This is a genomic window from Aeribacillus sp. SP014, from assembly GCF_054055575.1.
Window position 1 is genome coordinate 3,180,553 of the sequence record NZ_JBSRXI010000001.1, and the last position, 57,671, is coordinate 3,238,223.

A 57,671-nucleotide genomic window follows, 5' to 3' on the forward strand; every position below is an offset into this window, starting at 1 on the left:
TGCCCGGATATATGCACCAACGTTGTCAATCATTTTCATTTTTAATCCGAGTATTTTTCCGTCATTTTTTACTGCTGCTTCAATATATGTGACTCGATCCGTACAGCTTGAACTAGCTGATAAATGCTCCTGCCTGTCCTCGATCCATTTCACTGGACAGCCTACGAGACGGCTTACAACGGAACAAAGAACGATATACGGAAATATTCCTGCCTTAATTCCATAGCTGCCTCCAATATCTTTTGGTATAATAATCCGCAACCGATTGCTTGGAATTTTTAATGCACCTGCCATAATCGAATGGAGTACAAACGGTCCATGAAAGTTTGCGTGAACTGTATAACTATCAGAGCTATGATCGTATTGGGCGACAATACCATATGTTTCAACTGGTGTTGCAGAATATTTCGGAAAATGAAAACGATGCTTGATGATTTTGTCAGCCTGCTCAAAAGCCTTCTCTACATCTCCATAATGAAAAGTTCGATGATTAGCGATATTTGAACCAACATTTTCATGTAAAATAGGTGCTCCTTTTTCGAGCGCACGTTCAATATCTACAATTGGTTCAAGATTTTCATATTTCACCTTAATTTTTTCTAACGCATCCTCCGCAATATATCGGTTTTTTGCCACGACAACTGCTACTGGCTCACCTACAAAACGAACTTTATCAATAGCAATTGGATAATAGTGTACTGGAGCACTGACGCCAACACTAAAAGGATTTAATAGAGGATGTACATCCTTACCTGTTACAACACCCTTTACTCCAGGAATTTCTAAGGCTTCCGAATAATCGATAGACACAATTTTGGCATGCGGATAAGGGCTCCTTAAAATGGCCACATGACCAGTATTCGGCGGGGTACCGATGTCATCAATATATTTTCCCTGACCAGTCAATAATCTAGCATCTTCAACACGCGTCACTCTTTTCCCAATCACTTTACTCATTTAACTTACCTCCTTCCGAAGAAATCTCTCATAATTTTGTGGTGACTCAATAACTTGAGGATATTACGATCGCAGCAAAACAAATATCATTTCGAATTTTTGCCCTTTTGGCTCATCCCTTTAAAGAACTGGATGACCTTTTTATTCGATATTTTGCTTGAACAATAAACAGGTTCCCATTTCTTTCATAGCATTGAATCACGGCACAATAACGCAACAACGGTGTCAGTCTTGTCAGATGCATTTTTTAATCTTATTTTTAGCAATGTAATCAGCCTTGATTGGTAATATCCCCCAAAACCAATCGGTTTACTTATTTCATAGAAACTTCCGTTCAGAGTTAAGACAGCAACACTACCGCTTAACTGAGATTTTTTACTTACATCCACGGTATTTTGGTTAATACCTTTCCAATAGATGGTATTAATAGATTGTGTTTGACCATCCACTTTAAAAAACTGCAGCTGATAACACTCAACAAAATATGTTTTTTCACCTTTATGACTGATGTATCTTTTTTAGGAATAAGCCATTGCCGCCAGCTCTGATAATTTCTTTCCTGTTCCTCCTCTGTACACCGTCATAATTTCAGCCAAAATACTAAAGGCAATTTCTTCCGGTGTTTTCGCTCCAATATCAAGACCAATAGGACTATGAATTTGCTGAATAGAAGGATGAGCCTTTAGAGTTTGGCTGCTTTCAATTAATTGGGCAGTTCTTTTTTTCGGACCTAAAAGGCCAATGTAAGCCGCATTTGAATGAATGATGGATTCTAATATTTCTTGATCGTGCAAATAATTGTGTGTCATTATAATGACATATGTGTTTTCATTAAACGAAACGTCAGGAACAGACCCTTTAGGATAAACTTGGATAAAATCAGCATCAGGAAAATTATTTTCATTGCAATAAGTAGGACGATGGTCAAGAACAGTCACAATCCATTTCAAGCTTTTCGCCATTTTGACAAGCGGAATGGCATCAGGACCTGCGCCAAAAATCTTTAAGTGTGGTGGTGGACTTAATGATTCATAATATACGTACAATTCTTTTTCACCACCTAAATAAACCATTTCATTTTTTAAATTGTTTTTTCGATGTTGATAATCATGAGCAATTTCAGAAACGGTAATAAGTGAGTCGTCATTACTTTGCAAAGGGTCTAGGATCCACATTTTTCCTTGAAGATTTTCATCTTTCGCATTCACGATCGTGACAGCGTGTAATTGTTTTTGGAGGGATTGAGAAAAATATTGATCAATCACTTCTGTCCTTTCAGGCTGCTTTTTTGGCAGATATGGTTGTAAAAATATGTTCATTTTCCCATTACAGCCGACACCAAGTCCCCAAACAATATCCTCTTCTCCGTAAAAATCATAGTGGAGAACTGCCGGCTTACCCGTTTCGAGCACTTTTACAGCATGTTCTACAATATCTGCTTCGACGCAGCCTCCGCTTAAAAGACCTGTTAGCTTTCGATCTTCTGATACGAAGCATTTTGCCCCTGTCTTTTGGTAGGTAGATCCTTTTGTAGAAATAATGGTTCCAATAACACCTGATAACCCTTCCTTTTTGCAGCGTTCCAATTCCTTTTTAATCGTAATCACGACTTCACCTCCTATTCTTTAAAATGAAACTGCTCCCGATACTCTCTTGGCGTCTTCCCAACCAATTTTTTAAAAGCGGTTGCAAAATAGCTTGCATTTGAAAAACCGGTATTGTTAGCGATAATTTCAATCGGAAGACTCGAAACTCTAAGCAGCGTTTTAGCTTTTTGAACTCTAACAAACGATAAATATTCCACAAATGTCATACCAACTTCTTCTTTAAACAATCGGCTGAAATAAGATGGACTTAAATATACTTGATTTGCCACTTCTTTTAGAGTAAGAGCATAACCATAATTCATTTGAATAAACTGAATGGCACTTTCGATCGGATTTTTTAAGTCAGAGGAAAAATGACTTTTACCATTGATGGTTTGATTAATTTCTTTATTTAATCCTTTGGGCAAAATCCGCTCAAATGTATCAAGCAGTTCATTTTTGGAAAGCGGTTTCAACAAATAAGCTGAAAAACCTGAGTTGATCGCTTCCTGGACAAACTCGAACATTTTTAACTGAGTCACAACAATCACAGGCAAATCTGGATACAGCTCTAACGCTGATCTCCCTAATTTGATACCGTCTATATCTGGCAAGGAGATATCCACAATGAGTATAGTCGGTCGATTTTGCTTTAAAAGGATCATACCTCGTTGAGATGTACTTGCTTCATAAATGGAAAGAAAGCTGAATTTACTATCTTCAATAATTGACTTTACATCCTTCCGAGCAGATTTATCATTATCAACAATTAATACATCAGCCAATTGCTCCCCTCCTTGTTTCTATATATTAGATAAAAATATATTTTAATGGTTTAAAAATTTTACTATTTCAATTTTAATTTTTTCTCTTTCGAATTTTCTAAAAAAATAAAAAAACAATCAGCATTTCATCACCAAACGCCGATTGTTTATCCTCCTATATATGACATCTCAATTTTATTTTTGTTCAACATACCTTTGTTTTCTGTACGTTCAACAGAATATTGATCTTTACGATTTTGCCAAACACGTTCAATAGCCATTTTGATTTCTTCTGGACTTTTTCCTGAACGAATGAAATCCCGTAAATCAAATCCTTCGTGGGCATATAAACAAGTGTACAGCTTTCCGTCTGATGAAATACGCGCCCTCGTACAGCTTGAACAAAATGGTTCTGATACTGATGTAATAAATCCGATTTCTGAACCTGTGTCTTGATGACGATATCTCTTGGCTACCTCTCCAAAGTAGTTTTCATCAATTGGTTCAATGGAATAAACAGAACTAATCATCTTTACAATATCTTTTTTTATCAAGACATCTTTCATATTCCAGCCGTTTGTATTGCCTACATCCATAAATTCAATAAATCTTAATGGAATCCCCTTGTTTTTAAAATATTCCGTCATCGGCAAAATTTGGTGATCATTTACTCCTTTTTGTACAACCATATTTACTTTAACCGAAAATCCGACTGATACAGCATAATCAATATTTGCCAAGACCGTCTTTGCTGATACATCTCGGCCATTTAAACGTCGAAACGTATCGTCATCAATCGCATCAAGGCTGATGTTCAATCGGCGAAGACCTGCTTCATACAATTTTGAGCCATACTTTTTTAAATACACGCCGTTTGTTGTCAAACCAATATCATGAATTCCTTCAATTTTTGAAAGCATGGCAATTAGTTTATATACATCCTTTCGAAGAAGCGGTTCGCCTCCCGTCAGCTTAATTTTCTTCACGCCAAGCTCAACAAAAATTTTCGTGAGCTCGACAATTTCTTCAAACGTCAACAAGTGATCCTTCGGAAGGAATTGATAATCGTCTCCGAATATCTCTTTCGGCATACAATACGTGCACCGGAAATTACATCGGTCGGTTACAGAAATACGCAAATCGCGCAAAGGGCGGTGCCTCTGATCCAAGACTTGGTCTTTTTTCATTTTTTATCACATTCCTTTATAAGGATTTTCAAAAATGATCGATATTATAAATGTTATCCTATCAAATTATTAAAACGATTTCAAAAATATTGCATAAATGGCAAAAGGACACTCCTGTTTTTCGTTTTTCTTTCCTATCATTTTGTATAACAAAGAGGACTCCTTACAGATTATTTAGATAAAACGAAAAAATAACTACTGTTACACTTTGTCGTCAATCAGAAACAAAAACCGCCCGGTAATCCGGTTGGTCGTTTCGCATAATTTATAATTCTCAACATTTGTGCTTCTATTAAAAGCACTTCCTTTTATCAATTTAGATTCTAAGACCAGAAAGAGCTTATCAATGATTAAAAACTACAGCAAGTAAAAAAACTTGCATATTGAGGCTTGACATATTTTTATAACAACATTACAATAGAAATTGTCAAAAAAACGCATTAGAAATTCATCTGTTTTGTTAATATGATTCCGTAGCTCAGCAGGGAGAGCGCCACCTTGACAGGGTGGAGGTCGCTGGTTCGAGCCCAGTCGGAATCATCATTAAAAACCTTAGTAGACGTGGTTCTTGTGAAATACAAGAATCGCGTTTTCTTTTTCTCTTTTTTTGCCGACTTTTTAACGGCGAAACATTAAAATATCAGGTTTATTCAACAGACTATTTAACTTGTAATTTTTTTTAAATGTAAATTTTGTTTACGCCTTTTATATCGTTCAAATTTTCCATTTTCTCGCGGCCATATTGTATTTTTTAATAATTTTAGTTATATTCACCTTTTTTGACTGTGCAATATGTTTTTACGCTAAATAAAGTTAGGTACAGCGAGCTAATTGGCGACAACAATAATTAGCAACACAAAGTTTTATTTAATCTTCTTATCAATTGTTTTTAACAAATTACGTTTCTCCTTGTTTTAAAATATGCAAACTAGTTTTTTTACTTAAACTTTTTGATTCCTCCATTCACCAAAAGTTACGTTTGAAAAATTAAATTTTGGGAAAAATTAAATTTTGGAATGACCAGATTTCAACAAAATTAAAAATGTACAGACCTTTGTCTGTTTAGGCCGATCCAAGCCTTTTGGGTCGGCTTCTTTTTTCGGCATGAAAAAATCGGATGAGACTTTAGTTCAATTAGACTAGAAAATTTAATTTTCTGTAAAAAAAAATAAAATTTTCTAAATTAAATCTTGTAAATTTTTCCTACCACGCTGTATAATCAATTTGATCTATTCAGTACTCGGAGTGATTTTGATGAAATTACGTAAGCTATTGTTTTCGATAGTGTTTGCATTTTCTTTTCTGTTGATCCCGTTTCACGAAACAACAAGCGCTCAGGCAAAAAATATGTATGTTCATTTTATTAATGTCGGACAAGGAGACGCAATTTACATAAAAGCTCCAAATGGAGAAGATATTCTCATTGATGGCGGAAATAACAGTTATGGAGATGACGTTGTTAATTATTTGAAAAAGCAAAAAGTGGATGATATCGAAATAATGATTGCAACTCATCCGGACGCAGATCATATTGGCGGTCTGGACACTGTGCTATCTGCTTTTCGAGTAGAGCAGGTGTATGCGCCAAAAGTCAGCCATACGACGGAAAGCTACAAAGATTTTTTAAATGCTGTTAAGCGTGAAGGCAAAAAAATAAAGACCGCTCAAGCAAATGTTGCTTTGCCGATCAAAGGAGTTACCGCAAAATTCGTTGGGCCTGTCAAAGCATATCCAAAAAGCGACTTAAATAACTGGAGTGCTGTTTTAAAGCTTACTTACGGTAAAAAATCATTTCTTTTCACTGGCGATGCGGAACTTAAAGCAGAATCGGATATGATTAAAGCTAAACAAAATTTGCGAGCTGACGTCCTAAAAGTAGGACACCATGGTGCCAAAACATCTACAAGCACAGCGCTGTTAAACTCAGTAAAACCGACATATGCCGTCATTTCCGTCGGCAAGAACTCATACGGCCATCCTACTCAAGATGTGATCAATCGGCTGAAAGCATACAAAATAAACACTTTTAGAACGGATAAACAAGGCCATATTGTTGCAACAACGAACGGCTCCAATCTTTCCTTTAATGTAAAAGTGGCATCGTCCGGCACAGCAAGCAAACCAACTAGCTACAAATTAACAGCAAGTGTCGATAACAAAACTCCAAAGCAAAACTCTACAATAATACTGAATGTAAAAGGGCTGCCAAACGGAACAAAATATAAAGCTGTTTTTAAATACAAAAGCAAAAACACCACTTATACCGGTACTATTGGTAAGCCATTGTCGGTAAAAATCGGCCGTGCTGCAAAAGGTTATACTGTTAAAATCGATGTATCAGCCACTTATAAAAACAAAACTTATAAAGCACAAACATCTTTCACTCCTAGATAAGGTGGGACATTATGAAATTTATTATTGATCGATTTGAAAATGACATCGCAGTCTGCGAAGATGAAAACGGCAAAATAATCGAAATTTTAAAAAGCCAGTTGCCTAAAAATGCAGAAACGGGAGATGTAATTATTCAGAAAAATAACCGTTATTATGTCGATAAACAAGAAACAAGCAAACGAAGACAAGAAATTGAAGAGTTAATGGACGAATTGTTTGAAGATTAATCGTTTTTTCAATTAAGATTCCAAGCAAATATGATTGAAGTGGAAGTGTCAAAGATGCTTCCACTTCATTATTTTTTGCCGTTTTAGAATCGCGCCTATAGAGCTGATCATTCATTTTTTCCTCTATGCTTGGTTTTTATAGATTTAAATTTTCGTTTTCTATCGGATTTCATTTTGCCGTCTAGGTTGAAATGCCGCTCCATTTCCCACCTATTCGTGACATAAAGCGGTTTTTCTTAAACAACATTTTGAATTTTGCAGCATAAAAATAAATCGGCCTTCTGCAAATTAATGGATTGATTCCAACACATCCTTTCTGTCTCTCCGACATTTTATCCTGATTTTGTTCGTTCCAATGTGAATTGCTCTCCGCGTTTATTCTGCGTCTCAATGATTCCGCCTGTAATCATGTTCTAATCAATGGATCGATTCTTCCATGACAACCTGTCTTCTTTAAATGCTCTCACCCTTCACTTTTTGATCAGCTTTGTATTTCCATATATATTGAAACGCATATAATGCGATGAAAATGATGAGACCTGAAATGTCTGAAAAACGTTCTGGATAAATCAGCAACAGCCCGGCCACGACTGCGGCAATTCGTTCAATCAAATGCATTTTTCTCATCCAATATCCGATCATCCCGGCTCCAATTGCGATCATTCCGCAAAACGCCGTAAAGACTACCCATAAAATTCCAAGCCATGTCGTATCAATCATTAACATTTGCGGAGACAAAACGAAAATATACGGAATGATAAAGGCGGCGATTGCCAATTTTGAAGAGTGAATTCCCGTTCGGATCGGTTCTCCTCCTGATACACCGGCTGCGGCAAAGGCTGCGAGGGCAACTGGCGGTGTAATGTCGGCAATAATCCCGAAGTAAAACACGAATAAATGTGCAGACAAATCAGGTACCCCCAACAAAATAATCGCTGGTGCAGCAATCGTTGAGGTAATAACATAGTTCGCTGTAGTCGGCGAACCCATTCCAAGAATCAACGAAGCTATCATCGTCAGCATTAATGTCGGAATGAGATTGCCCCCGGCGATATCAAGCAGCCCGTTGGCAAGCTTCAAACCAAGCCCGGTTTTCGTCACAACGCCGACAATAATTCCAGCAGCGGCTGTTGCTGCCGCAACCCCTAACGCTGTACGGGCGCCGTCGACGAGCGCTAATACAATATCCTTAAATGTCATCCGATTCTCACGATTTAAAAATCCAGCGACAATCGAAATACATATCGAATAAATGGCAGCATGTGTAACGGTCACTCCTGACATTAGCAAAATAATAATAACAACGATCGGGGCTAACAAATGCAGTTTTTTCAAAATTTCTTTCCGATTCGGCATTTCTTCTTTTGACAAGCCTCTTAAACCGATTCGCTTTGCTTCAAAATGAGTCATGATCCAAATCCCTGCAAAATATAGAATAGCCGGAATAGCTGCCGCTTTGGCAATGTCCCAATACGTAATGCCGTTCCCGATAAATTCAACCATTAAAAACGCAGCTGCTCCCATAACCGGCGGCATTAACTGACCGCCTGTAGATGAAGAAGCCTCCACCGCTCCTGCAAAATCTTTGTTATAACCAAGCTTTTTCATCATCGGGATGGTAAACGCGCCGGATGTGACGACATTGGCAACTGAGCTTCCGCTGATCGTTCCTTGAAGGGCACTGGAAAAAATAGCTACTTTTGCAGGACCGCCAATTCTGCGCCCTGCAACGGCAACGGCCAAATCATTAAAATATTGACCAATCCCAGTTCTAATTAAAAAGGAGCCGAAAAGGAGAAACAAAAAGATAAAGGTTGATGACACGCCTAGCGGAGTTCCTAAAATCCCTTCGGTTGTAAAGAACATAGTTTGAACAATTCGTTCAGAACTAAGACCGCTATGCTGGAGAAAGTTAGGCATGCTAGGACCAAAATAGGCATACGCCAAGAAAAGCAGCGCGATGATCGTAATCGGCAGCCCAACCGCCCTCCTTGTTGCCTCTAAAACTAGTAAAATAGCTAAAATTCCGATATAAAAATCCGTTTCTGTCAATATTCCGACGCGCATTACAATGTCATCAATGAACAGCGGCCAATATGCTCCAACGCCAATACTTAAAAGCGCAAGGATGATATCATACCAAGCCACTTGAAATTTATATTCTTTCCTCTTTTTTCGATTAGCCGGAAACAAAAGAAAAATCAAAGCAAGCGCAAAACCGAGATGGACAGAGCGCTGGATTTGCGCTGTAAAAACACCGAAAATCGATGTATACAACTGAAACAGCGAAAATGCCAATAATCCGGCAAATGCGATGCCTCCCAACACGCCTTTTAGCTTCCTCGTTCCTGCTTCAGGATCATATTTTTCAAGCAGCATTTGCTGCTCTTCTTCTGACAGTACGTCAAATTTCTCTTTACTCACGAATATTCACTCCTTTCACCTGCTGCCAAATACTGATTTTTGCCGGTTTTATTCTTACCCATGAGCCGGGTCCAAAAAAATCCGCCAATTTGTAGCTGTTACCTTGATAAACGATTCGGTGATCGGCCTGTACTTGTCCAATTCTCAAATCAATATAGGAAAATTCTCGCTCCATGTTTTTTATAAAAAATTTTCCATCCTTTTCTAAAAATTTCCCCTCCCCTTCCACATTAGAAGGCATTCCAACAGCAAAATTTTCATACTCAAGTTCTGTCTGAATGATTTTGTTATTGCGTAATGTATATGTCTCCTTCACATCCGTAAGATGGATGGAATGAGTGTACTGAATTTGAAACAAGTCATCATCACGGACAGGCAGATAACCTAATAAGTCATTCTGATCTTCATGATAAAAAGCGATGGCATTTACAATAGGAAGGAAAAATAAAAAAACGTTGATTGTCATAAAAAGGGGAAGACAGATGAACAAAGCTTTCATCCTAGCTCTCATGAAAATCCCCGCCTAAAATGGAGTTACATAAATGAAATCGATAGACCGTTTAAAACGGCCTATCTTTGATACGTTATGGCTGGATTCCTTTTTCTGAAAAATACGTTTCAGCCCCTGGATGAAGCGGCAAATTGCCTATTCCATCAAGGGCTGCCTCCGCTTTGATTAATTTGCCTTTTGCGTGAGTAATTTTATTTGTATTTTCAAAAATCGCTTTTGTAATATTGTATACGGCATCTTCATCCAATTCGCCGCGGACGACCAGCATCGCTTTTACAGCGACTGTTTTTACGTCCTCAGGAATTTTATATGTCCCCTTTGGTACTGTATCTTCAGCATAGTAAGGATATTTTTCGATCAATTGTTTGATTTTGTCATCCGCAATCGGAATTACTCTAATTTCTTTTTGTGCTGAGAGCGATTCAACTGCAGCCGTCGGTGTCCCCGCAGTAATGAATGCAGCGTCTATGCTTCCGGATTGAATGCCGTCCGTTGATTCGTCAAAAGATAAGCTTTGCGCTTTAATATCATCAAAGCTTAATCCATGAATTTCTAAAATTTGCTGTGCGTTTGCATTCACTCCAGACCCAGGGGCACCAACGGAAACCGACTTGCCTTTCAAATCTTCAACAGAAAGGATGCCGCTATCTTTTGTTGTAATAATTTGCACCGTCTCCGGATATAAAGTCCCAATTGCTTTAACATTGTCGACTTTATTGTCTTTGAACATCAATTCACCGTTTAATGCATAAGCAGCAATATCAGTTTGCGAGAACGCAATATCAGCTTCACCATTTTTTAGCGCTTGCATATTTTCTGCTGATGCTCCTGAAGATTGTGCATTTGCATTAAAGTCCGTTTCTTCCGAAATAATTTGCGCCATCGATCCGCCGAGCGGGTAATAAGTTCCTCCTGTGCCTCCGGTTAAAATGCTTAACGTCTTGCTTCCTGCCTTTTCCCCGCTTTGATTGGAGCCATCACTTTTGCTGCTTCCTCCTTCGCTGTTATTTCCACACGCAGAAATGATCATTATGAAAAGAAGAGCTGTTAAGAATATAAGTCCGCTTCGCCATTTGATCATTGATACTCCCCCTTTTTAAATTCGTTTGACTTTGGGTGCATTACTATCATATTAAAGAACAAATGAAAAAATGTGGGATAATATGTCAGCTAGATTATCAACATAAAAAAAAGACAGGAATTGTCGGTATTCGACATCTCCCTGTCTTCTATTAAGGTAAGAAAAAATTTATTGATAGGCCAAAACAGTAGAAAGACCAGACTCCAAATCATTTTTTAAGTCTTCAAAATTTTCTAGCCCTACGCTTAATCGAAGAAGACCATCGGTTATCCCTCTTTTGATCCGTTCTTCTTTCGGCATCGCGGCATGGGACATTTTAGCTGGATACGACAAGATCGATTCAACTGCACCAAGGCTGACTGCGAAAACAGGCAGCTGAACATGATCAGCAAGAATCTTGACCGCTTTTTCATCTTCTAGTTCAAACGATAAAACCGCTCCACCGTTGACACTTTGCCGCAAATGAATATCTGACCCTGGGTGATCGTGAAGACCTGGATAGTACACTTTTTTAATGGCAGGGTGCTTTTTCAAAAATTCTGCTAATTGAGAAGCTGTTTTGACGGATTGATCCAGCCGCACATGAAGTGTTTTTAACCCTCTTAATACAAGCCAGCAATCATGCGGGCCGAGAACAGCGCCGAAGGCATTTTGAAGTTTGTAAAGCTCTTCGCCAAGCTTTTCATCTTTCACAACTGCCAATCCTGCCAAACAGTCGCTATGACCTGCCAAAAATTTTGTTGCACTATGTAAAACAATATCGGCCCCTAAATCGAGAGGCCTTTGCAAAGCCGGAGTCATAAATGTATTATCAACAAATGTTAAACAGCCGTTTTCTTTTGCAAGCTGCACAATTGCTCGAATGTCCGTCACTTTTAACAGCGGATTCGAGGGCGTTTCAATGTAAATCACTTTTGTGTTCGGACGTATATTTGCTTTTACGGCATCAAGGTCCGTCATATCGACAAACGTATATTCAATGCCAAAGCGCGATAAAACATCGGCAACGATCCGGTATGTTCCGCCGTACACATCTTCTGTGACCAAAACATGATCACCGGAAGAAAGTAAAAGAAAAGCTGTTGATATAGCGGCCATCCCAGAAGCAAACGCAAAGCCTCTCACTCCGCCTTCCAGTTCGGCAATCGCCTCTTCCAACGCTTTTCGTGTTGGATTTCCTGAACGGCTGTAGTCAAATTCAGGAGATTCATCCAATGTTTGCTGATGAAACGTTGACGCTTGCTGAATCGCCACGCTGACAGCACCAGTTGTCGGGTCAACCTTATGTTTATTATGAATCAATTTTGTTTGAAAGCTCCATTGGTCATGCATTTAGTAAATCCCCTTTCGCAGCTGCTTGCAATGCCTGCTTGAGATCTTCCTTCAAATCCTCCACGCTTTCAATCCCTACAGAAAAACGGAGAAGCCGGTTACATACACCGTTTTGAATTCGGATTTCTTCCGGAATGTCCGCATGTGTTTGGGTAGCTGGATACGTTATAAAGCTTTCTACCCCTCCAAGGCTTTCCGCAAAACAGATTAATTTCAGATTCTGCAAAAACGGGTTGACCCATTCTTCTTTTTTCACACGGAAGGAAAGCATTCCGCCTCTGCCAGGATATAATACATCATCAATTTCAGGAAGCTCTTTTAAATATGCCGCCAGCTCCCTTGCATTTTCCTGATGTTTGGCCATTCTCAATGATAAAGTTTTCATTCCTCTAAGCAGCAGCCACGAATCAAAAGGAGATAATACCGCACCAATTGCATTTTGATGCATGGCTAATTTTTCGCAAATTTCTTTCCCTTTTGCACAGACCAGGCCGGCAAGGACATCGTTGTGACCGCCTAAATATTTCGTTGCGCTGTGAATCACGATATGCGCTCCTTCTTCAATCGGACGCTGCAAAACAGGTGTGTAGAACGTATTGTCAACGATCAGCAGCAAATTGTGCTTCCGGGCCAATTCCGCCAACGAGGAAATCGATGTTTCCTGCATAAGCGGATTAGTGGGCGTTTCTAGAAAAATCGCTTTAGTATTTTCGTTTATTAATGATTCCGTATATTCGCGAGACGTAAAATCGTCATAGTGGAAGGAAAGACCGTATTTGCGCCACTCTTCTTCAAACAAGCGGTATGTCCCGCCATATAAATCTTTTGAAACGATCAGTTCATCTCCACTTTTAAATAAAGCCATAATCGTCTGAATCGCTGCCATTCCGGAAGAAAATGCAAATCCTTGATCGGCTCCCTCCAATTTGGCTATGGCGTCCTCGACAAGCTCTCTCGTTGGATTTTTTGTCCGAGTGTAATCATAACCTGTTGATTCACCTATTCCTTTATGCCGGTAGGCTGTGGACAAATAAATGGGGGCGCTTACTGTTCCTGTAAGAGCTTCACTTCGATTTCCTAATTGGGCCAAAACTGTTTCAATATTCATCTTTGACTTTCCTCCTTTTTTAGTTAGTAAAAATGTGCTGCTTTCATTGCCTGTAGAGGAGGCTTTAAAAATAAAACGCCCTCTTCATAAGAAGAAGGCGTTTATTGTTTGGCTCCTTCTTATCTTCCAAGCATATCTTACGGCAAAATGCTTGCTGGATTTAGCACCTTGGTACAAAGGTTATCATGCCGCCGTCCTTGTACCGGTTGCTGAGACTTCTTCGGGCCAGTTCCCTCCGCCTCTCTCGATAAGAATTCCGATATGAACTTTTGATAGGTATAACTTTACCTCAGTTTTAAAAAAAATTCAAGACGTTTCCTGCCAACAATTCCGATAACTTTGATTTATTTTCAGTAAAACTAAAGAAGAATAAGAACTTTCTTTAAATAATCCGTCGATTCTTGAAATGTTTTTTTGCGAAAGCCAAAAGGGAAATTTTTTTGTATGGATCACCTTTGATCCTCCATCATTTCAATGAAGTGGTTTTATTTTCCCCTGAGGCTTCCCAAATTTTAATAGATTTTAAAATATAAATATTCAATTCGGAAGCTGTCGTATTTGGAGAAAAATTGTGAACGAGGTGATCTTCTTTAGAGGAATTGGAAAATTTTAAGAGTATTTAATAAACAGTGAATGAAACGATTGAATTGGCAAACTAATCATTTGATAAATTTTTCGCCAACTTCTGTCAAACGAACCCGTACTCCATAAAGCAGCTGAACAGAAAACGAAGATGCGATATTTGTTTTGCAGGTGAAGCTGGGAAGCAAAAAAGATGAACATAAACGTGCCGTTGGAAAATTTGCTGAACATTCTTTACTGATGCGCCTTCTCTTTTTTATCAATATTATGGAAAGGAAAGACTGTTTATGATGCTGTATATAATCGACAGCATACGAACCAATAATTTTCATGACGAGCAAATGATGGGGCAAATCAAAATTATGTGAGAAAACGCTTTCTAAAAACTGGAACATCATCAAAACAATGTGTACGGAATTTATTATGATTATGAAAGCGACTACAGAGGAGATTATTTATTAAGCATTGCAATTGAAGAAAATAATGGGGAAGCTTTTAATTGAAATCCCGAGGAACATGAAAATAAAGTTTTTCAAGTAGATAAAACGGACGAACAAGGCATTTTTAAAACTTGGAGTAAGATTTGGAAGCAAGAAGAAACTGGTTTAAGTAGAGCGTGCTTACACATATGATTTTGAAAAATACGGCCCAAATGGAGAAATTGAAATTCATATAGGCGCTGTCTAATAAGTCGATTTTCCGGCTTATAGACGCCCCTTTAATGTTTTAGAAATGTTGATATATCAATGTTTATAATCTTTCGTTTTCAATGGATTTTGACTTTCTGGACAGCTCCAAACAATGTGAAAAAACGGGAGCTTATTCGAGCGATTTGAATAAAAAGCTCTCACAACAACAGAATCCCAATATACAGGCATAGTCATAAACAACTTTTGGGATAAGCCCTGTTTTAACAACTGCTTCATCTTGAATTTACATCAACAAAATAACCCCCCTATCCAGAAGCCGCATAATATCAAAAAGCTTCTGTATAGGGGGGTTTATTACTTAATTCAAAAAGCTTGTATCTACAAGACCTTTAAGATCCGGTTTTTCTTTTAAAAATTTCAAGTCATAAGAAGAGTTAGAAAAGTCTTGAAGAACTTTTTCATCCACTTCGGTTGTATAGCGGACACGTTCCCAAGCGCTGTCGATAATTTCTGGGTCAAGCTCTTGATTTGTTATTTCTTTAATCGATTGAATGGCAATATCGCGTGCTTCCTCTTTGTTTTTATTGATGAAGTCGACTGCTTTTTTGTGGGCTTTGACAATATTTTGAACTAAATCTTTATTTTCTTTAATAAATTTGTTGCTCGTCACTAAAACAGTGTTCGGAAGCGTTGTGCCATAGGCGATATCTTTCGTATCGACAATCACTTTCGCCCCGTCTTTTATTAATAATGAAGCCCAAGGCTCAGGCACAGCGGCTAAATCCACTTTTCCCGATTCAAAGAAAGCTTGATATTGTGCCGGGTTTCCAGTTGTATGCTTTAATGTGCCGCCGATTCTTGATGAAGCAATGTCGTAATCTTGCAAGTACGTTTCAAATTGGACATCGTGAGTGCAGCCGACACCAGGAGTAATGAATGTTTTATTATGAATATCATCTAAGCTTTCGATTCCGCTTTTTTTGCTTGCTACGACGACAGTACCCCCAGATGACGCACCGGCAATAATTTTCACGTCTGCACCATTAGAATAGTTATTCATGACAGGAGCTGGACCGACAAGCCCGGCGTCAATTTCGCCGGTTTTCAACGCTGTCATAAAAGCACCGCCATCCGGAAAAGTTTTATATTCAATCTCTACCTGATCCCCTAGCGCTTCTTCATAGTAGCCCTTTTCCTTCGCAATCATCGCCGGAACATGGTCAATATTTGGGAAATAGCCGATGACTACTTTATTTTTTCCGCTTTTCTCTTTTCCTGATGCCTCATTCCCTCCGCCGGCTCCGCAGGCAGATAAAATCCCAATTAACAACAAGGTGATAAATGATAGCAGCAAACCTTTTCTCTTCATAATCTCAACTTCCTCCTTTATTGTTCAAGCAATCCCCATTTTTTCATCACTTTCTTTTCAATTCTGCTGAAAAAAACTAAATCTACTAAAATTCCAATTAAGGCAATGATAAATATAATGCCCATCACTAACGCCATATCGCCAAAATCTGATGCGAATTTTAACGTATAGCCTAAACCCGGGCCGGTGCTTAACAGCTCGCTACCCATCAGGCCTCTCCACCCAAACGCCCAAGCAAGCCTTGCACCAGTTACTGCATGCGGGATGGCTGCTGGAAAAATCACGTGTGTAAACAGAGAAAATCCGCTGTAATCCATTGTCCTTGCCGCATTTGTATATATTGGAGGAACGCTTTTAATCCCTGTCCGCATATTCAATGTCATCACAAGCGTTCCACCGAGCACGACAATAAAAATGATCGCTTTTTCATTTAAACCGAACCAGATGATGGCTAGAGGCAGCCAAACGATGCTCGGCACGCTTTGCAACGGCAAAATTAAAGAGCCAATGGTATCATCAATTACTTTCGATTTTGCAAAAACGACGCCTAACACTGTTCCAAGAATAAGAGCAATCACAAGCCCGATTGCCAGCCGCTGAAAACTTGCCAGCAAATCATAGACAAGAGTTAGATCAGCAAAACCGTTCCACAATGCCTGAAAAATATCGCTCGGAGCCGGAAAGACGACAGCCTTAATATTTAACAGCTTGACGATTGCTTCCCATATACCCAGTGCGGCTGCATAAAAAATGATTCGTTTAACGACCTGCTGCATAACTTTCTTCCTCTTTCACTACTTTATCAATTTCTGACTTCAACAGCTTTTGAATGCGCTCTTCATATTCAGCAAGCTGCTTTCTAAATTCATCACGTGGTCTCGGAAAAGACACTTCTATTTCATCAATAATTCTCCCAGGCCTTGTACCCATGACGATAATACGGTCCGATAATTTTAATGCCTCTTGGATGCTGTGCGTAACAAAAAGAATTGTTTTTTTCGTATCGATCCAAATTTTTTCCAACACTTCGTGCAGCCGTGATCTCGTCTGCTCATCCAACGCTCCGAACGGCTCATCCATTAAGAGCACCTCAGGATCCATCGCCAAAGCTCTTGCGATCGATACGCGCTGCTGCATGCCGCCGGAAAGCTCGTGCGGAGAATGCTTGGCATATTGGCTTAATTGAACCATGGCCAAATATTCGTGCGCCTTTTTTTTCGCTTCTTCCTTCGGCATTTTTTTCTTCAGCGGAAACATGACATTTTCCTCAACTGTCAGCCATGGAAAAAGGGCTGCCTGTTGAAACACTACTCCCCGGTCGCTTCCAGGTCCCTTTATTTCCTTCCCGTTTACCAGCACTTTTCCCGATGTGGGGGCTGTTAACCCGGCAACGATCGATAATAACGTCGACTTTCCGCAGCCGGAAGGACCAAGAATAGAAACAAACTCTCCTTTCTGCACAGTCAAATCAATTTGGTCAAGAACCGTTTGGGAGACTCCATGATGTTGAAATGTTTTTGAAATTTGCGCAATTTTGACAGACAAATTGATTCCCCCAGTATATGATCATTCTTACCTATCTTATCGGATTAGTCGTTATCATTATAATATAAGCATTTTTTATTTTGTCAACCTTTTTATTTGTTGGAGACTTTTCAAAAGAGTGATAAAATAATGAGAAGTCCAGCCTAACTGGTAATTAGTCAATTTTGGAGGAATTGGTATGGCCCAAAAAGTCGCACCTATAAAAGAAGAAATGTTTTTTAGTGAAGAGCTGGGGGAAGAAGTTTCTTTGCTCATGTATTTGCCGACTTCCTTTTCTCCATTATCTCATCATCATCTTCTCATTGCCCAAGATGGCGAAGACTATTTTAAACTGGGAAGGATCGCGCGTTTTGTTGAGGAGTTAACGGAGGAGCAAACGATTGAAGATTTGATTGTCGTTGGCATTCCTTATAAAGACATTCAAGATCGAAGAAGAAAATATCATCCCGATGGAAGCCAGTTCAACAGTTATATCCGTTTTTTAGCTCATGAATTAATTCCATTTTTAGAAGAACGTTTTCCGCTTTTGCCAATAGGAAGAGGCCGCGCGCTTATCGGCGATTCTCTGGCTGCAACCGTTTCGCTTATGGCAGCGCTTCATTATCCGCATACATTTGGAAAAGTGATCATGCAATCACCATATGTGAATGAAAAGGTGTTAGAAGCGATCGATGCTTTTTCACAGCCCTCTTTACTATCTATTTATCATCAAATCGGGAAACAGGAAACGGCTGTAAAAACGACTGATGGGAAAATAAAAGATTTTTATACAATCAATCAAAAACTTCATGAACAAATGGTACATAAAGGATTCGAATGCATTTATGAAGAATTTGACGGCGATCACCGCTGGACATATTGGCAGCCGCTGCTAAAAGACATATTAAAAAAAATGTTTGCTATATCATGAAAATTGATTCTTTAAGTTGTTATAATAAAGAATACGAGTAAATATCAAGGAGGCAAAAAAAATGAAGTACGGAATTGTGTTATTTCCTTCAAAAAAGCTGCAAGACATTGCCAACTCATATAGGAAACGTTACGATCCGAATTATGCGCTTGTCCCTCCTCATTTAACATTGAAGGCACCGTTTGAAGCTGACGAAAAAGAAATTGGTGACACTGTGAAAGAACTTAGGAAAATTGCGAAACAGGTTAAGCCTTTTAAACTCTCCGTCTACAAATTCAGTTCATTTGCTCCTGTCAATAACGTTATTTATTTAAAAGTTGAACCAAATCCAGAATTAACAAAATTGCATGAGCTTCTCCATCAAGGAAAATTTAAAGAGGAGCCGGAGTACGCTTTCGTCCCTCACATTACAATCGGACAAAATTTATCGGATGATGAACATTCTGACGTTCTCGGCCGCTTAAAAATGTTAAAAATTCAACACGTGGAAACGATCGACCGATTCCACATTTTATATCAATTAGAAAACGGCTCATGGACTGTTTATGAAACATTCCTGCTTGGGGAAGGACGAGACTGATGAAGGCAGTCAAAGCTATTAATGAAAAACAACGAAATGATGCTTTATATGTAAGAAAAAAAGTATTCGTAGAAGAGCAGAACGTTCCGATAGAAATAGAGACCGACGAATATGAAGCCTTTGCCGAGCATGTCGTGCTTTATGACGATCATCAGCCTGTTGGAGCTGGCAGATTTCGTGTCATTGGCAACATCGGAAAGCTCGAGAGGATCTGTGTTCTGCCACAATACCGCGGAAAAGGAGCGGGAAATATCATTTTGGAAACACTTGAAAAACTCGCGGCCGAAAAAGGATTAAAGAAAATAAAATTGAACGCCCAAGTACAAGTAGAAAATTTTTATAAAAAGCATGGATATCAAACCGTTTCCGATATTTTTATGGATGCGGGCATTCCCCATGTCACGATGGAAAAAACGTTACATCCACATTCATAAATAAAGACAACCAAACGAGGCCGCGGATTGCGGTCTTTCATTTGGAATGGTCAGAAAGCGTGTTAAAGAGGTTAAAAATCTCTCTGTATTACATTCAGATCAATTCGAATGTTTCTCCATTTTCTCCACCGCACGACTTCCCATAGTTTTTTAAAAGAATGTACATGAATTTCGGCAGTTGGGACAACCTAACCATTACCGATCTTAGCAAAGGTGATGGAAATGGAATTTGTAGCAATTGCCACTGAACTGGTCTTCGGTTTCTTTGCCCTTTTTCTATTGACAAAAATACTAGGTAAAACACAAATTACGCAAATCACGACGTTCGATTTTATCTCTGCGCTCGTTTTAGGTGAGCTAGTTGGCAATGCTGTATATGATGTAAAAATGGGCGTTGAAAAAATATTATTTACGGTCGTGATATGGGGAATGCTAATCTATTTATTGGAATTCATCACACAAAAATGGAGAAGAACCCGCGGAATACTGGAAGGAGCTCCGTCAATGGTCATCCACAAAGGAAAAATTATTCGTGATCAGCTGAAAAAAAACAAGCTTGATATGAACCAGCTTCAACATTTACTAAGAGCAAAAGGAGCTTTTTCGATTCGCGAAGTGGAATACGCAGTTCTTGAAACGGACGGCACGATCAGCGTATTGAAAAAATCGGAATTCGATAAGCCGACCCGAAACGATTTAAATATTTTATCTTCGCCAGCTACCATCCCCTACACGATTATTGTTGACGGAGAAGTGGTTAGTGAAAATTTAAAAGAAGCAGGTTTTGATGAAAAATGGCTTCAGCAGCAGCTTCTCGCTTACAGTGTGGAAGACGCGAAAAGATGTTTTTTACGCGGAATGGGATCAAAACAACGGATTATTTGTCCAAAAATATTAGCTTGTTTCTAAACATATTCATGAAATCTTTTTTTGCTATATTTGCGCTTATTTGCGAATAAATCTTGCTTTAGCTGGAAATGCCAATATTCTTCATTCATCATAACATTGTTTCGCTGTTTGACTTTCGCATAATCTTCCTTTGGCTGAACAGCTCTGTTGGCATATTCATAAAAGGCAGGAGTCTGAACGGAAAAAATATATCCCATGTTTCTCTCTCCTTTCTTGATTTGCAAAAAATTATTTTCTAAATCGATCTATCATTCATTTTTACCCGTTTTTCTAAAAATTGAAACATCATGTAAAAAACATCAGCGGGAGCACACCCGCTGACGCGCTATTTTTTCTTATTGTCCAACATATTGGCGATGGTGTTAAAATCCATATTTTCTTTTCCGTTTACAATCGCATTGACAATTTTATTTTCTAATTCTCTTGGAACGCGGCCGATTCGCCAATTGCGCAACCCGCTTGATCACTTTTCTGACAGTTGCTTCATCATTAAAATTGGAATTTTGCAAAGAATTGGCCAGTTCGAGTACATCTTTCATATTGACGCCGGTTTTTTTCTCAATATTTTTAAAAATATGATCCATTCTGAAATTCGTCCCCTCCTAAGTTGTCGAAATGACCTGTATAACAGGCCTTAATATTTTATGAAAATGAAATGAAAACGTGATGAAGAAAAAGTACAGTCCGCCTTGTAAAAGGCGGACATCCATCCGTGACCAGCACTCACCATTAGTATTGTAAAAGACTTACAGATTAGTATTTAAAACAGGAACAACCAACAATAATCAACAAGATGAATAAAACGACGATTAGCACAAAGCTGTTATTATGAAAACCGCCGCTATAAGGATAGCTGTATCCACCATATCCGCAACCAAAGCTCATTTTTCTGCACCTCCTCCTTTATTCATCACTATACTGTATGAAGCAATTCCTCATTTGGAGTGGACACACAAGATGGGCAAGTGCGGATTTTTTAGGTGGGGTTTCAACCTGTTTTGATTCCCTTTTCATTTTCCTATCAAATTTGTTTTTCAATCTTTTCGATCTCTTTTTCAAATTTTGCCGCCGTTTTTTCAAGGTCTAAAAGCTCCCTGTCTTTTTTCATCATCCAGCTTGAACATTTTTGCTGCACTTTGTCATGTTCTTTGTACATACCTTCGATCCATTTGACGAATTCCTTTTCGAGCTTGTTCATATTTCCCTTTTTAAAACCCTTTTTTCCCACAGCCGCAGCCACCGGAAGTCGTTGAATTGTAAATTTTTATTCCGAATGGATGTATTTTCTTTTTCATCATCTTCTTTTTGATCGCATTTTCTTTCGTCGATGAACTGGAAAAAACTTTTATGTTTTCTTTCAATAGGTTTCTCCCCTTTCCCTCAAAATAAGAACCTTATTCATCGTATGAAGAATAAGGTTGATCTGTGTTCTTTCTAATCGTTTTTGACCACATCGTCCATCATCCAAAAATGAAATTCCTTTTGGTTGTTCTGTTCGTTTTTTTCCTTCACAAAATCTTCCTTCCGTTCCTGAGGTTCAACTGTTCCTTGAATGGCTTGCGTTTCCTTTAAAATTCGGAAAAACCAATCTTCCTGTTTTTGTTCGTCCTCCTTTTTTTCATTTTCATCCAGATGATGATTTTTTTCAGCTAATTTTCTTTTTAACACTTCGATTTTTTCTAAAAGCTTTTTTCGTTCCTCCCACTTTAAATTTCGATCATTGCTCTGGCGGTGCTTTTCGATCGTTTCTTTTAGCTTTTCGTTTTCTTTGATTGCTTTTTCAAGCTCCCGCTCTTTTTCCTGCAATAATATTTCCAATTCTATCGATTCTTTTGCCTTTTCTTTATAAAACGCAAGCTCCGCTCTCATCCGTTGCAAAAATTCTTTATTGATTTGCGCCATCTATCTCACCTCTCACTGTAAATGTATGAGCTCAAATAAAAAATGTTGACAGAAGCCTACTAAAAAGATACAAATGGCTTTTTAAATGAATTTTTAAAACGGGGCAAAACCATTCTTTTAATGGAAAGAGAATTTTTTAAAAAATTAAATTTTCCGCTCCTGTCACTGCACATTTAACCAGTTTGCTCATAATATACAGTAGTCCGACACCTAAGAAGGTTTTGGAAATCAGAATGATTAGGAGGTAACAGCATGAGCCATTTGGGACATGATACAGAGAGATTATGTATTCGCGTTCCGAAAGTTTATGACTGGGTGAACCGTCAAATTGATCTTCCTCAGTTAAGCTTTAGAAAATTATCATCCATCGGTTTTAATTTCGATGGAATAGCAGGGACATCGGAAGATCCGTTTTCACTGTTTGAAGATGGGCTTTTAAATGTCAATTGCTACTTATCAGACAGCTTGGGAAATCCTGTTGATCCAAATTCACCAAATTCTATAACGGTGACAGAAATCGTTCAGCCGCAAGGTCGTCAATCGGTAGTCGTTCATTTACCAAAAGGAGGAAAAATTACCCTTCAAAAAGTAAAAGTTCTGATCAGAGGGTATATTGTCGTTGCGATCTCCGATTTGCAAGGTACTGTCACTAGTGTGTCAGATGCTATTCCATTTGCAACGGTTCAAACTTTCTTCCTATGCGCGCCGCCCGGCACAACATTAAACAGCCACGTTTCCTATTTTGAAACTGACGCTAACTTGATTTGGGATAATAAATCATTCAGCCAATTAGACATTTCTATCACGATCTGTCTAGATGTGCAAATGGAAGCCCAAGTGAAGCTTGAGGTAGAAGGAAAATTTTGCAGACCTCGTCGGGAACTTCCTTCATCTCTTACATGCGCAAACCCGCAAATTCCGCCGCAATGTCCGGAAATTTTTCCAAACGACGACTACGCCTTGGAGGAATAAATTAATTGCAAAAGGGGACGCTCTCCCCTTTTTATTTTTCCTCTCATTTTTCCGGGAAAAGTGTTAAATGAAGGAAACATACATATGTATAGTAAAACTGCTCTTTCAAAGCTGGCGGTAGCGGCGCTTTGTGAGTTTCCATCCTTTTATAGCAAATTGGGCTGTTTTGAAACGCTTATCAGCCAAATTCCGTACATCACGCTTATTAATGATCTGAGGTTTTATCATTTATACTATTTTCCTATTAAATCGTTAAATAAAAATTCTTCTGTTTGGAGGAAATGGCAACAAACTGTTTTCCACTTATATTTTTTTATTTGTCCGAGGAGGAGATTCAATGAACAAAATAAAACGGAACAAACAGGATTATTTACAGCTTCAGCAGCAGCTTATCCACTATAAATCCGAAATTTCGAAATACAAAAATGAATTGGCAAGCATGCAAAATAAGCTGCTGCAGGAACAGGAAAAAACGGAATATTACAAAGCAGTCATCCGAACCAGCGAGCAATATCGCATCGCAAAAGAACAATTTGAACATGAAATCCTTTCCGTTCAATCCCAATTAAAAGAAGCTGAGAAACATGTTGAAAAGATCAGCAATCAGCTTTCCATTGTTGAAGAGGAGCGAAACGACCTATTAAAACTGCTGAAAGCAGCTGTCACTGGTTTATTAAAGGAAAAGCAAGCCGCTGACAAAAAGATTCAAGACCTTTTGTTTGAAATAAAGGAAAAAGAACGATTGATCACCGAATCGAAAAAAGAGCAGCTTCGGATCGATTTATTAACTGCTGAACGAAATGAACTTTTAGATGTCTCTCAATTTTTATTCCAATCACTTTACGAAAAAAATGTCCAACGACAAGAGAATGAATCTGTCCAAAATGAAAAAAACGCCTCCATAAACGATCCGATTCGCGCTCAATTTTCGTATTCGATTGTTCTTCCTCGTGAAAGCGATGATCCGGTAACGATTCTTGGCAATGCCTTGATGGAAAACATCACAGAACAACCTTTGCATTATCCTGTATTATGCATTCACATTCATCCCCATCAGCACGTTCAATTCAGCGGAAAAATCATTACAACCAAAAATCAAAACGAAAATGATTTCAACTATAATACTCATTCTTCCTTGGAATGGGAGTATTTGCACCCGGAATGGCGAAAGCAAATTCAAGAAAAAGGGGAATACTGGCTGAAACCTAGTGAAAAATTATCGATCGAACCAAATGAAAAAATCTCTTTTGAAGGCTTTCACATTACTTTCCCATTCGATGTCTTCGATGAAGCGCTGGTGATTGAAGGGTTTGTATATTGCCAGGAGAAGAAAGAAGGCATTCCGTTTGAAAACAAAATTATTATCAATTAACAGACGGTCAAGTTTATGAAAGTTCTTTATATTCCTTCCGGTTATAAAAGAACTTTCATTTTTTGACCGTTTCTTTTTTCACGACTTTAACAATCTGTCCTTTACACACAATCATTCGAAATTGGCTGCTTACCTTTCAGCGATAGGCGGCAAAATTCGTTACAGGGTGCTAGTCAGAATAAGAACTTTGCCGCCAGAAAAACTTTTTGACGCCGAAACTTCTCGTAAAGAAATGCAGCCGCCATGTCAATCTCATAAATCAATGAAATTGAGATGAACGGATCGAATTCGTAAAAAATTCAGGTTTTCTTACACTTTTCCGTTTTTTTGAATCGTCTATTGCTAAAGCTTCGACTTAGGGGACATGCTCCACAGTGATGTTTGAAATCAGCAAGAAATTATTAAAGCTTCCGGCTGTAAATGTTTATTTATTGCGTTCATAAATGGGGTCAAATTGCTCCTTTTCGTTCCTGACAAAACGGCAACTTTCATCCCCTTTCCCTTTCTTAACACCCAATTCCGAGAGTGAGCCGATTCCGCTTGAGGGGCATTTTAAGCTGTAAAGGTTCATAGGTTCTATATCGTCCTGTCGTTTCTGACCAAAATGAACCCCTTTTATTTCCTTACACCCAATTCCCAGAGTGAGCCTATTCCGCTTGAAGATCATTTTAAGCTATAAAGGTTCATAGGTTCTATATCGTCCTGTTCGTTTCTGACCAAAATGAACCCCTTTTATTTCCTTACACCCAATTCCGAGAGTGAGCCGATTCCGCTTGAAGATCATTTTAAGCTATAAAGGTTCATAGGTTCTATATCGTCCTGTTCGTTTCTGACCAAAATGAATCCCTTTTATTTCCTTACACCCAATTCCGAGAGTGGGCCGATTCCGCTTGAAGATCATTTTAAGCTGTAAATTGTTCATGGTTCAATATTCGTTCCTGACGAAATGAACGCTTTTCATGTCTTTAACAAACCATTCCCTTAGTTTATTCAATTCGTGCTTGAGGGACATTGTAAATGGCGACAATCAATCAAGTAAATGTTCAATAATTCCTGCCAAACCTGAGATCGCTAAAATAACTGTAATCGGATAGAAAATGACGTTTATATATTCATTTCCAAAAAATAAAATGGCGGCACACCATATTCCTGTGCACCAATAGCAGCTTAAAAGCTCACCGATCCACAATCGAAGCCCTTTTCCTTTCGGTTTGAAAAAAGAAACGGTTTCTCCTGTCTCCGCTTTTTCCTCCACAATTGTTATAAATGGAGCGCGCAAAAAAGAAGCGATTTTATCAAACACTATAATTCTCGTTAATCGAAAAGTTGCCAATGCAATGAGAGCAAATGAAAACCAATGCCATTCCATCGGAATCAATACTCCTTTCGTTCCCCAACATAGTGATAAGACTTGTATCGTTCAAATAAAAAACCCGGCATAACCGAGTTCTCCATTTTAATTCCCTAACACTTTTATGTCTAAAATACTTTTCGATTTTATTTTCAAAGGTTCATTTTGATCAAATGTACGGATTTGAACGACATCGTTTTCCTTTGACAAAATAATTCCTTTGTATGTTTTCTCTACTGTTTTAATTTCACATACGTTTTTATACACATGCTCCGGAAGACTTGAAAAGAAATCAATCTTTTCATGAACCGTCATATTTGCCAATTCTCTTCTTCTTTTATAAATCTCTTCTTTCGTCCATGTACTCTTTTCCGCTTGCTTAGAATTATTTGCAATTTTTTTTAATAGCGTCGACTGCATGGTCACTTCAGGCTTTTTTATATTCGGCTGGACAATATACATCAAAGGTTCTAATTTTTCTTTTTTAATCAAGTTTGATCGCCACCCTCAAATATGATTTCTCTCATTATTTTATGACACGATAGAATGAAATCATGACGGAAATCTAACTTTTTCTTATGACAAAAGAGCATTTGAAAATCGCTGCACATTGAGACAAAAAGTCGTAACAGAACATCAACAATAAATCCAAGCTTCACGGCTTGAAATAGTGGCACCTTGAAGCTGACAGCAAAATTTCATTTTATCCTGCCATAAAAAAAGATTAATCTTGTGCGAGTAACGCACACAGATTAATCTTTTTCAGCTAACTTAATAACCTAAAATATGAAAACCTGAATCAACATGAATCGTTTCCCCTGTAATGCCGCGGGAAAGATCGCTGAACAGGAACAACGCCGTGTCTCCAACTTCTTCTTGTGTTGTGGTTCGGCGCAGCGGAGCACGTTCTTCTATTTCCTTCAGAATTGAATTAAAATCACTGATACCTTTTGCCGAAAGCGTACGAATCGGACCAGCGGAAATGGCATTGACGCGAATATTTTCTTTACCTAGATCGTTCGCCAAATATTTCACGCTAGCATCCAATGACGCTTTCGCAACTCCCATTACGTTGTAGTTTTGAACGACTCGCTCACCGCCCAAGTAAGTTAATGTAACAATGCTTCCGCCTTCTGTCATCAAAGGACGGGCTGTTTTCGCAACCGCCGTTAAAGAATAAGAACTGATGTTGTGGGCCAACAGGAAGCCGTCTCTTGTTGTGTTCAAATATTCACCGCTCAGCTCTTCCTTATTCGCAAAGGCGATACAATGAGCGATACCGTGAATCACACCAACCTCGCTTTTAATTTTTTCAAAACACTGCTCGATTTCTTCATCCTTTGTTACATCACAAGGCAGCACGAGATAATCTTCCCGTCCTAACGAATCTACAAGCTCTCGAACCGATTTCTCCATTCTTTCGCCCACATATGTAAAGATCAATCTTGCTCCTGCTTCATGCAAAGAGCGGGCAATTCCCCAAGCAATGCTTCGCTTGTTTGCAACACCCATGACCACAATGTTTCGGCCTTCCAAATTCAATTTCATGGAAAATCCTCCTAAACATTATTACAAGTTATTAATACCTGATCATAATTATAAAGGACAAAAGAGAAAAAAGCCAGAACATATATGTCCGGCTTATGTTATTTCGAAGCAGCTAAATTTCTTTTATATGCCCAATGATTGGTAGGACCGTGGCCGCCTCCAATGCCTAGTGCATTTTCTACAGCAAGATGGATGAACTCTTTTGCGGTTTTTACGGCTTCGATAACGTCTTTACCTTTGGCGAGCTCAGCTGTCAGCGCAGCAGAAAAAGTGCAGCCTGTTCCGTGCGTATGCTTTGTGTTTACATAGTTGCCTTTAAATTCATAAAAATCATGCCCGTCAAACAACAAATCAATGATTTCGCTGCCCGACGGCTGATGTCCACCCTTTATGATCACATGCTTTGCTCCCATTTGGCAAATTTTTTTCGCAGCTTCTTTCCGATCATCAAACGATTTTATCTCGATGCCCGTGATCGCTTCCGCTTCCGGGATGTTCGGCGTCACAATAAACGAAAGCGGAATTAAGTCGTTGATGAGCGCGTTGATGGCAGACTCTTCAAGTAATGGATGTCCGCCTTTTGCAATCATTACTGGATCAACGACAATTTTTTCCCATCCATGCTTTTGAACTTTATTTGAGACGATTTGGATGATTTCTTGATTAAAAAGCATTCCTGTTTTGACCGCATCTGGCGATAAATCTTCAGCAATTGCATCAAGCTGACTGATCACCCCTTCAATCGGAACAGGGTAGACGCCATGAACACCTAATGTGTTTTGAGACGTAACGGCCGTGATCACGCTCATTCCGTATACATCCAACTCCTGAAAAGTTTTCAAATCTGCCTGAATTCCCGCGCCTCCTCCTGAATCGGACCCGGCAATCGTCAACGCTTTTCCAATGGTCATAAACACACCTCCATTTAAGCTCCGAAGTAACGTTGATAAATAGCTTTTGCTTTCTCTTCTTCCTTAGTGCCGTGAATTAATGCTCTTCCGTCTTGAAAAAGCACAACGCGGAAATCATCCGCCTGAAAGGAAATTAAATAAGCATTTCCTTTTAAGTCTTTCACGATCGGGCGCAAACGATTGGTAATTTCTGATAGCGAAATCTTCTGTTTTTGCTGCGGACGTATTTGTACGGTATTCCTTCCGCACAAAACCGCTGTTTTTAATCCATTTTCAACCGACAAATATGGATATGTCGGGTGATGTCCGCACGATGGGCAGTCGGCCTTTTTTAATTTTGTCATGTCCACTGCAGAATGCTCCCTTGTCCAAACATCAAATGAAACTAACTGCTTGGACACCTCTCCGCTGACTAAATATTTCAGTGCCTCTGCTGTTTGATAAGAGGCGACGATTTGCACCGCCGGGCTGATCACGCCAACTGTATCGCACGTCATTCCGTCAGACGGAATCGCTTGAAGCATACAATGGAGGCATGGTGTTTGTTTCGGAACGATGGAAACGGTCATTCCATAACTTCTCACTACTGCCCCATAGATCCAAGGTATTTCGTGCTTCATCGCTAAATCATTGATGAAAAATCTCGTTTCAAAATTGTCAGTCCCATCGATGATAAGGTCGACATCCTTTACATGTTCAATAAAATCAATTGAGAAATCGCCCACAATCGCTTCAATCGAAATGTTCGAATTGATTTCCTGCAAATGTTTTTTGGCAGCAACCGCTTTTGGCAGCTTTTGTTTCGCATCCTCTTCTGTATACAGCTGTTGACGCCCGAGATTGCTCCAATCGACATAATCACGGTCAATGATGGTTATTTTACCGATTCCAGCACGGGCTAACATTTCAGCGCTTGCACAGCCGAGTGCTCCAGCTCCAACAATGAGCACATGGCTTTTCAGCAATTTTTTTTGTCCCTCTTCTCCAATAGGAGAAAACAAGATTTGGCGAGAATATCGTTCCATTATGTCGTTAACATTCCTTCCGTTGGACTGCTTGCTTGTGCATACCGTTTTTTCGGAATGCGTCCTGCTTCATATCCAAGTCTGCCTGCTTCAATCGCCAGCTTCATTGCCTTCGCCATTTTCACAGGATCTTTTGCACCGGAAACAGCTGTATTTAATAAGATTCCATCTGCTCCCATCTCCATGGCGAGTGCGCAATCTGCCGGCGAACCGATTCCGGCATCAACAATGACTGGAATATTTGCTTGCTCAATAATAAATGATAAATTGAGAGGATTGACAATTCCTTGGCCTGATCCGATCGGAGATGCTCCCGGCATGATGGCATGAACCCCTAATTCTTCAAGCTTCTTCGCCAGAACAACATCGTCTGAAGTATATGGAAGAACAATAAACCCTTCTTCCAATAACATCTCTGATGCCTTCAATGTTTCAATCGGATCAGGGAGAAGCGTTTTATCATCTCCAATTACTTCCACCTTAATCATATCACATAATCCTGATGCCTTCGCAAGCTTGGCGATTCTGACTGCTTCCTCCGCAGTTTTTGCCCCGGCCGTGTTCGGCAGAAGAGTATATTTCGATAAATCCAACATCTCCAAAAAATTTGGCTGTGAAGGCTCGTAAATATTCATTCTTCTGACGGCAAATGTCAAAATTTCAGCACCTGAGGCTTCCACAGCTTCTTTTTGTATCTCAAAAGACGGATATTTTCCAGTTCCTAACATTAATCTCGACTGAAATGTTTTATCACCTATTTTTAACATGAATCATCATCCCCCTCCAACAAAATGGACAATTTCAATTTGATCACCATCATTTAATGTCTGGATACTGTATTGTTCTTTTGAAACAATTTCACCATTTCGTTCAACGACAACAATTCTTTCCTGTAATTGAAAAAAGTTCAGCAAATCTTCTATGTTCCGAACACTATTCTCCACTTCCATCTGCTGGCCGTTGATGCGAAGTTTCACTGTTTAATCACCTCCCTTTCGCATCAGAAAGCAATCGGTTTAAAGAAAAGCTATGAACATAACCCTCATATTGATTCGTTTTCAAAATCATGTCTTTTACGATCAAGCTTGTAATCGGCGCTAGAAGAATGCCGTTTCGATAATGGCCGGTCGCAAAAAAGATTCCCTCATGCTCCGGGTGCTCGGCAAAATACGGCCAGCCGTCAGCTGTTTGCGGCCTGAGCGACGACCAAGCACTAACGACCGGTTCAGACCCGATTTCTGGCATAATTTTCTGAACCTTTATCATTAATTCGGATACTCCTTTGACTGTCGGATGCGTATCCCAGTCGTTTTCATAAGAAGTTGCTCCAATAATAACGGTGCCGTCTTTTTTCGGTACGATATAACAGTGCTCGTAAAACACTGTTTTGTTGATCACCAGTTTTTTCGGTTTTATGGCTAAGCATTCTCCTTTAACGGGCTTCATTGGATTTCTCAGCCCCAGCTTTTCAAAGAAAAAGCCACTCCAAACTCCGCTTGAAACGACGACTTTTCCACATATAAAAACTCCTTGGGAAGTGACAAGCTTGTATGCTTTTCCCTCTTTAATCACGTCGAAAACAGGACATTGTTCAAAAATAGATGCACCATATTTTCTAGCGCCTTTCGCATATGCGTGGCAAACAGATGAACCTTTTACTTGGCCGTCATGCTTAAGCCAAAGAGCTCCCACAATGTCTTCAGAAACATGTGGCTCATTTGCCAGTACGTTTTCCCTTGATTGCCATTCTAGCTCATCCTCATCTTCTGCAAGCGATTGCAGATAGCGGGCTTCTTCCTCGGTAAATGCAAGCCGGTACATGCCTTCCTGAACAAACTCGATATCCACACCGGATTGTTCCAACAGTTCGTTTGCAAGGCTCGGGTATAAATTTCGGCTCTCTAAGCATAACTCAAAAAATATGTCTCTTTTTTCATTTTCCGAATGGGCCCCCAGCATTCCGGCTGCTGCAGAGGTTGCTTTTCCACCGATTTCTCCGCTTTCAAACACGGCGGTCTTCAGCCCTGCTTTCGAAAGCTCATAGGCAATCCCTTGGCCGATTACCCCTCCCCCGATGATTCCAACATCAAAAACGTTCATTTTAAAAAGTTTCTCCTTTCCTAAAAAGTTTGGCAGCGCTCTCTGGATCTTTCGAAGAAAAGATATAGGACATAACAGCAATACCGCTTGCTTTTTTTTCTAAAACTTTTTGCATATTATCAGGCGTGATCCCACCAATGGCGATAATGGGAATATTGACGTGTCCAACAATTTTTCCGAGCAAATTTGTTCCCTTTGCCGGAAGTCCTTTTTTACTGTTCGTTTCAAAAACGTTTCCGAAGAAACAATAGTCTGCTCCGTCTCCTTCTGCTTTTACTGCTTCTTCTAATGAATGGACGCTGACGCCTGCTTTTATTTGCGGAAAAGCGCTTTTCACTTTTTTTATCGGCAGGCCGGTTCCCGGAAGATGAACATTTTGAATGCCTGTCAGGAGCGCAACATCGAGCCGATCGTTGATGACAAGCTGTTCTCTCCTCATCCCGTTTGCCAAAAGCTGTTCTACGAGATGAATGATCTCACATGGTCTTTTATTTTTTTCTCGTATATGAACGTAATCAACATGATCTGATATGGACAAAATTATGCGTATTAGCTCATTGACCGGTTTTGTTCCGTCTGTTACGGCATGAAGCTCCAACATTGTACATTCCTTTCATGAGAAAGACGCTCACACTCGTCTTTCAAGGTTCAAAACTGGAAAGCAGCTGTCCAGTGGTGAGACTGGAAACAATAAAAAACCACCTTCCTTGCTGGAAAGTGGTAATGGAATATCAGACATATGTTTCAAATTCCCACTTCCCTACGCTGGCATCATCCAGATCAGGTTCAAAGGGTCTTAAAGTCAACACTTTAATCTCAGCCTTTCCAAAGGCTCCCCTAGTGGATGCTTATTAAATTTTCATACTAATTTCATGCTATCACAATTTGTTTTGTTTGCAAATATTATTTGCTAAATTCCAGCTCATCTTTTAACTCATTTACATATTTGCGGGAACCCGTTACAATCAAGCGGTCCCCTTTTTTCAATTCGGTATCGCCGTGAGGCACAATGGAATCTTCACCGCGAAAAATCCGGACAAAGATACAATCTCCTGTAAACGGAAAGTATCGAAGCTTCATTCCATCATATTTTCGGTTATTCATATTAATTTGATAAAGAGAGTTGTCTTGGTTTGTTAAGATCCGCATAACGCCAGGCGATTCGATCAAAGCCCTGAGCAGCGTTTTTGTTGACAGCATGACGGAAAATACGCTGATCCCTTTTTCTTTTAATGTTTGATCCAACTCCGGGGAAGAAATGGAGGCAATGACCTGTTCTACGCCGCATTCTTTTGCATATGTTGCAATTTCCGCATTTCTTTCTTCATCCCCAGTAGCCACTACTACTATATCAGCTTCCATTATGTGGTGTTCATTCAATGATTCTATCGAATAGTCTTTCAATACTTCAATTTTAAATACCGATTGAGCAGTCCCGTTTTCAATTTTGTCTTGCTGTGTATGATATACGGTTGCTTCATACAAATTTTTATCCAATTCTCTTGTGATTGGAAGGGTCATTTGATTTGCACCAATAAAAGCAATTTTCTTTTTTGGCTGCACCGCCATTTTTTTGGGGAATAATTTTTTAAATCCTATCGGCGTGATAATGCTTGTTAACACGGCAACTACTATTAATGCGTCAGCCATTTGCTTATCAATCAGTTCGATTCGCTGTCCAATTTCCGCTGCCGCAATAACTAATGATAAAGTGGCAGTCAACAAGAACGCCGCCGCAATCGTTGTATTCGTATCATACCATTTTCGCAGCACAAAGACGGGAATCACCTTTGAGATGAATAGAGCAAGGAATAACAAAGTAATTAACAAAAGAAGGTTCGGATCTTTGATCAATTCCCATATATCCAATTCCACCCCTACCATGACAAAAAAGATCGGGATTAAAAAACCGTAGCCAAACGAATCTAGCTTTTGCACCAAGTCTGAATTAGGCGATAAAAGCGAGACTAAAACTCCCGCAAGGAAGGCGCCTAAAATATTTTCTGCCCCAAGCGTTTCCGATAAACTGACAAGCACTATTATTAACGTAAAAACCGCCCTTGTTCCAATTTGAACCGTTCCTTTTGACATCGATTTAATAAAGGATCGACTTTTAAACCTTTTGCCAATGAAGTAAAGCAGTACGCCTGCTGCAAACAAAAGAAGCAGAAGCCACGTATTGCTTTCTCCTTCGCTGTTTAAGGAGACAAAAACCGCCAGCAAAATCATGGTGACAAGGTCGGCTATGACAGCCACCAGCAAAATAATTTGGCCGATGTTTGTTTTCATAATTTGCTCGTCTTTCAACGTCGGCACTACTACTCCTATAGAAATCGTTGAAATCACTAACGTCATGAAAAAGGCATTGCGGATAAATCCCATCCACATTAACAAATACGATAAAAGTAATGAAACAACGAAAATGCCAAGAAAAACAATTGACGCAACCAAAAAAGTATGAGGAGCTTTTTTTCCGTTGGGCAGCTTTTCTTCTTTTTTCTTCCCTTTGGAGAAAATGGTGAAATCAATCTCAAGCCCGCTTAAAAACATGAGAAATATAAATCCCAGCGTTGAGAGAGTTGCCAGCCATACATCTTCCTGCACTAAATTAAATCCCGTTTTCCCGATGATTAATCCGACAATAATTTCCGCAACGACGACAGGAATGAATGTCAGTTTGAACCGATGCAGCAAAATCGGGGTTAAAAAAGCGCCGACCAGCACGATGACAAGAGAGGTTACTGCATGTGATTCCATATTGATCCTCCTTTAGCTAATTTTGTTAGAGCAAATAGTTCATAAATAATGTCGCCATGCCAAAATAAATCAAAATGCTGATTATATCATTAATCGTTGTAATAAATGGACCGGAGGCCACAGCCGGGTCAATGCGAAGCCTGTGCATGACAAGAGGAACAAACGCCCCGGCAATTGTCGCAACAGTCAGCGTTGACAATATGGAAAGACCCACTAGCAGTCCTAAGAAAAATTTCTGTTTCCAAATAAAAATTGTCAGTGCAACAACGATTCCGCATACTGTTCCGGTTATCAAGCCGGTTCCAGCTTCTTTGAGAATAATTTTCCACACGCGTTCGGAAGTACCTTCGCCTGTTGCAATTCTTCTTACTGCAACAGCGAGAGCTTGTGTTCCTGTATTTCCAGCCATCCCTGCAATTAATGGTATAAAGAGCGCTAAAGTTGCCACTTTGTTCAACGTTTCTTCAAACTGGCCGATTAGGCCGGCGGTGAACATTCCTAAAAATAGGAGAATAATAAGCCATGGCAATCTTTTTTTGGCAGCAGAAACAGCATTCGGATCATATGAATCTACATCCGAGACAGCGGCCAGTTTCGAATAATCGTCAGAAGCCTCTTCGTCCAGCACATCAATAATATCATCAACAGTTATAATTCCAACAAGACGATGTTGAAAATCAACAACCGGAAGAGCCAAAAAATTGTAGTCCTTCATCTTTCTTGCTACTTCTTCCTGATCATCCGCCACAGATACCGAGTAGACTTTCTTTTTCATAATGTCAGCAATCAAAGTATCGTCTTCATGAACAATTAAATCTCTTAACGATAGGACGCCAACAAGATGTTTCTCTTCGTCAATCACATATAAATAATATATTGTTTCCGCATCAGGAGCTTCTTTCCGCAGCAAGTCCATCGTTGACCGCACCGTATAATTGGCATTAATGGCAACGAACTCGGTTGTCATAATACTTCCTGCGGTAAATTGTTCATAATCAAGAAGCTCGCTTATGCTTTTGGCAGCTTGAGCGTCCATGATGGTTAAATAGCTGGAAATTTTCTCTTTTGTCAGCTCACTTAATACATCTGCCGCATCATCAGCGTACATGTATTCCATCATTTTGGCGGCAAATGCCGGATGCATTTCCTCAAGCAGCGATTTGTAGCGGTTTTTATCATCCCTTATATTTTCAAAAACATTCGCCATTTCTTCCGGAGATAGAATTTGATATAAAAGCATTCTATCCGGCTGGTCAAGTTTTAGAAAAAATTTTGCTTGATCATATGGATGTAGCTCAAAAAACAGCGAACGGAATTCCTCTACATTGTTCTCTCTCAGCTTGTCAATCATCAACTGTCTGTATTCCGGTGCATCTGTTTTAGGCTGCATAAAATCTCCTCCTTTCCGGAAAAATATCGAAAAGTTTTGTGTTTTACTATATTAACAAATCTATCGGATTTTGTCGTATATTTTTTCATAACAAAAGCATGCACTTACAGGCGCGCATGCTTAATTATTTTTTCCATATCAGGAGGAAGCTTGCAAGTATACGTCAAATTTTTATGCAAAACGGGATGATAGAAGGACAGCGACTGACTGTGGAGGGCATGGCGGTCAATTTCTTCTTTTTGTCCACCATAAAGCGAATCTCCTAAAAGCGGATGACCTATATAGGACATATGTAGACGAATTTGATGAGTTCTACCAGTTACAGGCTTTACCTCAACAACCGTTTTGTCAGAAAAGCGGCTTATGACCCGAAAATGCGTAATAGCTTTTTTTCCATCCTCCCTGACAGTTCTCTCGATGATGCTATCGTCCTTTCTTGCAATTGGCGCATCGATGATGCCTTCGTCTTCGTTGATCCTTCCATGGACAATTGCGATGTATGTCCGTTTTACCGCTCCTTTTTGCTGTTCCTTTGAAAAAAGAAAATGGCTGTAGCGATGTTTGGCTACAAGAAGCAGCCCGGATGTATCCCGGTCAAGCCGATTGACGATATGCACCGTAAGATTTTGCCGCTGTTGATCATAATAGTGTAAAAGCCCGTTCGCAAGACTTCCTGACGGATGCTCTCTAGACGGAATGGTGGACAAAAACGCCGGTTTATTTACAATAAGGCAATAATCGTCTTCATAAACAATGTCCAATGGTATGTTCTCTGGAATGAGCGACTGGCTTCTCTTTTCTTCCGGAAAATGGACGGTTACTTGATCGCCTTCTTGTAAGACGTATCGGACATTTTTTTCGTTCCCGTTAACGACAATTTTTCCACCGTTAAATTTAATATCCGTTAAAGCGGATTTAGAAATATGATGCTCCCGCAAAAATTCTCTAAGCAGCCAGCCATGATGTTCTTTTTTGATGTCCCAATGAAGCTGAAATGTCCCCATGTTCTTCTCTTTCCTTTATCTGTCGCCAATAAACGAGTCCCGGACCCGCTTCCAAAATGGGAAAGGCCGAAATCTCGCAAACCTTACCTTTTCCTGTGCGACCCGGCATTGGATGGACCTGACGTTTTTGTGAAGAAGTGTTAAATGATCGATTGTAATTTGAAAATCAACATCATTGACAGGCTTTAGCATACACGTATGGTGGTCAGGTAAAATTAACGGCGATCCGATTGTCCGGAACACCCTGTTGTTTATGGAAGCCATTTCTGTTAATTGAATAGCCCGCAGTGAAGGATGAATGAGAGCACCGCCAAGCGCTTTATTGTAGGCGGTGCTTCCTGTCGGTGTTGAAATACACAACCCATCTCCTCGAAATGTTTCAAAGAGAAGCCCTTTAATTTCTATATTCATGACGAGAGTCCCTTCAATGCTTTTCACTGTGCATTCATTTAGCGCAAGGTAGGAGGCTTCACTCCCGCCATTATGCCGGACCACCACTTCAAGCAATGGATATTCAACGATCTGAAACGGTGTTTTAGCAATTGCAATCACCATTTTTTCAATTTCATTCGGGAGCCAGTCGGCATAAAATCCTAAATGCCCCGTATGAACTCCTATAAACGCTGTTTTATCCAATCGTTTATTATATCGATGAAATGCATAAAGCAATGTTCCGTCTCCCCCGACGGAAATCACGATATCCGGCTGATCTTCATCATATTGAAACTCGAAATCGAGCAAATAGGTTCTGATTTTTTGCGCCAAAGCATTAGATGTTTCATCACCTTTTGATGTGATCGAAAACCTCATTTAAGTATCATTCTCCTTTTTTTATGTTGTTTCTGTTTTGCGTGAAAATATCGCGTGCGCTTCTTGAATTTCTCCCCGTATTTGCGACATTTCCTCGTCCAGCCGGTAAGCTGCTTCAGCTGCGCGCTGCAAGCGGATTTTAATCTGTTCCGGTATGTTCCCGCTATATTTGTAATTTAAAGAATGCTCAATCGTCGCCCAAAAATTCATGGCAAGCGTACGAATTTGAATTTCAACCAAAACCTTTTTCAATCCTTCGAACGATTGAACTGGGTAGCGGGCCACAACAATGGTAAGAGCGGTAGCCGCTTTCTTTATTTCGGGTTATGTAGTCTCTTTCCTCCACGATTTCCAAATCATGCCGATCTCTTAGCATTTGAACAACCAATTGAATGTCGCCGACAAATTGGCACATCATTCGGAGACCGGCAATGTCCTGCATTTCTTCTTCTATTTTATCCAGTGGAATTTGTTTTCGCTTCGCTTTATCTAAAATGCTAGGCACAGGTTTTACCCTGCCTGTCACGAACTCAATTGGAGAATGCTCTCCTCTTAATTCAAATTGGGAACGAATCCCTTTTAATTTGACCTTTAATTCTTCCACTGCCTGCTTATAAGGCGCTAAAAATTGCTCCCATTCCTTGTAGTTCATAAAGCCCCCCTCCTAATAAAACACGCTTTCGACCATTTTTTCCATCTCCTCGCCGTAATTTGCGTTTCCCTTTATATTTTCAAGCAAAAATTCGAGCTCCTCGTGAAACTGGGTAAGCAAAATTTCTTTTTCTCCCACTTTAGCATAAACAGGAAGCTCTTCATTTTTTGCTTCTTTTAAATGAAGCCAAATATCCGATGATAAATCTATGTAAAGAAAGTCTTCGCCATTATCCAATATGTATATAAAAGAAAATTGGTCTGAATCTACCAGCATCTGTCCTTTTGCTGCGAGATTCCCTGCATCATGGACATGCTCCGTTTCGAGCAGCAATTTGTCTTCCGTTTTGCTAACCGCCAGCACTTTAATTCTTTTTTTCATGCTGTTCACCCTTCCAATCAAACATTTCAAGTTCATCTCGTGTATATTTTATTGTATCATATTCATAACTACATTACCTTATTTTGATATTAATCATAGAGAGGAATGCCCGATGGTTCAAGAGCTTGAGATAGAATTTAAAAACCTGCTTACAAAAGAAGAATTCCACCGCTTAGCTGATTTTTTTCAATTGACCGAAAAAGATTTTGCCGAGCAGGAAAACTATTATTTTGACACAAAATGTTTTGCGTTGAAAAATCATGGCGCCGCTTTAAGAATTCGCAAAAAGAAGGATCAATATGTTTTGACATTAAAGGAGCCTTATCATGTCGGATTGCTGGAAACACACCAGTTTTTAACCGATCAAGAAGCAGTTTCAGCCATTCATGAGTCAGTCTTTCCGAAGGAGGGATCAGTGGTCGAAAAAATCAAACAGCTTGAAATCAAGCCCGAAAGCCTTCTTTGTTTCGGTTCGCTCATTACAAGCCGGGCAACAAAAAAATATAAAAATGGTGAAATTGTTCTCGATCATAGCCGATATGAAAATAGAGAGGATTTTGAAATCGAATTTGAGGCAGAGGATGAAAAGGAAGGAAAACAGCAATTTTTGGAGATTTTAAACAAACACAACATCCCGATCCGTCAAACAGAAAATAAAATAAAGCGATTTTATTCCGCAAAATTTTCAAAGGAGAATTTGTGATGAATACAAACTATAATTTCAATGTTCTGTTTGAGCTTGAAGTCCTTCGTCTTTTGTCAGGCCAATCCGATGGGCCGCAAACAAATGATGTAGCAATTTCGCTGAACTTTCAGGATGTTTTAAATGCCTTCATCGAACAAGATGTACAATCTGAAACGGCCAAAGAGAATATTTCACCGTCTTCCTCCAAATCTGCCAAAAAAACAAATGAACAGAAACAGGTCTCCGCTAATCTTAATGAAATCATTCAGCAGATGGCTCAAAAATACGGCGTCGATGCCAAATTAATCAAAGCTGTGATTCAACAGGAGTCAAGCTTCAAGGCAAATGCCGTCAGTCCTAAAGGAGCTGCCGGCTATATGCAGCTCATGCCTTCTACAGCAAAAGCGCTCGGTGTAAAAAATCCGTTTGATCCTGTGCAAAATATCGAGGGCGGCACAAAATATTTAAAACAGCTTTTAAACCGATATAACGGTAATGTAAAATTGGCGCTGGCTGCATACAACGCCGGTCCTGGAAATGTCGACAAATATGGAGGCATCCCGCCATTTAAAGAAACGCAAAACTATGTAAATAAAATTACTCAAAGATATTTTGCGTAAAAAGGTGCAAACAAACAGCACCTTTTTCTTTTTCATTAAAAGTAGTTGGAAACATTTGTTATCCAATCGATTTCGGCTAATCTTCGATCGCTGCGCTTCAAGCCGCAAGTCCTTCTATGTTCATTTCACAGCAAGCACAACATATTTACGGAAATAGCTCCCGCTTTCGCTATTTATCCTTTTGTTTGCATTGCCTCAGCCAACTCCTTCAAAGCGATTCGTTTGAGATAAATAAGTTATGTTGATAAAATAAATGTAACATCATTATTAACGAATGATTCCAAAGGAGCTATCACCATGACAAAACCACCCTTAACTCCATATGACGCGATTGGAGAAAAGAAACTTCACGCTCTAATCGATGCTTTTTACAAAAATGTTAAAAAACATCCTCTTTTAAAACCTATTTTCCCGGAGGATTTAACGGAAACTGCCAGAAAGCAGAAACAATTTATGACACAGTTTTTAGGTGGTCCGCCACTTTACACAAAAGAACACGGACATCCGATGCTCAGAGCCCGCCATCTTCCATTCCCGATTACGCCGAGGAGAGCAGAAGCATGGCTCTCATGTATGCGAAAAGCAATGGACGAGGTCGGACTTGACGGGGAAATACGAGAGTTTTTCTACGATCGGCTTGTGGTGACCGCCCATCACATGATTAATTCGAAAGACGAAGATCAGGAGGAGTATTCAGTTGAAACCTGACAAAAAAGACGAAGTGAATGCTGCTCACTTCTTTTCTCATTGTCACAGCCATCCTAAAAAGCCGATCGAGATTTATATGTTTATTGATCCGCTATGCCCTGAATGCTGGGCGCTTGAACCGTTTATCAAAAAACTGCAAATCGAATACGGCAGGCTTTTCTCATTGCGCCATATTGTTTGCGGAAAGCTTGCTAATTTAAACTTAACAAAACGGCGGAAACCGAAAACAATTGCCCAATCATGGGAGAAGATAGCGAGCAGAACCGGCATGTCATGTGACGGCAACCTTTGGCTTGAAAACCCTATATCATCACCCTACAGAGCTTCCCTTGCTTTAAAAGCAGCTGAGCTTCAAGGGAGAAAAGCGGGCATCCGTTTCTTGCGGCACTTACAGGAAGTTGTTTTTTTAGAAAAGCAAAATGTCTCTGATCAAAACGTTCTCATACAAATTGCTAAAAATGTCGGCCTTGATGTCAATGAATTTGAGAGGGACTTATATTCCGAAAGTGCAAGAAAAGCACTTCAATGCGATTATAAAATTACAGAAGAAATGGACGTACATGAAATTCCTTCCCTTGTCTTTTTTCATTGCCGTGAAGAGAAGGAAGGATTAAAAATTACCGGATTATATCCTTATGAAACATATGTTGATATTCTTTGCGAGCTTGTCGGAGATAAACCGAAGCCGTCTCAAGTGCCGCCAATAGAGATTTTTTTAAAGCATTATAAATTTGTCGCAACAAAAGAGATTTCTGTTGTGTATAACATGACTGATGAAGAAACGGAACGTGAAATGAAAAGACTGCTTTTAAAGCAACTAGTTGAGCGGGTACCTGTAAAATATGGAACTTTTTGGCGCTATATCGGGCAGTGAGATGCGGGGTTTAATTCAACGAAACGTTCCCCATCGGCTTCTATGCTGATGGGGAACGTTTTTAATCAAAAATGTAAGCGCTTTATCTTTATTAAACAATTAAAAAAAGAAACCACAAACAAACGTTTGTGGTTTCTTTTTGTCTTATGACAACAAAGGGGATGGGAGAAATTTTTCACGGTCAAACAAAGGGGTAAATATTTGTTTGTGATCAATTTCACGATTTTAATATAACAAATTCCTTTTTCAGTTTGCAAGAGGGGAAAACAACAATTCACAAATTTGTCACAAAACATGAAGAACGGGCAAGCTGCATACAATATACAAAATCTTTTTCCTCGTTTTAGAACATGTGTAGGAGGGAAAAATCGTGAAAACATTTTGGCTCATAATCAGCCTGCTGCTCGTCATCTTCGCTTTTTTTTATAATCTGTTAGGATTGATGAATCTCGCACCGATTTTCGTTTCTGCCCCCCTGCTTTTTATTTCTCTTTTCATATCGTTTCTTCTGTTTAACCATCGAAAAACGTTCCGCGGATTTTAAGATAAAAAAGAGGACGGGATGATGAACTGCATCTCAATTAGTAGATACAACTGACAATTGGAGGTGAAGTTTTTATATGACCGGAAACAAAAAAGGCATGAGTCCAGTTCCAGATCGAACTCATGCCACTAATTTTTTGGATTCAGATGATGCTCCTGTTTTCTTTCACTTTACTTTAACAGCAGCTCCTCCATCTCCGTCAGCTTTTCTTCAAATACTTTGCAAGCATCTTCAATCGGCTTGGTTGATGTCATATCGACCCCTGCTTTTTTCAGCACATTAATCGGATAATCAGAGCTTCCCGCTTTCAAGAAATTAATGTACCCTTTCAACGGCAGTTTCTCCTTCCGATAAAATCTGCTTGCTCAAGGCGCTTGCAGCACTAAAGCCTGTTGCGTATTGATAAACGTAAAAATTGTAATAAAAATGCGGAATTCTTGCCCATTCTAAGCCAATTTCTTCATCGACCACAATGTTGTCACCAAAATATTTTTTGTTTAACTCATAATACGTTTGCGTCAAAAATTCCGGTGTGAGCGGCTCTCCGTTTTGCGCCTTCAAATGGATATAATGTTCAAACTCAGCAAACATCGTTTGCCGGAATACCGTTCCTCTAAACCCTTCAAGGAAATGATTCAGCAAGTATAAACGTTTCTTTTCATCATCGATCGTGTTGAGCAAATATTCATTTAACAAGTTTTCATTGCATGTAGAAGCCACTTCCGCGACAAAAATAGAATAATCTCCGTACGGATACGGCTGTGTTTTTCTTGTATAGTAGCTGTGCACCGAATGGCCAAGCTCGTGAACAAGTGTGAATAAATTGTTCACATTATCTTGCCAATTCAGCAAAATATATGGATTTGTTCCATAGGCGCCAGAGGAGTAAGCTCCACTTCGTTTCCCTTTATTCTCCTTAACGTCAATCCATCTGTTTTCAAAGCCTTCTTGTAAAATGCCGACATATTCTTCACCTAATGGAGCAAGCCCCTTCAATACGATGTCTTTCGCTTCTTCATACGTGATTTTCATATCGACGTTTTGTACAAGCGGCGTATAAAGATCATACATATGAAGTTCATCAAGCTTCAGCGCTTTTTTCCGCAAATCGACATAACGATGGAGCAGCGGCAAATGTTCATTGATCGTTTTTACTAAATTGTCGTAGACTTCCTCGGGAATGTTGTTGGCGCTTAGTGCAGCCTGGCGGGCATTCTCATATTTCCGCACCTTCGCATAAAAATTATTTTTCTTAACAGCTCCGCTTAAAGTGCTGGCAAACGTATTTTTAAATTTTCCATATGTTGCGTATAATGCCTGGAACGCATCGCGACGGACCCGTCTATTTTCACTCTCCAAAAACTGGATATAACGGCCGTGAGTAATTTCCACTTCTTCACCATTTTCATCCTTAATTGCTGGAAATTCCAAGTCCGCATTATTTAATTTTCCAAACGTATTGGAGGCAGTGCTCAGGGCTTCCGCAGCTTGAGCTAAAATAGCCTCTTGCTCCGCATCGAGCACGTGCGGTCTTTGCCGGTTGATTTCGTCCAAGGCATGTGCATAAAGCTTCAATTGATCATTTTCTTTCAAAAATTGCTGAAGCTTTTCTTCTTCAATGGATAGTATTTCCGGAACGATATAGGATGAGAGGCTGGAAGCTTGTGTATAAAGATTTGCTGCCCGGTCATTCAATCCTTGATAAAAAGAATTAGTTGTATCTTGATCGTAGCGCATATGGGCATATGTATAAAGCTTTCCAAGCCTCTCCATCACGGAATCTTGATAAGAGAGCGCCTCATATAACAGATCGGAGGATTGACCTAATTTTCCTCTATATTCACCGATTTTTGGAATTAGCTGTTTTACTTCTTCAAATTCTTTTTCCCATTCATCATCAGAAGCAAAAATATCTTCTAGCCGCCAAGTATACTCAACAGGGATTTCTTCCCGTTTTGGCAGCCTTTTGACAGCTGTTTCATTGCCCATTCTCGATTTCCCCCTTTAAAAAAAAATCAGTCTGTTTCCATCATATTGAAATTTTTTTCAAAACGCAATAAATCACTATGCTTATATTATTCTACAGCAGAAAAAAACATACCTTCCTTGTCCAAATACTGTCCAAGACGTTGTTCACGCTTTTCCATCGACTCCAAATGAAAAGGAGATGATGTTTTTCGAAACGAATATGGACCGATTGGCTGCAAAAATTTTAAATGGGAAAGAGTCGTTAAATATTCAATAATCGGCTTTTTTAAATCCGTTTTTACGCTACAGCTTCTCTCTTTCATCCCTATTTTCTTAAGGTGCCAAACTAGCTTTTCTGCGTGAAATACTTCATCTGCGCGCAATGTTTCAATAAATAATAAAACTGAGCATTGCCAAATATAGACCGCCTCATCAACCATATAACCGCTTTTTAAAGGGATAAAAGCTTCAACTGGCAGCTGCGATAAAGATAAGCCAACTGTTTCGTAAACCTTTTTTTGCAGCTTTCGCTCTTCGTTCGTCTTTTGAAACAGCGGCTTTAAGCGATATTGACTTATTTTCTTCAGCCAATGCTTCCATAAACCGTTTGCCGCCAGACTCTTTCCTTGTAAACAATCTCGAAAGAAAAACGACTCTGGGGAGATCATAGCAGATGCGGCAAAAATATTCTGTTTAGAAAACGGAATCAGATGGGAAAAAAAGATGAAGGTTTTCTTATCTGAGCAATAATTGATGATAAAAGGATGATCGTTTTGCGGGGAATGAAGAAACTGACAATGAAAAGGAGTCAGTCGATATTGATGTTCACCGACTTGCTTCATTTGTTTCCAGCCTAATATCCAGATCGATTTAATTCGTTCTTTTTTGTAGCCATTTGTCCGTTTTATCACCTGATCAGGGGGAATTTTAGAGCATTGGTATTCAATCGCATACCGCTTATGCTGAAAAGATACAAACAGATCCGCTCGTTGTGCAATAGAAGGTATAAATTTTTCCACTTCCGCAGCTAACAGCTGCCTTTTCAACCAAACATACAATTGCTTTTTTCCGTTCAAATGGTACGTGCTTTCCGCTTCCGAATCAGCCTGACAAGTGGCCGTTAAGTGGGCAAAATGAGGAATTTTGATTTTGCCTATTTTTAATTTTACCGGCTCCTTGCAAGCCGGACAAAAAAAGGATTGCTCTTCTTTCAGTTTTAGAAGCCTTTCTATCGACCAGTAGGGGGCGGCGACATTTACTTTTTCGCCGTTTCGCAAAATGGCAACAAGCATATAAATCATCACTTCCTTTCACAAATAGAAACATTCGACAAAAGGGAAAAAAATCCTTTCAAAAGCAGCGTTTTTCAAAAGTTTTAAAAGATGCCAGAAACTATTCATGGAAAAATATACTTTTTTCAAAAACGCATGCTTGCCGCTAAAGAGGCGGAAGTTAGATGTTGCTTCATTCGTTTCAATAAAGGTTCGCCATTTTACATCGTGACGGCCGGCAATTCACCCGTGGTGTTGTGAAATCCGCTCAAATAGAGCTTTATCCTAAAAAAACACCGCTATATCAAAAACGGTGTTTTATAATAAAGGAGACAAAAGCCGCGACGTTGATTCAAACAGCTTTATATATAGCGGGCGTTTTTTGAATTGTTCAAGGTCGATGACACTTGAATTTTCAATGTCTCGAATATAATCCTCTACAAGCGTTTCAATGCTGTCCGTTCGGTATAAAAAAGCATTTACTTCAAAATTCAAATGAAAACTTCTCATATCCATATTCGCCGTACCGATCGATGCCAGTTCACCATCAACAATAATGATTTTGCTGTGCATAAACCCTTTTTCATATTCGTACACTTTAACCCCTGCTTCTAAAAGCTCCGGAAAATAAGATCGCGACGCATAAAATACAATCCGTTTGTCAGGCCTTTTCGGAACGAGGAGACGAACGTCAATGCCGCTCAGCGCAGCAATCTTTAAAGCGGATTTTATATCCTCGTCAGGAATAAAATACGGTGAGGCGATCCATATCGAATTTTTTGCGGAAACGATCATCGAAAAGAACAAGCTTTTAATGACCTCCCACTTATTATCAGGACCGCCGGCGATTAGCTGAACGCCTCCTTCTTTATCGTCCATTTGAAAATGAGGCAGCAAATATCGATCGGTAAGCAGCTTCTGCCCAGTCATATAATACCAATCCTGTAAAAAAATAAGATTGAGCGTCCGTACTCCTTCCCCTTCGAGCATCATATGCGTATCCCGCCAAAAGCCGAAATACGGATTTCTTCCCAAATATTCATCTCCTATATTTAAACCTCCGACAAAGCCGACTTTTCCGTCAATCACAATAATTTTACGATGATTGCGAAAGTTAATATTGTTAGACAAAAACGGAAGCTTTACAGGTAAAAATGGAACCATTTCCACCCCGGCATCAAGAAGCTCCTTCCTGTATTTTTTGGACAGCTTCCAGCTGCCGACTGCATCGTATAAAAATCGAACCTCTACACCGTTTTTCGCTTTTTCGATCAACAGCTTTTTTAATTTTTGCCCAATTACATCATGCCGAACAATATAGTATTCAAGATGAATATGATCTTCCGCCTTTTGAAGCTCTCGAAAAATATGGTCAAATGTTTCAATGCCGTTCGTCAGCACCTTTGTATTTGTCCGAAAAGAAATCGGACTGCGGCCAAGCTTATGGGCGAGCTTAAATAAAAGGCGCTGGTGATTTCTCATGAATTTAATTTTATCTTCATAAGTATGAAAGCTGGTTTCAAATTTGGCATAAGCTTGCTCATCTATTAAAGCTTTTTTCTTAAATAGACGATGCTTCCGGACATTTCTTCCAAAAAATATATAAAAAAAGAAGCCTATTAATGGAAATCCTCCTAAAACAACAAGCCAAGTAAGCGTTTGAGTTGGGTGGCGGTTTTCCAAGAAAATAACAAAACCGATAAAAATGATGGATAACGTGAACAGAATGGAAACGACTCCTAAAAACCATTCCTCCCAGATGTTCTTAGTTAAATACAAGATGATAGCTAGACCAATGGCAAAAACGATTACTTGCAGAAATTTTCTCATAAGCTTCCTCCAGGCAATCGATATTTCTTATCTCTCGATTTGGACATATTTGTTGGAGCTGCGATATTGAAAGCGTTCCTTAAGTAAAAAAGACCGATTTCGAACATGAAATCGGCAATTTAAGAAAAGTGCGTTTCGATTTGTTCCAAGGCATTGTCCTTCATAATCAGCTTTCCGTATTCTTCAAGACGGTGAATTGTCATCCTTGATTCCTGACCGTATTCAAGCATAATGCTGAGCAAATTTTCAATTTGTTCATCGTCTTTATCCGAAAATTCAACGAATAAATAATATTTTTGTTCAAATACATATAAGCTATTCAAAAATCCGTCCAAACGATGGGATGCTAACGAAATAACGTCTTCAAAGTCCTGAAACTTTATGACAAATTGCAATTGCGCCGTTTCATCTTTCTCATCTGAGGAAGATCGTTCAGACATATTAAAATGTTTGTCCAACAAAGATTCTATATTCTCATCAACCGGGATTTCTCTTAATTTTTCATCGACTACCGGAAGCTCCAGCTTTTGTCCGTCTTTTGACAGCTGTGCTTTTGTGACAATGACTTCAAGCCCTTTGTCATTGGCATGAACTTGAATCCATAACGGACCTTCAAGCGGAAAGTCTTCTTCATCATTAATTTCATCCATCATTTCCCAAAACAGCTCTTCGCTTCTTTCTCTGTTATACCAGATTTCTTCTCGGTCAAATCCTCGTTCTTCTATGTCAACATATGAAATATAAAATTTTACTGTGTTTTCATTAATGCGTTCGATTTCCATTTGAACAACCTTCCCTTCTTTTTAAATTTTTGGAAGGGACAATAAACCCCCGAATTCTTTGCACTTTTCTTTCCTAATTTAAAAAATTCCCAAATTTTCATCGCGAGCACCAAGTTGTTCAATTCTAATTCTATTGTATGATAAATCACTTCATAAAGAAATAAAAAAAGCCTTGATTTTGAAAAAAACCGTTATTTACCTATTAAGCATAAAATATTTCGTTTTTCATATATATTGTACGAGCCATAATTTGAAAAGAGGTTGACTGATGGATGAACAATTTTTCACATCTTTATTCCTTATCATTGGCATTGACCTCATATTAGGAGGAGATAATGCCATTGTCATTGCGCTGGCATGCCGCAATTTGCCGGAAAATCAGCGGAGGAAAGGAATTTTATTTGGAACAATGCTCGCGATACTCAGCCGAATTTTGTTGACATTACTGGCTGTCCATTTATTGAACATTCCTTTTTTACAGTTTTTTGGCGGATTATTTTTAATGTATATTGCCTTTTTATTATTGACAGGAAATGAAGGTGAGCATACTTCCGTGAAAAGCCACCGCTCATTGTGGAAAGCCATCCAAACGATTGTTTTGGCTGACATTTTTATGGGATTTGACAATGTCATTGCGGTTGCTGGAGCAGCTGGAGGAAATATCTTTCTTGTCATAACAGGTCTTCTTATATCCATTCCGATCATTATTTGGGGAAGCAGATTTATCATGTCTGCCATGTCCCGATTTCCTTTGCTCATTTACGGGGGCGGAGGAATATTAGCTTATACAGCAGGTAAAATGATGGCAACGGATGAAAAAATGACCCCTCTGTTGAAAACTGAAGCTGTTGCACAAACTCTCCCTTATTTCACAGTTTGTCTCATCCTTTTCTTTGCCCTTCTGTACAATATAACAAAAAAATAACAGCCTTCCGCAATCTATTTTGCTTTGCGTACGGAAGGCATCATTCCCTTTTAATTTGCCATTCTCTGAGCTTCTCTCAGCTGGTAGGTGCGAATTTTTCTTGGCAGAAAGCGTCGTATTTCATCCTCGTTATAACCGACTTGAAGACGTTTTTCATCAATCAAAATCGGGCGGCGCAAAATTCCAGGGTTTTTCCGGATAATATCATACAGCTCCTGTAAAGGAAGCGATTCAACATCAACCTTCAATTTTTGAAAAACCTTTGAACGAGTGGAAATAATTTCATCTGTTCCGTCTTCTGTCATACGAAGAATTTCTTTAATTTCTTCGATCGTTAAAGGCTCGGAAAAAATGTTCCGCTCTCTATATTCAATCTGATGCTTTTCCAACCAAGATTTTGCTTTTCTACAAGATGTGCAGCTTGGAGATGTATACAATATTACCATGCCAATCACTCTCCTTTTCTAGAAAAATATAAGTGTATATATAAAAACTATGCCAATCTCACATTAAAATAAATTTAAAAAAGTAATTTATATTGATTATTATACTATAAAAAAGCAACTTCGCCTATATGTTTTTATTTCTCAAATTATAACAAAAATGTTACAACCGGTGAATGATGATCATTTTCAAGGCCATTTTCTCAATTAACACCTCTTTTCTTTCTCTACTCTTCTTTTCCCTTTTTTTGGTTCGATTAAACGTGAAAAAGAAATTTTTTCAGAAAGACGCTGAGAAGTTGCAAAGAATACACAATTTTTTTATAATCATTCGTAAATGAATACATAGGCAATGAGAAAGAGAAGTACATGCCGAAAACAGTTTTCAGAGAGTTTGTGGCTGGTGGAAACAAACACTGTCCGGTATGGAAATGGACTTTTGAGCTCTCAGCTGAAATCAGTAAGCTGTGGCGTTTTTGTCTTGCGTTAAAAGACGAAAAGTGATTTCACATGAAAGTTTGTGAAATAATTAGGGTGGCACCGCGGTCCATTCGTCCCTATACGGACGGATGGGCTTTTTTATATATAAAAATCAGGAGGAGTTTGCACATGAAAACGATCTTTTCAGGAATTCAGCCTAGCGGCACGTTAACACTCGGAAACTATATCGGAGCAATGAGACAATTTGTAGAGCTCCAGCATGAATATAAATGCTATTTTTGCATTGTCGATCAGCATGCCATAACTGTTCCGCAAGACAGACTTCAATTAAGAAAAAACATTAAGAGCCTTGCTGCATTATATTTAGCAGTCGGCATCGATCCGGAAAAATCCACCCTTTTCATTCAATCGGAGGTGCCCGCTCACGCGCAAGCAGGATGGATGCTTCAATGCGTTTCTTATATTGGCGAGCTTGAAAGAATGACACAATTTAAAGATAAATCTAAAGGGAAAGAAGCTGTTTCAGCAGGACTGTTAACTTATCCGCCTTTAATGGCCGCCGATATTCTTTTGTACAACACGGACCTTGTTCCAGTCGGCGAGGATCAAAAACAACATTTGGAATTGACAAGGGATTTAGCCGAAAGATTCAACAAAAAATATGCAGACATTTTTAAAATTCCAGAAGTCCGCATTCCAAAAGTCGGTGCTCGGATTATGTCGCTTCAAGATCCGACGAAAAAAATGAGCAAATCCGATGCGAATGAAAAATCGTTTATTTCCCTTCTCGATGATCCAAAAAAAATTGAAAAGAAAATTAAAAGCGCTGTGACTGATTCAGACGGAGTGGTTCGTTATGATAAAGAGAACAAACCTGGCATCTCCAACCTTTTATCTATTTATTCAATTTTAGCTGGCGTGTCAATTGCCGAGCTGGAAACAAAATACGAAGGAAAAGGCTACGGTGAATTTAAAGCGGATTTGGCAGAAGTCGTCATTAACACTTTAAAGCCGATTCAGGAAAAATATTATGAGCTCATTGATTCTGATGAACTTGATGACATTTTAGACAGAGGCCGGGAGGAAGCAAACAAAGTAGCATCCAAAATGTTGAAAAAAATGGAGAATGCAATGGGATTGGGAAGAAAAAAACGAAAATAAAAGCGCTAGCGAACGAATGACGATTGATGATGGAGCTGATTAAACAAAACAAATATACTAGCTTAAAAAAATATGTTCGATAAAAAGAGGGCGGCTGATATAGTGCCCTCTTCCTTAATTTACTTTCGGTTCTTGCTCCATTTCCCAAAGCTTTTCAAAGAAAGGCTGCCCTTTTATTAATCGTTCGCATAATTGTTCATGCTTTTGAGACCATCCGACAATCGCTTCCTCATAAAGCATAGTCCAAATTTCCTCAAAACCGAGTGATTGAATTTGACCATACATGTACGGATTCCATTCCGTATACCAATATTTCATTTCCGCCGTATTTTTTGTCGATTGCAATTGATCAAGAGCCATAAACAAAAGCTGTTTCAGCTGTCTTTCTTTGCGGGTTAATCCGTGCATATATTCAGGTGCAAGGGATAAAAGATGATAATCTTTTTTGTCTTTGTCATTTGTTTGTGAGAACTCGTATGATTCCGGCTCTAAATCCTTCACCATGTCATATACAAGCTGCTCTTGTCTTGGGATAAGTCGGCTTTTGCGAATTGGCGTCGTATATCCGATCGTATCTACTGCTAAAATGCCGTTGCCATCCGAAACAACAAAGCAATAATCTAGCTGAATTCTCTCATGGTTTTTCCGGGCGTATGCCTTCTGGTAAACATCCTTTAAAAGTTTTTCAGGCAGTTCTTTTAAGTCATTTTCAATATAATCATAAAGTTCTTTACTCACTTTAATCAGCGGTACTTGGTCTAACAGTTCAACCTTATCATCCTTTCTCCATTCATGAAAATGACAAACATTATAACCATTTTCTTCTCCTTCAAACCAGTTTACCCAAACATCGTACAAATTCAGCATAATTAGCCCCCTTACTACAAGACTGTTTGTCATCATTATGGTCAGTGGAGAAGGTTTTTATTCCAAATTTTTCATTGCCCAAAAAACTTTTCATCATTACGTATTCCACTTTTGATCAATGCGGATTTCAGGCCTGTCAGCTTTCAGAAAAGGACCATTCATGCACTTTATAAAAGTAATTTTTCGGATGAAAAATATAGCCGTTTAACCGTTCAGGCAACGCCCGAAATTCCTTCGGATAGTATAAAACTGTATATGGCTGTTCATCCTCGATAATTTGAAAGATCTCCTTGTAAATTTGTTTTCGTTCGCTTTCGTCCATTATTTTTCTAGATTTAGACAACAGCAGGTCGGCCTGTTCGTTTTCCCACCAAACAAAGTTCAATCCATATTCTCTCTGACTGGAATGGAAAATATCAAAATGATTCGGAAATTTAGATAACGACCATTCTAAAATCAACGCATCGTAATCCCAATTCGGCGGTGAAATTTGCTTAATTAAATCTTCCCATTCCCAAAACTCCGTTTTCACGTCAATTCCGATCTCTTTCAATTGTTTTTGCACGAGCAACGCAACTTTTTCGCGAACAATATTTCCTTTGTTCGTTTTTAACGTAAACGAGAAATCTTTTCCTTCTCGATCCAGTATGCCGTCCCTGTCCGTATCTTCCCATCCCGCTTCTTTCAGCAGCTTTTTTGCTTCTCTCCGGTTATACTTTAATGTTTGAATTTCGTCGGTAAAAATAGAAGCAATAGGCGTTTCTGGAATATGTGCTTCCTTTCCTTGTCTGTGCAAAATCTTGCGAACGATAGCTTTGCGGTTGATCGCCATCGTCAAGGCTTGCCTTACTTTTTTATCTTGAAAAAGTTCGTTTTTTTCATTCCAGCCGATAAACACATAAGAATGGGAAATGTTCGATTGAACGTCCAATCCTCTTAACCTTTTTATTTTTTTTACATTGGTTAGTTCTATTTCAGGGGCGTAATGAACCTCGCCGTTTTTCAGCTGTTCGTAAAGAGCTTCCTGGTTATGAACAATTTTATACTTGATTGATTTGATTCGAGGCTTCCCTAAAAAATAATGTTCATTTGCGGCCAGCTCTACGAATCCATTCTTTTCCCATTTTACGAACCGAAAAGGCCCAGTGCCCACAGGCTGTGATGTATTAAACTTATGCTCCTTTAATTTTGCAACCTGTACATTTTTCAACAAATGCTTCGGCAATATGCCGTATGATAATGTGACTGGAAGAAAGGAGGCGTCTTTTTCTCTTAAACGGAATTTCACTGTATACTTATCAAGATTTTCAATGCTTTCAATCATTTCAAAGTCTGAACTTCTTTCGCCATTATAATCAGGGCTTAAAGGAATGCTGTAAGTAAAAACAACATCATCCGCCGTTAATTCTTTTCCGTCATGAAATTTGACCCCGCGCCGAATAGTGACCGTATATTCAAGTCCATTCTCAGATTGCTGAATCTTTTCAGCCAGATGCGGTTTCGGCCGCAGCTGCTCATCAACTGTCACCAGTCCATCAAAAAGCATCCCTTCTAACTGCGAGCTTGATTCATCTAGAGAATACAAAGGATTAAAAAGCTGCGGCGATTCAGTTGAACCGATTATAAATGTTTCCGGAACAATCAGCGGATCGAGCTCTTCCTCCTTTATCTCCTTAACCGTTGGTTGCGGCTTTCTATTATAATCCAGACTTGAGCAGCCATGTAGAAGCAATAAAAACAAGAGAATCGATATATACAGCCATGGTCGTTTTAATCGTGCCAAATCCATTCCCCCATCATTGGAAGTTTCGTTCTATTTTTTATTCATATTCACAGTCTGTCCAAATTATTAATAAATATAGAAACAAAGGAATCTATTCCTTTGTTTCATAGCTTTCCACGAATTGTTCGGCAGGCAAATAAAAGCTTTCTTTTGTTGAAAACGGTTTTTGTTTATAAAACGTTTGTACGATATCATATCCAATTGCGTATCCAAGCATAGTCGGATAAAAGCCTTTTCCGAACAAAAGCTGATCGAATAACGGATGGTCCCATTTTATGTCTTGATTCGGAACAATTAAATTTTTCCACCAGCTGTATAGTTGTCTCTTCGAATATTTTTTCACCCAATTTGTTACATGCTGCTCACCTATCGTTCTGTAAACCGTATGCTCCGCCAAACCTTCCAAAATAATCGCATCAAGAAGCGTATAGTCTTTTTCGTGCTTCGGATTTTTCCTAAGCCTGCAAATATGATGATATTCGTGAATCAATAGCGCAATGAGCTCATCATTTTTTACATCCGGCGATAAAAATAAAAACATTTTATCCTGAAAAGACAACCCCGAACGACCTTTAAAATCTCTCCCAAAAAAACTTTTTCGCTCTTCAACAGGAAAAATAAAAATAGGGACATCTGGACCGTTCCATCTTTTCTTTAACTTCAAAAAAATGTTATTTGCTTTTGTCCAAATATTCGAATCATCAGCCTTAACAAGCCAATGTTCATAGCCAGTTCGAAGCATGCCGTATTGTGACAGGTAGTGATGGATTTCCTCCGCTTGTAAATGGTGAAAATATTTCTCTAGCTTTTCACAAAGCTCGATTGGATTCCGGCTTTCCTTCAACCAGTTTTTTGTGTCAATAACTCCCAAATCTTCGCACCTCCTTTTCTACACTATTCATTAGAAAAGAAAGATGTTTGAATTTTTTAAAAAGAAAAACCGCTACTGCCTGTTTAGGCAATAACGGTTTCATATAATCCTTAATTTCCTATATGTTGACATCAGGCTTCTTCAAATTTCTTGAAAACGAGCGTGGCGTTATGTCCTCCGAAACCAAGGGAATTGCTGAGCGCCGCCCGAACTGTTTTTTGTTTAGCCTGATTAACAGCATAATCCAAGTCACAGTCAGGATCAGGTGTTTCATAATTAATTGTCGGAGGAATTATATTTTCTTTCACTGCTAAAATGGTGAAAATGGCTTCAACTCCTCCTGCTGCTCCAAGGAGATGACCTGTCATCGATTTTGTCGAGCTGACGGTTAATTGATAAGCATGGCTGCCAAAAACTTCTTTAATCGCCGATGTTTCAAATTTATCATTATATTCGGTGCTTGTTCCATGGGCATTAATATAATCGATATCTTCCGGTTTTAAGCCTGCATCTTGAATTGCCATTTTCATTGCACGTGCTCCGCCTTCTCCGCCAGGAGCCGGTTGTGTAATGTGATAGGCATCGCCTGTTGATCCATAGCCGACGATTTCTGCATAAATGTTTGCTCCTCGTTTTAAAGCATGTTCCAGCTCTTCAAGAACAAGTATTCCTGCACCTTCTCCCATGACAAAGCCATCGCGGTTTTTGTCAAAAGGACGGCTAGCAGTTTTCGGATCAGGATTTGTCGACAACGCTTTTGCTGCACTGAAACCTGCAAAAGCCATCTTGGTCAGCGGCGCTTCTGTTCCGCCCGTAATCATCACATCGGCATCGCCACGTTGAATTACTTTAAAGGCATCGCCGATTGAATTTGATCCTGTTGCACAGGCAGTGACTGTACATGAATTTGGACCTTTCGCGCCGATCGCTATGGACACCTGTCCGGCTGCCATATCAGGAATCATCATCGGAACAAAGAAAGGACTTACACGTCTCGGACCTTTTTCCAGAAAAGTTTCGAATTGCTGTTCATACGTCTCCATTCCGCCTATGCCTGAACCAATCCAAACGCCTACCCGTTCACGGTTTTCATTATTTATTTTTAAACCTGAATCTTCAAGCGCCATCAACGAGGCGGCTAATGCAAATTGTGTGAAGCGATCCATTTTCCTCGCTTCTTTCCTATCCATAAAATCTTCAGGTTTAAAATCGTTTATTTCGGCGGAAACTTTGACAGGAAATATGTCTTTATCGACTCTCGTCAATTCTCCAATGCCTGATACACCTTTCAAAGCATTTTCCCAGCTTGTTTTCGCATCCAATCCAATCGGTGTCACAGCACCGATGCCTGTTACAACTACTCTACGTTTTTCCATATCATTACACCTCGCCTTTTTCGGTTTGTATGACGGAAAAAAAGCATTTTTATTTTTGATTGATTGATTTTACTGTCCCCATCTTAATGCAATGGCTCCCCATGTTAAACCTCCGCCGAAGCCGACCATCACAATAAGATCACCATCTTTTATTTTACCAGCTTTTACTTCTTCGTATAAAGAAATTGGTATTGATGCTGCGGAAGTATTCCCGTACTTGTGAATCGTCTTGGACATTTTCTCCTCCGGCAATTCAAGCCGTTGTCTGGCGGCTTCCATAATGCGGATATTTGCTTGATGCGGAATGAGAAAGTCAACATCTTCTTTCGTTAATCCCGCTTTTTCCAGTACATTAATGCTTGATTCTCCCATCTGCCGCACAGCAAATTTAAATACTTCACGCCCGTTCATCACAATATGGCCTTTTTCATATAAATGCTTGCCGCCGCTTCCGTCCGCTCCTAGCTCAAATGAGAGAATCCCTCTGTCATCACTTACCTCTCCTAAAACAACCGCCCCGGCACCATCCCCAAATAAAACACCTGTTGAACGGTCATTCCAATCCGTAATTTTCGAAAGCTTTTCGGCTCCAACGACAAGAATTTTTTTATAAGCTCCTGTTTGTATAAACTGCTCTGCCGTTGCCATCGCATAAATAAAACCTGAACATGCGGCGCTTATGTCCAAAGCAGCAGCCCGTTTTGCACCAAGTCTTTCCTGCAGAACACAGGCAACTGACGGAAAGGATTGATCAGGTGTTGCGGTCGCAACTATAATCATATCGATTTCTTCCGGGGAAATTTTTGCATCTTCAATGGCCTCTAATGCCGCTCTTGCGCCCAAATCCGATGTTTTCATATCATCTGAAGCAATTCTCCGCTCTTCAATGCCGGTTCTTGTTCGAATCCATTCATCAGACGTATCCATGATTTTTTCTAAATCATAGTTAGTCACAACTTTTTCCGGTATATAACGGCCTATCCCGATGATCCCAGCTCTCATCAAGAACATCTCCTTCACAAAAAATTATTATCAAATGTTATGACTTGGTACTAATTTTATATTATTTTTCTACTTATAGCAATATGCTTCATAACAGTTAACTACAGGTTTTCTTGTTTTTGACTGATAGATTGAGCTAATCGTCTATTCCTTACTCAGTTTTGTTTCATAAAATAGGATGAAAAGGAAAAAAGAACGGAAGGTGAAACGGGAATGAGTGATGAAAACGTAAACGAGCGGCAGGAAGATGAAAAAGAGAAAGCAGAAGCACCAGAACCCGATTTTTTTACCCAATTTATGTTCGGCCGGCAGCTTCCGGTTCATTCTGAAAAAACTTCCGAAAAAAACGAGCAAAACGAGCAATCAGACTATCAAAAAATTTTTGAGCAAGTCGATGATATTGTGACAAAATTATCTGAGCTGAAGCCAATTATTAAAGAAATAAAGCCGTTCGTCAATCAAATTAAAAAACTATTTAAAAATTAAGGGGATGAATTCAACCATCCCCCAAAATTTTTATTTTATTTATCTCACCATAGCATTATTCGTTAGGCAATTTCCCTGTTTTCTTATATTCTTCCACATATTTTAAAACTTTATTTTTAAATTCTTTATCTACTAGAGGGCTGAACTTCCCTAAATCAATCACACCATCTTGAAAATCAAAATATAAATTCCCGCTTTCCAGTTCGCCTTTTATAAATTTTTTTGCGACTAATAAATACAACTCATCCACATGCTGTACTGTGCTTGTTAAAACCATTTGTTCGCCCAAATCACTTTGATCTGAAACAA

At 39.2% G+C, this 57,671-nt stretch carries 57 protein-coding genes, 1 tRNA gene, 4 pseudogenes, 2 riboswitches and 1 other annotated feature (2 of these 65 only partly in view); of the genes and pseudogenes, 17 read left to right on the forward strand and 45 right to left on the reverse strand.

Going from position 1 to position 57,671, the window contains the following annotated elements; translation table 11 throughout:
• The 5 genes from ACVIJU_RS15575 to moaA form a co-directional block, all read right to left on the reverse strand.
• Positions 1-957: the 5' portion of a xanthine dehydrogenase family protein molybdopterin-binding subunit gene (locus ACVIJU_RS15575; RefSeq protein WP_456687745.1), read on the reverse strand. It extends 1,461 nt beyond the left edge of the window; 957 of the gene's 2,418 nt are visible here — the first part of the coding sequence; the start codon lies at positions 955-957; its stop codon lies beyond the left edge, outside the window.
• 185 nt (positions 958-1,142) lie between these two features.
• Positions 1,143-1,406 carry a hypothetical protein gene (locus ACVIJU_RS15580; RefSeq protein WP_456687746.1) on the reverse strand — a complete coding sequence of 88 codons (264 nt, stop codon included), beginning with the start codon at positions 1,404-1,406 and terminating at the stop codon, positions 1,143-1,145.
• 69 nt (positions 1,407-1,475) lie between these two features.
• A complete protein-coding gene (locus tag ACVIJU_RS15585) occupies positions 1,476-2,564 on the reverse strand; it encodes an XdhC family protein (RefSeq protein ID WP_456687747.1) in 1,089 nt (362 codons plus the stop codon).
• A gap of 11 nt (positions 2,565-2,575) precedes the next feature.
• Positions 2,576-3,328: a response regulator transcription factor gene (locus ACVIJU_RS15590; RefSeq protein WP_456687748.1), complete on the reverse strand. Its 753-nt coding sequence runs from the start codon at positions 3,326-3,328 to the stop codon at positions 2,576-2,578.
• Between the two features lie 146 nt (positions 3,329-3,474).
• Positions 3,475-4,494, reverse strand: coding sequence for a GTP 3',8-cyclase MoaA (moaA, locus tag ACVIJU_RS15595; RefSeq protein WP_063387532.1), 1,020 nt, complete (start codon positions 4,492-4,494; stop codon positions 3,475-3,477).
• Between the two features lie 467 nt (positions 4,495-4,961).
• Here moaA and ACVIJU_RS15600 point away from each other — a divergent pair.
• The 3 genes and pseudogenes from ACVIJU_RS15600 (at position 4,962) to ACVIJU_RS15610 (ending at position 7,115) form a co-directional block, all read left to right on the forward strand.
• Positions 4,962-5,034: transfer RNA gene (locus tag ACVIJU_RS15600), tRNA-Val, on the forward strand.
• 714 nt (positions 5,035-5,748) lie between these two features.
• Positions 5,749-6,576, forward strand: a pseudogene (locus ACVIJU_RS15605) (ComEC/Rec2 family competence protein); the annotation flags it as partial.
• 323 nt (positions 6,577-6,899) lie between these two features.
• Positions 6,900-7,115 carry a DUF3006 domain-containing protein gene (locus tag ACVIJU_RS15610; RefSeq protein WP_094245372.1) on the forward strand — a complete coding sequence of 72 codons (216 nt, stop codon included), beginning with the start codon at positions 6,900-6,902 and terminating at the stop codon, positions 7,113-7,115.
• 453 nt (positions 7,116-7,568) lie between these two features.
• On the opposite strand, the gene ACVIJU_RS15615 is transcribed toward ACVIJU_RS15610, so the two are convergent.
• The 8 genes from ACVIJU_RS15615 to ACVIJU_RS15650 all read right to left on the reverse strand — a co-directional run bounded on the left by ACVIJU_RS15615 (position 7,569) and on the right by ACVIJU_RS15650 (position 17,717).
• Positions 7,569-9,494, reverse strand: coding sequence for a TRAP transporter permease (locus ACVIJU_RS15615; RefSeq protein WP_066248422.1), 1,926 nt, complete (start codon positions 9,492-9,494; stop codon positions 7,569-7,571).
• A 37-nt stretch (positions 9,495-9,531) separates the two neighbouring features.
• Positions 9,532-10,050, reverse strand: coding sequence for a DUF1850 domain-containing protein (locus ACVIJU_RS15620; RefSeq protein WP_311067053.1), 519 nt, complete (start codon positions 10,048-10,050; stop codon positions 9,532-9,534).
• Between the two features lie 73 nt (positions 10,051-10,123).
• Positions 10,124-11,131, reverse strand: a complete 1,008-nt coding sequence (locus ACVIJU_RS15625) for a TAXI family TRAP transporter solute-binding subunit (protein WP_144596586.1) — start codon at positions 11,129-11,131, stop codon at positions 10,124-10,126.
• Between the two features lie 168 nt (positions 11,132-11,299).
• The gene (gene metC, locus ACVIJU_RS15630) at positions 11,300-12,463 is read right to left on the reverse strand and encodes a cystathionine beta-lyase (protein WP_063387528.1); all 1,164 of its coding nucleotides are present in this window, start codon (positions 12,461-12,463) and stop codon (positions 11,300-11,302) included.
• Positions 12,456-13,571 carry a methionine biosynthesis PLP-dependent protein gene (locus tag ACVIJU_RS15635; protein ID WP_066248281.1) on the reverse strand — a complete coding sequence of 372 codons (1,116 nt, stop codon included), beginning with the start codon at positions 13,569-13,571 and terminating at the stop codon, positions 12,456-12,458. The genes metC and ACVIJU_RS15635 overlap by 8 nt, the downstream gene beginning before the upstream one ends.
• A 116-nt stretch (positions 13,572-13,687) precedes the next feature.
• Positions 13,688-13,825: riboswitch (SAM riboswitch) on the reverse strand.
• Between the two features lie 1,336 nt (positions 13,826-15,161).
• Positions 15,162-16,172: an aliphatic sulfonate ABC transporter substrate-binding protein gene (locus ACVIJU_RS15640; RefSeq protein ID WP_063387525.1), complete on the reverse strand. Its 1,011-nt coding sequence runs from the start codon at positions 16,170-16,172 to the stop codon at positions 15,162-15,164.
• 17 nt (positions 16,173-16,189) lie between these two features.
• Complete coding sequence (locus ACVIJU_RS15645; RefSeq protein ID WP_094245366.1) at positions 16,190-16,948, reverse strand: ABC transporter permease; 759 nt, start codon at positions 16,946-16,948, stop codon at positions 16,190-16,192.
• Positions 16,932-17,717: an ABC transporter ATP-binding protein gene (locus ACVIJU_RS15650; RefSeq protein WP_456687749.1), complete on the reverse strand. Its 786-nt coding sequence runs from the start codon at positions 17,715-17,717 to the stop codon at positions 16,932-16,934. The genes ACVIJU_RS15645 and ACVIJU_RS15650 overlap by 17 nt, the downstream gene beginning before the upstream one ends.
• 178 nt (positions 17,718-17,895) lie before the next feature.
• Here ACVIJU_RS15650 and ACVIJU_RS15655 point away from each other — a divergent pair, with 178 nt between their 5' ends.
• From ACVIJU_RS15655 to ACVIJU_RS15670, 4 genes are all read left to right on the forward strand, one after another.
• The gene (locus tag ACVIJU_RS15655) at positions 17,896-18,627 is read left to right on the forward strand and encodes an alpha/beta hydrolase (RefSeq protein ID WP_456687750.1); all 732 of its coding nucleotides are present in this window, start codon (positions 17,896-17,898) and stop codon (positions 18,625-18,627) included.
• Positions 18,628-18,688: 61 nt separating this feature from the next.
• Entirely contained in the window at positions 18,689-19,207 is a 519-nt protein-coding gene (locus ACVIJU_RS15660; protein WP_063387521.1) for a YjcG family protein, read from the forward strand.
• Positions 19,207-19,641 (forward strand): GNAT family N-acetyltransferase, encoded by a 435-nt coding sequence (locus ACVIJU_RS15665; protein WP_063387520.1) that lies wholly within the window; start codon positions 19,207-19,209, stop codon positions 19,639-19,641. Before ACVIJU_RS15660 ends, ACVIJU_RS15665 begins: the two co-directional genes overlap by 1 nt.
• A gap of 222 nt (positions 19,642-19,863) precedes the next feature.
• Positions 19,864-20,550: a DUF421 domain-containing protein gene (locus tag ACVIJU_RS15670; RefSeq protein WP_456687751.1), complete on the forward strand. Its 687-nt coding sequence runs from the start codon at positions 19,864-19,866 to the stop codon at positions 20,548-20,550.
• On the opposite strand, the gene ACVIJU_RS15675 is transcribed toward ACVIJU_RS15670, so the two are convergent.
• The 6 genes and pseudogenes from ACVIJU_RS15675 to ACVIJU_RS15700 all read right to left on the reverse strand — a co-directional run bounded on the left by ACVIJU_RS15675 (position 20,547) and on the right by ACVIJU_RS15700 (position 22,452).
• Positions 20,547-20,747 (reverse strand): hypothetical protein, encoded by a 201-nt coding sequence (locus ACVIJU_RS15675; protein WP_063387518.1) that lies wholly within the window; start codon positions 20,745-20,747, stop codon positions 20,547-20,549. The two genes, ACVIJU_RS15670 and ACVIJU_RS15675, sit on opposite strands and share 4 nt — an antisense overlap.
• 128 nt (positions 20,748-20,875) lie before the next feature.
• Positions 20,876-21,134 (reverse strand): annotated as a pseudogene (locus tag ACVIJU_RS15680) (stage VI sporulation protein F).
• A gap of 169 nt (positions 21,135-21,303) precedes the next feature.
• Complete coding sequence (locus ACVIJU_RS15685) at positions 21,304-21,435, reverse strand: YjcZ family sporulation protein (RefSeq protein ID WP_063387516.1); 132 nt, start codon at positions 21,433-21,435, stop codon at positions 21,304-21,306.
• Between the two features lie 136 nt (positions 21,436-21,571).
• Positions 21,572-21,778 carry a hypothetical protein gene (locus ACVIJU_RS15690; RefSeq protein ID WP_063387515.1) on the reverse strand — a complete coding sequence of 69 codons (207 nt, stop codon included), beginning with the start codon at positions 21,776-21,778 and terminating at the stop codon, positions 21,572-21,574.
• Complete coding sequence (locus tag ACVIJU_RS15695; RefSeq protein ID WP_161939805.1) at positions 21,759-21,911, reverse strand: hypothetical protein; 153 nt, start codon at positions 21,909-21,911, stop codon at positions 21,759-21,761. The genes ACVIJU_RS15690 and ACVIJU_RS15695 overlap by 20 nt, the downstream gene beginning before the upstream one ends.
• A gap of 73 nt (positions 21,912-21,984) precedes the next feature.
• Positions 21,985-22,452, reverse strand: coding sequence for a hypothetical protein (locus ACVIJU_RS15700; RefSeq protein ID WP_456687752.1), 468 nt, complete (start codon positions 22,450-22,452; stop codon positions 21,985-21,987).
• A 252-nt stretch (positions 22,453-22,704) separates the two neighbouring features.
• On the opposite strand from ACVIJU_RS15700, the gene ACVIJU_RS15705 reads away from it, so the two are divergent.
• Positions 22,705-23,424, forward strand: a complete 720-nt coding sequence (locus tag ACVIJU_RS15705; protein WP_063387513.1) for a BMQ_0737 family morphogenetic spore coat protein — start codon at positions 22,705-22,707, stop codon at positions 23,422-23,424.
• Between the two features lie 337 nt (positions 23,425-23,761).
• Complete coding sequence (locus ACVIJU_RS15710) at positions 23,762-24,796, forward strand: hypothetical protein (RefSeq protein WP_446651229.1); 1,035 nt, start codon at positions 23,762-23,764, stop codon at positions 24,794-24,796.
• 1,027 nt (positions 24,797-25,823) lie between these two features.
• Here ACVIJU_RS15710 and ACVIJU_RS15715 read toward each other — a convergent pair.
• From ACVIJU_RS15715 to ACVIJU_RS15785, 15 genes and pseudogenes are all read right to left on the reverse strand, one after another.
• A complete protein-coding gene (locus tag ACVIJU_RS15715) occupies positions 25,824-26,165 on the reverse strand; it encodes a DUF1360 domain-containing protein (RefSeq protein WP_117017059.1) in 342 nt (113 codons plus the stop codon).
• A gap of 87 nt (positions 26,166-26,252) precedes the next feature.
• A complete protein-coding gene (locus ACVIJU_RS15720; RefSeq protein WP_456687753.1) occupies positions 26,253-26,639 on the reverse strand; it encodes a CotO family spore coat protein in 387 nt (128 codons plus the stop codon).
• A gap of 279 nt (positions 26,640-26,918) precedes the next feature.
• On the reverse strand, positions 26,919-27,695 hold the full coding sequence (gene fabI, locus ACVIJU_RS15725) for an enoyl-ACP reductase FabI (RefSeq protein ID WP_063387507.1): 777 nt from the start codon (positions 27,693-27,695) through the stop codon (positions 26,919-26,921).
• Between the two features lie 98 nt (positions 27,696-27,793).
• On the reverse strand, positions 27,794-28,606 hold the full coding sequence (gene thiD, locus ACVIJU_RS15730) for a bifunctional hydroxymethylpyrimidine kinase/phosphomethylpyrimidine kinase (protein ID WP_063387506.1): 813 nt from the start codon (positions 28,604-28,606) through the stop codon (positions 27,794-27,796).
• A 14-nt stretch (positions 28,607-28,620) separates the two neighbouring features.
• On the reverse strand, positions 28,621-29,634 hold the full coding sequence (locus ACVIJU_RS15735) for a ThiF family adenylyltransferase (RefSeq protein WP_311067326.1): 1,014 nt from the start codon (positions 29,632-29,634) through the stop codon (positions 28,621-28,623).
• Positions 29,631-30,398 carry a thiazole synthase gene (locus tag ACVIJU_RS15740; RefSeq protein ID WP_063387504.1) on the reverse strand — a complete coding sequence of 256 codons (768 nt, stop codon included), beginning with the start codon at positions 30,396-30,398 and terminating at the stop codon, positions 29,631-29,633. Before ACVIJU_RS15740 ends, ACVIJU_RS15735 begins: the two co-directional genes overlap by 4 nt.
• A gap of 6 nt (positions 30,399-30,404) precedes the next feature.
• Positions 30,405-30,608, reverse strand: coding sequence for a sulfur carrier protein ThiS (gene thiS, locus ACVIJU_RS15745; RefSeq protein WP_063387503.1), 204 nt, complete (start codon positions 30,606-30,608; stop codon positions 30,405-30,407).
• 7 nt (positions 30,609-30,615) lie between these two features.
• Positions 30,616-31,731, reverse strand: a complete 1,116-nt coding sequence (gene thiO / locus ACVIJU_RS15750) for a glycine oxidase ThiO (RefSeq protein WP_456687754.1) — start codon at positions 31,729-31,731, stop codon at positions 30,616-30,618.
• 1 nt (position 31,732) lies between these two features.
• Entirely contained in the window at positions 31,733-32,332 is a 600-nt protein-coding gene (gene tenI, locus ACVIJU_RS15755) for a thiazole tautomerase TenI (protein WP_456687755.1), read from the reverse strand.
• Positions 32,333-32,471: 139 nt separating this feature from the next.
• A riboswitch (TPP riboswitch) is annotated at positions 32,472-32,580 on the reverse strand.
• A 54-nt stretch (positions 32,581-32,634) separates the two neighbouring features.
• A complete protein-coding gene (locus tag ACVIJU_RS15760; protein ID WP_456687756.1) occupies positions 32,635-34,488 on the reverse strand; it encodes a monovalent cation:proton antiporter family protein in 1,854 nt (617 codons plus the stop codon).
• 25 nt (positions 34,489-34,513) lie between these two features.
• Positions 34,514-35,878, reverse strand: a complete 1,365-nt coding sequence (gene mgtE, locus ACVIJU_RS15765) for a magnesium transporter (protein WP_339194740.1) — start codon at positions 35,876-35,878, stop codon at positions 34,514-34,516.
• Between the two features lie 104 nt (positions 35,879-35,982).
• Positions 35,983-36,882, reverse strand: a complete 900-nt coding sequence (locus ACVIJU_RS15770) for an RluA family pseudouridine synthase (RefSeq protein WP_456687757.1) — start codon at positions 36,880-36,882, stop codon at positions 35,983-35,985.
• A gap of 15 nt (positions 36,883-36,897) precedes the next feature.
• The gene (locus ACVIJU_RS15775) at positions 36,898-37,692 is read right to left on the reverse strand and encodes an NAD kinase (RefSeq protein WP_066248330.1); all 795 of its coding nucleotides are present in this window, start codon (positions 37,690-37,692) and stop codon (positions 36,898-36,900) included.
• Between the two features lie 21 nt (positions 37,693-37,713).
• A pseudogene (locus tag ACVIJU_RS15780) lies at positions 37,714-38,344 on the reverse strand (GTP pyrophosphokinase).
• A gap of 12 nt (positions 38,345-38,356) precedes the next feature.
• Positions 38,357-38,725, reverse strand: a complete 369-nt coding sequence (locus ACVIJU_RS15785; protein ID WP_456687758.1) for a UPF0738 family protein — start codon at positions 38,723-38,725, stop codon at positions 38,357-38,359.
• A 112-nt stretch (positions 38,726-38,837) separates the two neighbouring features.
• On the opposite strand from ACVIJU_RS15785, the gene ACVIJU_RS15790 reads away from it, so the two are divergent.
• The 5 genes from ACVIJU_RS15790 (at position 38,838) to ACVIJU_RS15810 (ending at position 42,156) form a co-directional block, all read left to right on the forward strand.
• Positions 38,838-39,428 (forward strand): CYTH domain-containing protein, encoded by a 591-nt coding sequence (locus ACVIJU_RS15790; protein ID WP_144596603.1) that lies wholly within the window; start codon positions 38,838-38,840, stop codon positions 39,426-39,428.
• Complete coding sequence (locus ACVIJU_RS15795; protein WP_456687759.1) at positions 39,428-40,030, forward strand: lytic transglycosylase domain-containing protein; 603 nt, start codon at positions 39,428-39,430, stop codon at positions 40,028-40,030. Before ACVIJU_RS15790 ends, ACVIJU_RS15795 begins: the two co-directional genes overlap by 1 nt.
• A 297-nt stretch (positions 40,031-40,327) precedes the next feature.
• Positions 40,328-40,738: a globin domain-containing protein gene (locus ACVIJU_RS15800; RefSeq protein WP_063387493.1), complete on the forward strand. Its 411-nt coding sequence runs from the start codon at positions 40,328-40,330 to the stop codon at positions 40,736-40,738.
• The gene (locus ACVIJU_RS15805) at positions 40,728-41,612 is read left to right on the forward strand and encodes a ClpXP adapter SpxH family protein (protein ID WP_375338784.1); all 885 of its coding nucleotides are present in this window, start codon (positions 40,728-40,730) and stop codon (positions 41,610-41,612) included. The genes ACVIJU_RS15800 and ACVIJU_RS15805 overlap by 11 nt, the downstream gene beginning before the upstream one ends.
• A 370-nt stretch (positions 41,613-41,982) precedes the next feature.
• On the forward strand, positions 41,983-42,156 hold the full coding sequence (locus ACVIJU_RS15810) for a hypothetical protein (protein WP_162536160.1): 174 nt from the start codon (positions 41,983-41,985) through the stop codon (positions 42,154-42,156).
• Between the two features lie 170 nt (positions 42,157-42,326).
• Here ACVIJU_RS15810 and pepF read toward each other — a convergent pair.
• The 4 genes and pseudogenes from pepF to mecA all read right to left on the reverse strand — a co-directional run bounded on the left by pepF (position 42,327) and on the right by mecA (position 48,007).
• Positions 42,327-44,145: pseudogene (gene pepF, locus ACVIJU_RS15815) on the reverse strand (oligoendopeptidase F).
• An 86-nt stretch (positions 44,146-44,231) separates the two neighbouring features.
• Positions 44,232-45,425 carry a competence protein CoiA gene (locus ACVIJU_RS15820; RefSeq protein WP_456687760.1) on the reverse strand — a complete coding sequence of 398 codons (1,194 nt, stop codon included), beginning with the start codon at positions 45,423-45,425 and terminating at the stop codon, positions 44,232-44,234.
• A gap of 288 nt (positions 45,426-45,713) precedes the next feature.
• Positions 45,714-47,225, reverse strand: coding sequence for a cardiolipin synthase (gene cls, locus ACVIJU_RS15825; RefSeq protein WP_456687761.1), 1,512 nt, complete (start codon positions 47,223-47,225; stop codon positions 45,714-45,716).
• A gap of 119 nt (positions 47,226-47,344) precedes the next feature.
• Positions 47,345-48,007, reverse strand: coding sequence for an adaptor protein MecA (gene mecA, locus ACVIJU_RS15830; protein ID WP_063387000.1), 663 nt, complete (start codon positions 48,005-48,007; stop codon positions 47,345-47,347).
• A gap of 268 nt (positions 48,008-48,275) precedes the next feature.
• On the opposite strand from mecA, the gene ACVIJU_RS15835 reads away from it, so the two are divergent.
• On the forward strand, positions 48,276-48,932 hold the full coding sequence (locus tag ACVIJU_RS15835; protein WP_456687762.1) for a TerC family protein: 657 nt from the start codon (positions 48,276-48,278) through the stop codon (positions 48,930-48,932).
• A 50-nt stretch (positions 48,933-48,982) separates the two neighbouring features.
• Here ACVIJU_RS15835 and spxA read toward each other — a convergent pair whose 3' ends face one another.
• Positions 48,983-49,378, reverse strand: a complete 396-nt coding sequence (gene spxA, locus ACVIJU_RS15840) for a transcriptional regulator SpxA (RefSeq protein WP_063387002.1) — start codon at positions 49,376-49,378, stop codon at positions 48,983-48,985.
• 340 nt (positions 49,379-49,718) lie between these two features.
• Positions 49,719-49,937: a binding site (T-box leader), on the forward strand.
• A 47-nt stretch (positions 49,938-49,984) separates the two neighbouring features.
• Here spxA and trpS point away from each other — a divergent pair.
• On the forward strand, positions 49,985-50,977 hold the full coding sequence (gene trpS, locus ACVIJU_RS15845) for a tryptophan--tRNA ligase (protein ID WP_066248353.1): 993 nt from the start codon (positions 49,985-49,987) through the stop codon (positions 50,975-50,977).
• A 114-nt stretch (positions 50,978-51,091) separates the two neighbouring features.
• Here the strand turns inward: trpS and ACVIJU_RS15850 are convergent, their stop codons facing one another.
• The 5 genes from ACVIJU_RS15850 to ACVIJU_RS15870 form a co-directional block, all read right to left on the reverse strand.
• Positions 51,092-51,844 (reverse strand): YjbA family protein, encoded by a 753-nt coding sequence (locus tag ACVIJU_RS15850; RefSeq protein WP_066248356.1) that lies wholly within the window; start codon positions 51,842-51,844, stop codon positions 51,092-51,094.
• Between the two features lie 136 nt (positions 51,845-51,980).
• Positions 51,981-53,627: a peptide-binding protein gene (locus tag ACVIJU_RS15855; RefSeq protein ID WP_456687763.1), complete on the reverse strand. Its 1,647-nt coding sequence runs from the start codon at positions 53,625-53,627 to the stop codon at positions 51,981-51,983.
• Positions 53,628-53,718: 91 nt separating this feature from the next.
• Positions 53,719-54,498, reverse strand: coding sequence for a DUF2268 domain-containing protein (locus ACVIJU_RS15860; RefSeq protein ID WP_063387006.1), 780 nt, complete (start codon positions 54,496-54,498; stop codon positions 53,719-53,721).
• 131 nt (positions 54,499-54,629) lie between these two features.
• Positions 54,630-55,874, reverse strand: coding sequence for a beta-ketoacyl-ACP synthase II (fabF, locus tag ACVIJU_RS15865; protein WP_063387007.1), 1,245 nt, complete (start codon positions 55,872-55,874; stop codon positions 54,630-54,632).
• Between the two features lie 69 nt (positions 55,875-55,943).
• Positions 55,944-56,876: a beta-ketoacyl-ACP synthase III gene (locus ACVIJU_RS15870; RefSeq protein WP_063387008.1), complete on the reverse strand. Its 933-nt coding sequence runs from the start codon at positions 56,874-56,876 to the stop codon at positions 55,944-55,946.
• A 213-nt stretch (positions 56,877-57,089) separates the two neighbouring features.
• Here ACVIJU_RS15870 and ACVIJU_RS15875 point away from each other — a divergent pair, with 213 nt between their 5' ends.
• Positions 57,090-57,362, forward strand: coding sequence for a hypothetical protein (locus ACVIJU_RS15875; protein WP_063387009.1), 273 nt, complete (start codon positions 57,090-57,092; stop codon positions 57,360-57,362).
• A 55-nt stretch (positions 57,363-57,417) separates the two neighbouring features.
• On the opposite strand, the gene ACVIJU_RS15880 is transcribed toward ACVIJU_RS15875, so the two are convergent.
• Positions 57,418-57,671 carry the final stretch of a BMP family ABC transporter substrate-binding protein gene (locus ACVIJU_RS15880; RefSeq protein WP_066248363.1) on the reverse strand. It continues 697 nt past the right edge of the window, so only the last 254 of its 951 coding nucleotides appear in the window; its start codon lies off the right edge, out of view; it ends in the stop codon at positions 57,418-57,420.

Bases quoted from the DNA above. Each gene is read 5' to 3' on its own strand.
- moaA (WP_063387532.1), bottom strand. From the start codon at position 4,494: ATGAAAAAAGACCAAGTCTTGGATCAGAGGCACCGCCCTTTGCGCGAT.
- ACVIJU_RS15610 (WP_094245372.1), top strand. From the start codon at position 6,900: ATGAAATTTATTATTGATCGATTTGAAAATGACATCGCAGTCTGCGAA.
- ACVIJU_RS15615 (WP_066248422.1), bottom strand. From the start codon at position 9,494: ATGCTGCTTGAAAAATATGATCCTGAAGCAGGAACGAGGAAGCTAAAA.
- ACVIJU_RS15620 (WP_311067053.1), bottom strand. From the start codon at position 10,050: ATGAGAGCTAGGATGAAAGCTTTGTTCATCTGTCTTCCCCTTTTTATG.
- ACVIJU_RS15625 (WP_144596586.1), bottom strand. From the start codon at position 11,131: ATGATCAAATGGCGAAGCGGACTTATATTCTTAACAGCTCTTCTTTTC.
- metC (WP_063387528.1), bottom strand. From the start codon at position 12,463: ATGCATGACCAATGGAGCTTTCAAACAAAATTGATTCATAATAAACAT.
- ACVIJU_RS15635 (WP_066248281.1), bottom strand. From the start codon at position 13,571: ATGAATATTGAAACAGTTTTGGCCCAATTAGGAAATCGAAGTGAAGCT.
- ACVIJU_RS15640 (WP_063387525.1), bottom strand. From the start codon at position 16,172: ATGAAGAGAAAAGGTTTGCTGCTATCATTTATCACCTTGTTGTTAATT.
- ACVIJU_RS15645 (WP_094245366.1), bottom strand. From the start codon at position 16,948: ATGCAGCAGGTCGTTAAACGAATCATTTTTTATGCAGCCGCACTGGGT.
- ACVIJU_RS15655 (WP_456687750.1), top strand. From the start codon at position 17,896: ATGGCCCAAAAAGTCGCACCTATAAAAGAAGAAATGTTTTTTAGTGAA.
- ACVIJU_RS15660 (WP_063387521.1), top strand. From the start codon at position 18,689: ATGAAGTACGGAATTGTGTTATTTCCTTCAAAAAAGCTGCAAGACATT.
- ACVIJU_RS15665 (WP_063387520.1), top strand. From the start codon at position 19,207: ATGAAGGCAGTCAAAGCTATTAATGAAAAACAACGAAATGATGCTTTA.
- ACVIJU_RS15670 (WP_456687751.1), top strand. From the start codon at position 19,864: ATGGAATTTGTAGCAATTGCCACTGAACTGGTCTTCGGTTTCTTTGCC.
- ACVIJU_RS15675 (WP_063387518.1), bottom strand. From the start codon at position 20,747: ATGGGATATATTTTTTCCGTTCAGACTCCTGCCTTTTATGAATATGCC.
- ACVIJU_RS15685 (WP_063387516.1), bottom strand. From the start codon at position 21,435: ATGAGCTTTGGTTGCGGATATGGTGGATACAGCTATCCTTATAGCGGC.
- ACVIJU_RS15700 (WP_456687752.1), bottom strand. From the start codon at position 22,452: ATGGCGCAAATCAATAAAGAATTTTTGCAACGGATGAGAGCGGAGCTT.
- ACVIJU_RS15705 (WP_063387513.1), top strand. From the start codon at position 22,705: ATGAGCCATTTGGGACATGATACAGAGAGATTATGTATTCGCGTTCCG.
- ACVIJU_RS15710 (WP_446651229.1), top strand. From the start codon at position 23,762: ATGAACAAAATAAAACGGAACAAACAGGATTATTTACAGCTTCAGCAG.
- ACVIJU_RS15715 (WP_117017059.1), bottom strand. From the start codon at position 26,165: ATGGAATGGCATTGGTTTTCATTTGCTCTCATTGCATTGGCAACTTTT.
- fabI (WP_063387507.1), bottom strand. From the start codon at position 27,695: ATGAAATTGAATTTGGAAGGCCGAAACATTGTGGTCATGGGTGTTGCA.
- thiD (WP_063387506.1), bottom strand. From the start codon at position 28,606: ATGACCATTGGAAAAGCGTTGACGATTGCCGGGTCCGATTCAGGAGGA.
- ACVIJU_RS15740 (WP_063387504.1), bottom strand. From the start codon at position 30,398: ATGTTAAAAATAGGTGATAAAACATTTCAGTCGAGATTAATGTTAGGA.
- thiO (WP_456687754.1), bottom strand. From the start codon at position 31,731: ATGAACGTTTTTGATGTTGGAATCATCGGGGGAGGGGTAATCGGCCAA.
- tenI (WP_456687755.1), bottom strand. From the start codon at position 32,332: ATGTTGGAGCTTCATGCCGTAACAGACGGAACAAAACCGGTCAATGAG.
- ACVIJU_RS15760 (WP_456687756.1), bottom strand. From the start codon at position 34,488: ATGGAATCACATGCAGTAACCTCTCTTGTCATCGTGCTGGTCGGCGCT.
- mgtE (WP_339194740.1), bottom strand. From the start codon at position 35,878: ATGCAGCCTAAAACAGATGCACCGGAATACAGACAGTTGATGATTGAC.
- ACVIJU_RS15770 (WP_456687757.1), bottom strand. From the start codon at position 36,882: ATGGGGACATTTCAGCTTCATTGGGACATCAAAAAAGAACATCATGGC.
- ACVIJU_RS15775 (WP_066248330.1), bottom strand. From the start codon at position 37,692: ATGAGGTTTTCGATCACATCAAAAGGTGATGAAACATCTAATGCTTTG.
- ACVIJU_RS15785 (WP_456687758.1), bottom strand. From the start codon at position 38,725: ATGAAAAAAAGAATTAAAGTGCTGGCGGTTAGCAAAACGGAAGACAAA.
- ACVIJU_RS15790 (WP_144596603.1), top strand. From the start codon at position 38,838: ATGGTTCAAGAGCTTGAGATAGAATTTAAAAACCTGCTTACAAAAGAA.
- ACVIJU_RS15795 (WP_456687759.1), top strand. From the start codon at position 39,428: ATGAATACAAACTATAATTTCAATGTTCTGTTTGAGCTTGAAGTCCTT.
- ACVIJU_RS15800 (WP_063387493.1), top strand. From the start codon at position 40,328: ATGACAAAACCACCCTTAACTCCATATGACGCGATTGGAGAAAAGAAA.
- ACVIJU_RS15820 (WP_456687760.1), bottom strand. From the start codon at position 45,425: ATGATTTATATGCTTGTTGCCATTTTGCGAAACGGCGAAAAAGTAAAT.
- cls (WP_456687761.1), bottom strand. From the start codon at position 47,225: ATGAGAAAATTTCTGCAAGTAATCGTTTTTGCCATTGGTCTAGCTATC.
- mecA (WP_063387000.1), bottom strand. From the start codon at position 48,007: ATGGAAATCGAACGCATTAATGAAAACACAGTAAAATTTTATATTTCA.
- ACVIJU_RS15835 (WP_456687762.1), top strand. From the start codon at position 48,276: ATGGATGAACAATTTTTCACATCTTTATTCCTTATCATTGGCATTGAC.
- spxA (WP_063387002.1), bottom strand. From the start codon at position 49,378: ATGGTAATATTGTATACATCTCCAAGCTGCACATCTTGTAGAAAAGCA.
- trpS (WP_066248353.1), top strand. From the start codon at position 49,985: ATGAAAACGATCTTTTCAGGAATTCAGCCTAGCGGCACGTTAACACTC.
- ACVIJU_RS15850 (WP_066248356.1), bottom strand. From the start codon at position 51,844: ATGCTGAATTTGTACGATGTTTGGGTAAACTGGTTTGAAGGAGAAGAA.
- fabF (WP_063387007.1), bottom strand. From the start codon at position 55,874: ATGGAAAAACGTAGAGTAGTTGTAACAGGCATCGGTGCTGTGACACCG.
- ACVIJU_RS15870 (WP_063387008.1), bottom strand. From the start codon at position 56,876: ATGAGAGCTGGGATCATCGGGATAGGCCGTTATATACCGGAAAAAGTT.
- ACVIJU_RS15875 (WP_063387009.1), top strand. From the start codon at position 57,090: ATGAGTGATGAAAACGTAAACGAGCGGCAGGAAGATGAAAAAGAGAAA.